The organism is Flavobacterium sp. AK-301 (genome assembly GCF_058310215.1).
In genome coordinates this window covers 346,029-403,699 of sequence record NZ_JBZEES010000001.1, presented here as the reverse complement: position 1 = coordinate 403,699, position 57,671 = coordinate 346,029, and the positions used below count along the sequence as shown (strand labels likewise).

The window sequence follows — 57,671 nt, the reverse complement described above, 5'->3', positions numbered from 1 at the left end:
ACATAGTTTTGTTTTTTAGTTTTAAAATAATGAAATAGTACTACTGTTAATCTGCTTCGAATTTACTGTATAATTTTTATTTAAGAAAACTTAAATTTTTAAAATGAGTTTCAAGTTTTTCAAGAATCAGTTCTAAAGGATATTCATCATAATATTTAAAAGTATTTTCTTTGATATATTTAGCGTCATATTGTTCGTATATCTCAGGTTTTAAGTCTTTTAGATGAATAGAGATATGCTCTTTTTCATTCTCAAATAATTGCCAGCTTTCTTTATCGATTGATGGGGAGAAAAGAGAAAAAGTAGGTATGTTGACCGCTTTTCCCATATTTATAGCACCACCCTCATTACCAATTACAATATCACAAAGTGAAAGCAACGCAATAAACGATCTTAATCCTTCTGCATATAGATCAAAATGAATATTTTTTTTAGACTTTTCTGAGCAGTAATTATATATTTCCAGAGCCTGTTCCTTTTGATTTGGGATATAATTAAAAAGTATAGAAGCGTTAGTTTTTGAAATCGTAAAATCAATAATTTCAGCCATTTTTTTTAATGGGTAGGTTTTATTTTTTTCACTTCCTAAAATATTAAACATTATTAAAAGCTGCTTACCTGGAATAATCTGATGATTATTTAGTAATTCTTTTGCTCCTCTGATTTCATCATTTGTCAGGTATATTTTAGGCTTTATCTCTGTTGCTTTTTCTTTAATTAATGGTTTTAGTAGTGATAGTCTGTTTTCTATTGCTAGACCGATATCAGATTTGATTCCTGTAACACGTTTTATATTATGATTATAAAAAATTTGGGAGTACCATTTATAATATGATATTTTATTTTTTGCTCCAGAAAAAAGAGTGATAAGATTGCTGTCCAGTTTGTTATATACATCAATAACAGTATCATATTTTTTATTTTTTATTTTGAGTAGAAATTTAAAGAATAAAGAATATGATTTTCTGATCTCATTAGGCAGAATAATGATATTATCAATATTAGGATTTTCTTTTAGAACATCTACACAATTTGGATAACACATGAAATCAATTATAGCATCAGGATAACTTTTTTTTAAGTTATCACATAATATAGTGCTTGTAAGCACATCTCCAATTCTCTTTTGTTGAATTACTACTATTTTCATTCTTTAAATTAAATAATTAAGAGTGCTAAAATACATAAGTTAATTTACCTGATTTCTGTATTTGTATGTATTTTTTTAGTTTAGTAAAGAAATAGGCGGGACTTATATACTACTATATTATATTTTTATTAGATAATATTGTTGCCAGGTCTGTTAAATAAGGTATATAAAAAAAACCTGTTCAATTTTTATAAAAATTGAACAGGTTTTTTTAGGTTTTTCATTAAACCGCTACATCATATTCTCTTAAAGCATTATTTAAAGATGTTTTCAGATCTGTTGATGCTTTACGTTTTCCTATAATCAGAGCACAAGGAACCTGATATTCACCAGCAGCAAATTTTTTGGTGTAGCTTCCCGGAATAACAACTGAACGAGCAGGAACAATACCTTTCATCTCTACAGGAGTGTCTCCGGTTACATCTATTATTTTTGTTGAAGCAGTTAGGCAGACGTTAGCACCTAATACCGCTTCTTTTTCAACTTTAACTCCTTCAACTACAATACAACGGGAACCGATGAAAGCTCCATCTTCAATAATAACAGGAGCAGCCTGTAAAGGTTCCAGTACGCCACCAATACCTACACCACCACTTAAATGTACGTTTTTACCTATTTGCGCACAACTTCCAACGGTAGCCCATGTATCCACCATAGTTCCTTCGTCTACATAAGCTCCTATGTTTACATAACTCGGCATTAAAATAACTCCGGATGAAATATAAGCACCATGTCTGGCAACAGCATTTGGTACAACGCGGATACCCTTTTCGGCATAATTTTTTTTCAAAGGAATCTTGTCGTGATATTCAAAAATTCCGGCTTCCAGAGTTTCCATTTTCTGAATAGGGAAATATAATACAACTGCTTTTTTGACCCATTCGTTTACTTGCCATCCGTCTTCTGTAGGTTCAGCTACACGAAGTTTTCCGGAGTCTAATAAATCAATTACAGTTCTGATTGCAGTTGTTGTTGTTTCTTCTGTCAGCAGAGCTCTGTTTTCCCATGCCTGTTCTATTGTTGTCTGTAAAGTCCTCATAAATATTATAATTTGACGCAAAGATAGAATCAATTTTTTAAAAAAGAAGATGTTGGTCGGATTCATAACATTTTAAGCGTTAATTTTGATAAAAAAAGAAAATGGCACGTATTCTGGCAATTGATTATGGGTTGAAGCGCACCGGTATTGCTGTAACAGATCCAATGCAAATTATAGGTTCGGGTTTAACAACTATTCCTTCGGAAACAGTAATAGACTTTCTGAGAGATTATTTTGTAAAGGAAAAAGTAGAAATGGTTTTGATCGGAGAACCAAAACAGATGAATAATGAACCCTCTGAAAGCACTCCGATAATAGAGGCTTTTGTTCTGAAATTTAAAAAGAATTTTCCAGATATGTCTCTGGAAAGAGTAGATGAGCGATTTACTTCAAAGATTGCATTTCAAACGATGATAGATAGTGGTTTAAAAAAGAAGAAACGTCAGGATAAAGCGCTTATTGATGAAATTAGTGCAACTATAATGTTACAGGGTTATCTATCCAGAAAATAATTAATACATACGTTTTTCTATTACTAAAAGAAAGAAATTAAGTTTTAATTACCATATAAATTCATCATAATTGCATTTTTTCAATTTACCTTTGTACTTTAAATTCTTAAGATAAGATGACTAATAATAATATAAAATCGGATCCAGATGTAATTTTGATTGGTGCTGGTATTATGAGCGCTACGCTTGGCTTATTTTTAAAAGAATTACAGCCGGGGATTAAGATAGAAATTTATGAAAGGCTGGATGCGGCAGCAACGGAGAGTTCTGACGCCTGGAATAATGCAGGTACAGGACATTCTGCCTTTTGTGAATTAAATTATACACCGGAACTTGAAGATGGTAGTATTGAGACTGTAAAAGCAGTCAAAATTGCAGAATCGTTTGAAGTAACAAAACAATTCTGGGCTTATCTGGTAAATAAAGGGGTGATAGAATCTCCTGAAGATTTTATAAGAAGTGTACCACACATGAGTTTTGTATGGGGAGAGGAAAATGTAAATTATCTTAGAAAAAGATATGATGCGCTACAAAAACACCCTCTTTTTAATGCTATGGAATATTCCGAAGACCACAAACAGCTGGAATCATGGATTCCTTTAGTAATGGAAGGAAGACAACCTGATGAAAAAGTTGCAGCAACTCATATGTCTTTAGGAACAGATGTGAATTTTGGTAAATTGACAAGAACAATATTTAATTATCTTCAAAAACAAGAAGGGGTTTCTCTTTATTTTAATGAAGAAGTTCGTAAGATTAAACGTAAAGACGGCAAAGATTCGTGGGGGCTTACTGTAAGAAATATTATTACAGAGGAAAAGAAAAAAATCAGTGCTAAATTTGTATTTATAGGAGCAGGAGGAGGGTCTCTTCCGTTACTTGAAAAATCTAATATTCCGGAAGGAAAAGGATTTGGAGGATTTCCGGTAAGTGGACAATGGCTGAAATGTGTTAATAAAGAAATTATTGAACATCATCATGCAAAAGTATACGGAAAAGCTGGTGTAGGTTCGCCACCAATGTCCGTACCACATTTGGATACCCGTATGATCAATGGAGAAAAAGCATTATTGTTTGGACCTTACGCCGGTTTCTCAACTAAGTTCCTTAAAAAAGGTTCTTATATGGATTTATTTTTATCTATAAAACTAAATAACCTTTATCCGATGTTAGTTGCCGGATTTCATAATATTCCATTGACAAAATATCTGGTGGATCAGGTAATGCAGTCACCGGAAGACAGATTAGGGTCACTTCGGGAATATTTTCCAAAGGCAGAAATGAAAGACTGGGAACTTGAAGTGGCAGGACAACGCGTTCAGGTAATTAAAAAAGATTCGGAAGTAGGTGGAGTATTGGAATTTGGAACTAAAGTTGTTAGTTCGGCTGATGGTTCGCTGGCAGCATTGTTGGGAGCTTCTCCGGGAGCATCAACAGCAGCTCCTATAATGCTTGATGTATTAAAAAGTTGTTTTAAAAATCAGATAGAATCTCCGGAATGGCAGAATAAATTAAAACAGATGATTCCTTCTTATGGTCAGCAACTGAATGAGAATGAAGCATTCTGTAATGAAATAAGAGAAATGACAAGTAGTACATTGAAGCTTACTTATAAGAAATAAAATTTGAAAATTAGGCGATTTGAAGATTTGAAAATAAACCTGCTTCTCAAGATCTCTGATCTTGAGAAAGCGTTTATCAGTCTCTGACTGACGATTTATTAGTCGGTCATGAGACTTTTGATCACACTCGCAAAGTCAGAGACTTTGCAGAGCAGAAACAGGTTGTTGAATTTTCAACAGCCTGTTTCTTTTTATAACCTGCTTCGCAAGATCTCTGATTTTGAGAACGTGTTTGTCAGTCTCCGACTGACGATTTATTAGTCGGTCATGAAACCTTTGATCACACCTGCAAAGTCTTGATTCTTTCTTCTTGATTCTTTTTCTTGGCTTAGGCTATTTACTTTCTTTAAGCTCTTTAGTAGCTTTAACAACGCTTTCGGATAAGTTGGTCAGCCAGATTAATTGCTCTATTACTAATTGAGATTCCTGGAGTTTTATATGTAATGCCTCTTCATCTGTTTTATAACTATCTTTTATTTCCTGTTCACGAATAGCTTTAAGTTCTGTAAAACGTAGATTCACGTCGTCTTGTTGTTTCGTGTCAATTGAAGAATTTGCCGAAACTTCGTCTTTTAATATGGCAATAGCATGATCTAAGTTTTTTATGATAGTATTTACAACTACATTAAAAGCTTCGGATGCTTTAGTTGTTTTATGAGATTGTATAAAAGTACCCAATGAAGCAGCAGAAGATAATAAGGTATGATTTAATACTACAAACTTATAAGCCTGAGGCATTTTTTTCTGTTTTGATTTTGGTTCTTGAAGCATACGCTGAAAAGAAGCCATTAAATTTCCGGTTTCAATAAAGGCATTTTTTCTACTTAGTTTATAAGGAGTGGTAACTTCTCCTTTATTATTGTAAAAAATAGAAATCTGTTGCAGGTAATTTCGGTTTGCCTCAATTGATTTTTCCATATACAGAGGAAGACTTAAAAATTCCCATGAAGGCCATAGTAGGTAATTCGCTAAAAAGGCTAAAACAGCACCTACAAGTGTATCCAGTATTCTATACTGTACAACATCCTGGATATTTGGTGTAAGAATACCATAAATGAAAATAACATAAATAGTGACAAAAGTAGCACTGATTTTATAGTTTTTCTGTGTAAAAGATAATCCTAAGAGCATTGAAATAATTATCATAACAGCAAGAGCAATGCTATTATGGACGAAAGAAATAACAGTAAAGGCAATTAATCCACCCAGAACTGTACCGATAGCTCTTTGTACAGAACGTTTTTTTGTCAGACCAAATCCGGGACGCATGATTACAACTATTGTTAACAGTATCCAGTATACATTTTGAAAAGGTAATAACTTGCCAATAAGAAAACCGATTAATATTGTAACAGTCAGACGTAAGGAATGTCTGAAAATAGTAGATGAAAAACTTAGGTTTTCAGTTAATGTGCTTAATGGATAATATAAAGGAGCAAGAAATTTCTCAAGATCTTTATCGTTTTTTCTGTATTCTTTTGTATTAATACTTTGTGAAAAAGCATGTTCAACTATTCTGATTTTTTCAATTTGTTTTTCAGCATAATTATGCATGTTTTTCAGAATTAGAAAACCTTCAGTTGCTTTTGGGAATCCAACATCCTCTTTATAGCTGTTAATTGCTTTTTTTAAGGATTCCAGATCTTTATACAGAAAATGTTTAGGAGTATATTTCGTTTTATTTTCTATTGTTTTCGAAAGATCTTTTAATGTTGCGGCTAAGTTATAGGCAAGATTTTGATAAGTGTTTAATACATGATGCTTATTAGCAAACTTTTCGTTTAGTTTAGCATGATCGAATGAAGTAGACAATGCCAGCTCCATAATATCTACCAAAGCAGAAAAAATGATAACCATTCTTCTGTTCTGATTTGAAGATCCGGGGTTATTAACACGATTTCTGAATAACATTTCCCGTAATTCTTCATGAATGGTATTTAACTCCACCTGAAGATGCAGTTGTTCTTCTGTTATTTTTGTTCTATCAGCATCAGGATGCCATAAATCACCTCGCAATTTTAAATATTTTGAAGTAAGTCTTATGCATTCGATGAGTTTTAACTGTGCATAGCGATACGGTCTAATATAATAAAAGATAAGGGATATTAAAAGATAAAATAGTCCTCCACAGATTAGTAATCCTGCATGGATTAAAAGTTCCATACCTGTATGTATTTTACTAAATATAATTGCTATAGATATCAAACCGGAAAAAGAAACCATCGTTGCACGCTGTCCATAGACAGATATCATAGAGAGAAAAAAGACAGTTATACTCAAAACAGGATAAAAGATCCATGGGTTAAAAGAAACAAGGCTGATAAGTACAGCGCTTCCTGAGGCAATTAAAATAGCAGCAAGCAGTCCTTTTATCTTATGAGACAGATTACTGGGGATATCGCTGGGATAGATCAGAATAACTCCTAAAGCAATAGTAAACCCCATACGAAATTCGTCCATATTGGAGAATATGATCACAGGTAATGCTGTTGCAATTGTAACTTTAAGAGCATTAGTGAATTCTGTAGTATCAGTAAAATTCCGGACTTTATTAACCATTAGAAGCTTATATTGTGCGCAAAGATAAGGATTGATAGATTATTTATCAGAAAATAAAATTTCATTTATATTAATTTTATGTAAAATTGAAGACAATATATTCTCTTTCTTGTTTTCGACAGAAATATAATTTTATTTTTTACTACTTTTGCAGTCTGATTTTTTAAGTTGTTTCAATTGAAATATCAGATTTTAAATTTAATATTAGAAATAATGATTTTACCAATTATAGGATATGGTGATCCGGTGTTAAGAAAGTTATGTGATGACATTGTTCCTGAGTACCCTAATTTAAAAGACCTTATTCAGAGTATGTATGATACAATGTATAATGCATATGGAGTTGGGTTGGCAGCCCCTCAGGTAGGTTTAGCGATCCGTTTGTTTACTATTGATACCTCTCCGTTTGCAGAAGACGAAACATTGTCAACAGAAGAACAGGAACAGTTAAAAGTATTTAAAAAAGCTTTTATTAATGCTAAAATAACAAAAGAAGAAGGAGAAGAGTGGGGGTTTAATGAAGGTTGTTTAAGTATTCCGGATGTTCGTGAGGATGTTTTCAGAAAAGAGAAAATTACAATTGAATATTTTGATGAAGATTTTAAAAAATATACAGAAGTGTATGATGGCTTAATAGCTCGTGTTATTCAGCATGAATATGATCATATTGAAGGAATTCTTTTTACAGATAAAATATCTACATTAAAAAGACGTTTAAATCAAAAAAAACTACAAAATATAATAGATGGTAAAGCCCATCCAGATTATAGAATGAAATTTTTTGCTAAAAAAGGCAGATAATTTTGTTTTTCAGTTGAAAGAATAGATATTTGTTATCTTTAAAAAAAATAGAAAATGAGTTTAGAAAAAATATTGGCCATTTCTGGTAAACCAGGTTTATATGCATTAAAAGTGCAAACACGTTCAGGTTTTGTAGCAGAGTCTTTAATTGATGGTAAAAAAGTGACAGTAGGTTTAAGAAGTAATGTAAGTTTATTATCAGAAATTTCGATTTATACTCATAGTGGTGAAAAAGTATTAGCTGATGTGATGCAGGCAATTGCAGTAAAAGAAAATAACGGACCTGCAATATCTCATAAAGAGGATAAGGCAAAATTAGAGTCTTATTTTAAAGAAATTTTACCGGATTATGATGAAGACAGAGTATATTCTTCAGATATCAAGAAAGTACTTAACTGGTATAATATGCTTCAGTCAAAAGGTTTAATTGTTGCAAAAGAAACTGTAAAACCTGTGAAAATAGAAACACCAAAAGTAGAGAAACCAAAAGCAGAAAAAGTCAAAGTGGAAAAGCCGAAAGCAGAGAAGGCTGAAAAAGCAGAAAAACCTGCAAAAGTGGTAAAGAAAAAGAAGACAGACGAATAGTATTTAATACTGGAAATAAGAAATCCTGCCTTTCAATATTCATTGAAAGGCAGGATTTCTTATTTTTACATAAATGATAAGAATATGAATAATAGAGAAGATCAATTAGAGGCTTTCGGCAGGTTACTTGACATTATGGATGATTTACGTGAAAAGTGTCCATGGGATAAGAAACAGACCTTACAAAGTTTACGACATTTAACGATTGAGGAGACTTATGAATTAGGAGACGCGATTTTAAATAATGATTTACAGGAGATAAAAAAAGAATTAGGAGATATTCTGCTTCACATTGTGTTTTATGCTAAGATAGGGAGTGAAACCAATGATTTTGATATTGGAGATGTAGCAAATGAAATTTGTGAAAAACTAATTTACCGCCATCCTCATATATATGGAGATGTTATAGTGGAGAATGAGGAACAGGTAAAACAAAATTGGGAAAAACTGAAATTAAAGGAAGGTAGGAACTCTGTTTTAGAAGGAGTTCCTAAAGGTTTACCGGCTTTGGTTAAAGCAAGTCGTATACAAGATAAAGTAAAAGGAGTAGGCTTTGATTGGGAGGAAAAAAAGCAGGTTTGGGATAAAGTTCAGGAAGAATTACAGGAATTACAGGAAGAAATACTAAAAGGTGATACGGATAAAATGGAAGCCGAATTTGGAGATGTTTTGTTCTCGATGATCAATTATGCCAGATTTTTAAATATAAATCCAGAGGATGCTTTAGAAAGAACTAACAAAAAATTTATTAAACGTTTTCAGTATTTAGAAGATAAAGCGGCTAAATTAGGAAAACCACTTGTGGATATGACTTTAAAAGAAATGGATGTTTTTTGGGAAGAAGCTAAGAAGTTGTAAGGGTATTTGGTTTTCAGTTGCCAGTATTCAGTTTCCCTTGCTGGTGGTGAGTATCTTGCTCGTGTTCTGGTTGTTGTGTCATTCTAAAATAAGTTTACACAAAACTGTAAACCTATTTCAGGACGAGATAAAATAGTGTATTATCAGAAAAGCATCACAATTGTGATGCTTTTCTGCTTTATAGAATTAAAGACTTCTAATTTGTTTTAGCTTTGCTTTCCACATTTCCAAATCTTCTTTATGTTTGTTTATACTTTTCTCTACTTCAAGAATAAATGGATTATTTTTTTTAGCACTGGTAATAAACTGAATGTTATTTTCTAACTGTAAAATCTCACTTTGTACTTCATCAATTTTTCTGATCAGAAATATTTTTTCATTTTCAAGTTTTCGAGTGTCATCCATTTCAACCAATTGATCCATTCTATTATTGAATTTAACCATTTCAGTATCTTTTTTACTTAAGCTTAATTTGTCAAATAAAGCATCAAGTATTTTATTGAATTTTCCTTCAATATGTCTTCTTGCAAAAGGAACTTTACCGAAGCTTTTCCATGTTTCAATATGAGCCTTGATAGCATCAAGATCTGTTTTATGGTCACCTGTCAATTCAAATTCTTTTAAAGTATCAATGTAGGCTTTCTTTTTATCAAAAGCTTCTATCTCTTCTTTATTTGCTTCATTTTTCTGAGTATGAAGTTTGTCGAAATAGTGGTTACAGGCTGTTTTGAATTCTTTCCAGATCTTATCAGAATATTTTCTCGGAACATGTCCTATTGCTTTCCATTCTTCCTGAATCTGTTTCATTACAGGCGTTGTAGTGGCAAAGTCTTCACTGTCTTGTAATGCTTTTGCTTTTTCAACCAAAGCTGTCTTTTTATTAAGATTTTCCTGTTGCTCTTTTTTAATATCCTTGTAGAAAGAATTTTTTAAAGAATTAAAATCTTTTACTGCTGTTTTAAATGCAGCCCATATATCTTCATTTATTTCTGCCGGAACTTTACCGGCATTAAAAAAAGCAGTTCTTAAAGTTTCGATCTTTTCAATCTGTTCTTGCCATAAAGCATGTGTATTTACTTTTTGAGTAGCCAGAACTTCAATTTGAGCGATAATCTCTTGTTTTTCCTTCAGATTTTCTACTTCAAGTTCTTTTTGTTTTTCAAAAAGAACTTCTCTTTTGTCATGTATTTGTTTTGTCAGATTACTGAACTTTTCCCAAATTTCATTTCTGTGTTCTTTTGCAACAGGTCCGATCTCTTCTTTCCAAATTTTATGTAAAACCTGTAGTTCTCTGAACGCTTTACTTATATCTTCTTCGCTTAAAAGTTCTTGAACACGGTCAATAATTTTATTTTTTAACTCTAAGTTATGTTTAAAATCCAGATCACGGGCTTCTCTGTCCAGATGTAAATAATCATAGAAATTTTCAACATGAAAATGGTAGTTATTCCAGACATGATTGTATTTGTCTCTTGGGATTGGTCCTGCATTTTTCCAACGATCTCTTAATTCATTAAATTGTTTAAGAGTATCTTTTATGTTTTCTTCAGGATTGATCAGACCTTTTAACTCTTCAATGATCGCTAATCTGTTTTCCAGATTATTTTTTAAGTTGGTCTGCAAATTTTTAAAGTGTACATTTTTTTTATCTCTGTAGTGATTATAGATGGTGTCAAATTTTGTTTTTACAGGCAAATGATATTCAAAGTCAGTAGAGTCTCCATCATTTTCATTTGTGTACTCTTCTTTTTTTTCTTCAATAAAATGATTATATTTTGAAGTAAATTCTTTTTTTATTTCTTCAATATGATCTTTAATAGACATGATTTTCTCATTACTAACTAATTTTTCAAGTTCAGTTGTAAGTTCATCCATACTCATTGTTTCATAATTGAGCATAGGTATATTATAACGATCTACTAGCGTTTCGTCCTCATCTTCTTCAGCGTTAGAATTTTCAATTGATTCAACTGCTTTCTGGTTTTCAACTTTCAGGTTGTCTTCTGTTTCGTACAATTGATCATTCTCTATTTCCTGTAGATTGTCATTTTTTTCGTCTAACATTTTTAAAATGTTTAAGGTTCATATTTCTCTTTATTTCCGAAAGGTAATAAAGGTGGAGCAAAATTCAAAGGAAAATAAATGAATAAATTCTTTTAAAAGAATTTTATTCATGAGAAATCAGCAATATTAAATGTAAATTTATTTATATTAGAATTTTTTATTCCAAATTTCCCATGATTTTTCAGCTTGAAAAGCAAGCATATCCATTCCGTTTTTAATAACCGCACCATTTCTTTTAGCTTGTGTCAGGAAAAGTGTTTCTTCAGGATTATAAATCAGATCATAAGCAATATGATCCGGAGTGAAATAATTATAAGGAATAGGAGGACATTCATTAAGATTAGGAGACGTTCCCAAAGGTGTTGTATTAATTATGATCTGATACTCATGAAATACATCCTGATTTATTTCAGTATAATTCAATTCATATTCTGATGGATTTCGGGAAACAAAATCATATTCTATTTTTAGTTTCTTAAGAGCATAAGCAATTGCTTTTGATGCCCCTCCGGTACCGAGGATAAGTGCCTTTTTATGATGTTTTTTTAATAATGGTTTTAATGATTTCTTGAAGCCATAAAAATCACTGTTATATCCGATTAGTTTTCCTTTTTTTGATATTCTGATCGTGTTTACAGCACCTATTCTTTTTGCATTTTTTGATAGTTTGTCTAAATAAGGTATAATTGCTTCTTTATATGGGATAGTAACATTAAGTCCTTTCAATTCAGGGTTTTCTTCAAGAATGTTTGGGAAAGAATCAATCATGGGAATATCAAAATTATAATAAAAATGATTTTCCAGTTTTTTGTTTTCAAATTTTTCTGTGAAATATTTCTTTGAAAAAGAGTATCCTATATTTCTGCCAACTAAGCCAAATTCTTTTTTTATTTTTTGTTTATCTTTCATAATAGGTAGATAATTTTATTTTATACTTTAAAGAATAAACCGAATAATTCAATTTTAGTGATTAGATATAAAAAATGCAACTAAGCCCCTATAGGGATTAGTTGCAAATTAGCAATTATTTTAGAATCGTTTGATAAAAAATCGTTAAGATTTTTTATGTTTCTTTATGTAATCCTGAACAATTTTTTTAGTCCATATAGCAGGAAACAAATCTTTCAGAATAAGATAGTTTTTAAAATCTATTCTTAATCCGTTATTTAAATGAAATTCCCCACCTGTATCGTTGTTCAGCATGAAATTTAATCCGGCTAATCGATATTCAAGTTCATAATTATCAGGGAATTTTTCGCTTGCTAGTAACAAGGTCTGAATAGCAGCATCAAACTCACCTAAGAACTGTAATGTACTTACCCATGACAACCATGTATCTAACTGATAATCTCCGTATTCTACAGCTTTTCTGTATCCCAGTTCAGCTTCTTCAAAGAGATGTATAGCCTGATTGATAGTTGCATATCGTCTCCAGTATAATTTATTTTCATTATCAATACTTAAAGCTTTGTTTACGAAATAAAGTGCTTTCTGGAAGTTTTTCTGACGAATATAAAAATCAGTTATGGCTATCCAGGCTTTATCAAGTAAAGGATCTTCATGTACTGTTTTATTAAAATATTTTAATGCCAGAGTTTTTTTACCTAATTTCTCATAACATTTACCGATACGTAATAAAGCAAAAGAAGTTGGGTCATCTAATTTGGTTGTTACATTATAACTTTCTATTGCTTCTTCATATCGTTTCAGTTTTTCAAGTGATTTTGCTTTTTCAAGAAAGGCACCAATGAAATGTTCATCAATTAATGTGGCAAATTCGAAGGCCTTTAATGCATTAGAATAGTCTTTTAAAGTATAATATTGTCTTCCTATCTGGTGCCATGCTACTTCACTGTAAGGATTGTTATCAATGAAGTTGTTTAAAAAGTCTATAGCTTCCTGATTTTGATCTAAAAAATCAAAACAATAAACGACATTATATAATGCAGAATAATCATCTGTGTCTTCTTCTAGGCATAGGATAAAGTTTTCTTTTGCTAATTCTAATTTATCCAGAAAAAGGTATTCCATACCAATCAGAGAATAAACATCAGCGTAGTCATCAGTATAGTTTAAAGCAATTTTCAGTAATTCAACAGCTTTTTCATGATTATCTTTTTTAGAGTAGATATTTGCTTTTTGGATATAAATTTCTTCATTTGTAGGCTCGATAGCATACAATTCATTCAACATTTTCTCAGCAATTTCAAGTTTGTCTTCATACACAAGCATCTCAATCTGAACTAACTTCAAACCTGTCGATTTAGGGTGTTGTTCAAGTGCTAACTTTAGTGCTTTTTTCGCCAAATTATTTTTTCCAATATCCAAATAATGAAGAATTATATTTTCAAATTCTTCAGAATCAAAGAATAGAACCTTGTTTGTTTTTAACATAGATTCAAATCTTGATAAGGATAAATTATAATCTTCTTCTTCTTGGCTCAAATTCATACTCGGTGTTTTTAATTATCCTTTAATAAAGTTAGGAAACGTTGCTTGTAATGGCGGTGTTATATTTTAATTGTTGTGAACAATTTAATTAACAATTTTTGATTAAACCAAGGTTCTTCTTCTGAATAAAAAATCTTTTTATATTAAGACATTTCATCTAAAACTTCATCCATAACATTTAATAATATGGTACAGCCTTCTCTGATTTCCTGTTCAGAAATAGTCAGTGGGGGCGTTATTCTGATTGCACAGCCTTCAAAGAGTAACCAAAACAGGATTAATCCTCTGTCATGGCATTTCAGGATAATTTTAGTCGTGATCTCAGCACTTTCTGTCATTGGTGCAATCATTAGCCCTTCCCCTCTTATTTCTTTAATCAAAGGATGTACCAAAAGGGATCTGAATAGTTTTTCTTTTTCATGAACCTGTTCCATAAGTTCTGTTTCGGTAATTTCCTGTAAAGTAGCTAAGCAAGCTGCAGCAATGACAGGATGTCCGCCAAAAGTGGTAACATGACCCAATTTTGGATTATCGCTTAATAAATCCATATGTGCTGTAGATGCTGTAAAAGCCCCTACAGGCATTCCTCCACCCATTCCTTTTCCCATAACAATAATATCAGGTACAATATCATAATTCTGAAATCCGAATAACTTACCTAAACGACCAAATCCCGGTTGTATTTCGTCTAATATCATCATGGCGCCAACTTCATCACAACGTTGTCTTACTTTTTTAAGGTAATTATCGTGTGGTTGAATAAAACCGGCACCTCCTTGAATGGTTTCTAAAATAACACCTGCTGTTTTTGTTGTTATTTTTTGTAGATCAGCTTCATTATTGAAAGTAATAAATCTTACATCGGGGATTAGGGGTCTGAAAATTTGTTTTCGTTCTTCAAATCCCATTACACTCATGGAACCCATTGTGTTTCCGTGATAGGCATTATTGCATGAGATTAGTTCACTTCTTCCTGTGATACGTTTTGCTAATTTAAGAGCGCCTTCTGTAGCTTCAGTTCCTGAGTTTGTCAGATAGGTTTTATCCAGAGGTTCGGGTAAATGTGAAGCTAGTAATTTACATAGATGTACGGAGGGATCTTGTGAATATTCTCCATAAACCATTACATGTAAATATTTATCCAGTTGATCTTTTACAGCTTTTACGACTCTTGGATGTCTGTGTCCGAGACTACAGGCTGAAACACCAGCGACAAAATCCAGATATTTTTTATTATTTGTATCATAAATATAACTTCCTTCTGCATGTGAAACATCCATTCCGAGTGGGTGAGGAGATGTTTGTGCCTGGTATTTGTAAAAATCGGATGTATTGTTCATTCTTTTATTCTTTTATAAAACAATGCTTGTAAATTATTGTTTTATTATATTTTTTCTAGTTTTGCAATCTAAAATCTTTATTTTGTTTTAGATTTTTCTTTTTCTTTAGAGGTTAGATTTTCCTTATCATAATTTAAAGTTTCTTCACGAATTTCCATAGGAGTATTGATCTCTTCTGATTTTCTTTTACTTTCTTTTACTATTTGTTCATGAAGAAGGTTTTCTTCTTCACTGAATATGTCTTCTTTTGTTCGTATTCTTTCGTCACCTCTCCAAATAAACCCTCTTAATTTTCGGGCATTTTCAGGGAGATCTTTTTCAGGGTAGATTTCTCCTTCCGGTAAATCATAGAAAGTAGTGGATTCTATATAATTGTTATTTATTGTAAGGTTAATCCTGCTACAAACACTTTTGTTTATTCCGAAAAGTTCATGATTTTCTGTATAGGAGTAATAAATTACTTCTGTGTTTTTTATAATATCCACTTCATGAAGTTTATTCTCTTCGAATTTTCCGTAAAGATTAACCCCTTTTACCTGATTGTAGCCTTTGCCAATTGTATCTTTTTCGACCAGAAAAGCATTGTTCAGGACTTTAAGAGAATCTAATTTTTCAGTAACATTGTTTGAGATTAAATGCATAACATCACCTGTCATCTGACTTTCTCCATTCCATAATACCGGGTTTTTGATTAGTTGTGTAAGTCCCGTTCTCTGATTAGAGTGTAATGAATCACATTTACCACTCATATCGGTTTTATAGAATTTCACATCATTAAAAGCACGGATTACTCTGTTATCCGGTTTTCCTGTAACCATTAGTATTTTACCATGTATATAAATGGAATCATTATCTACCAGATTAATGGCAACTGCTCTTTTAGTAATATACAGGGAATCCTGATTTCTGTAGACCTCACCATAATGACCTTTTACAATTCCTTTATTTATAGAATCTGTTATTTTGACATTATTAGTTGCAGAGGCGAATTCACGATTTCTGTCATAATAAAGACTATCACCTTCAATTAACCGATTTTGATATTTTATATACGACTTTTTTACTAAATGAGCTAAGTTCTTTTTAGTGTCATAAAATCCTTTTTCCGTGTAGATAAAATTATCTTTTCCTGTAATCGTTGATGGTCCAAAAAGATAAGCATGACCTGAATTGGTAAAATAGTCTAAATGATTGGTCTGAATTACATAACTCGGATTGGTTACTGTTACCGCGGTCAGGAATTGAAACTTTTTCTGAGCGACATAATAACGACCTGCTTTACTGGTTAATATATTTTCTTTATCTTTTATAGTTCCGTAAGAATTATAAAAAGCTTGTTGAATGTTCCTGTCAAGATGGATAGTATCTGTTGTTAGTGTCATTTGAGGGTCTCTCATGACAACACTTCCTGCGGCTACTGCCAGTTTAGTATCTCCATTGTATTCTGCATATTTACTGTTCATGTATAAAGTATCTCCCTGTACCATTTGTACATTTCCGAAAGCTTTGATTACATTCTGAGTTTTGAAGTAGTACGCTTTATTACAGGTTAAAATGATGCCGTCATGGGAAACTTTTACATTTCCGGATAGGATAGAGGCTCCTGGTATTTCACTTTCATTAGAATCGGCAAAATCGGAATGTTCAATCACAATTGTCTTTTTTTCCTGAGCAAAGACTGTAAAGGAGCTAAAAAACACCAAAAAGGTAACGATAAAAATATATATTTTATTCAAGGTAAAGCTAATTTCTGCCAAATTTAGGTAAAATCTTAAAATGATATTTTTTATTAAGGTTTATTTATAAATCAATCTGGCTTTTAAACGAAAAATAGCGCTCTGAAAAAATTCAAAGCGCTATAAAAATTTTATAAAACAGACTATTTATGAATAGTTTGTTTCCTGTCCGGACCTACAGATATTACTGTAATCGGTATTTCAAGTTCTTTTTCAATAAACTGAATATATTCTTTTAATTCTGTTGGTAACTCATCATATGTTGTCATTTCTGTCAGGTCTGCTTTCCATCCCTTTTTCTCAGTATAGACAGGAGTAACGTTTTCAGGTTCAATATTGTATGGTAAATGAGTTATTTTTTCTCCTTTATACAAATATTCAGTACATACTTTAAGTGTTTCAAACCCAGATAAAACATCCCCTTTCATCATCATCAGCTGTGTAACACCATTAACCTGAACAGCATATTTTAAAGCGACTAAATCTAGCCAGCCACATCTTCTGGGTCTTCCTGTTACAGCACCAAACTCATTTCCGATCTTAGCCATTGCCTGACCTGTTTCATCAAATAATTCAGTAGGGAAGGGACCACTTCCTACTCTTGTAGTATAAGCTTTAAAAATACCATAAACTTTACCTATTTTATTAGGAGCAATTCCCAGACCGGTACATGCACCGGCAGCAGTGGTGTTTGAAGAAGTTACGAAAGGATATGTTCCAAAATCAATATCCAGAAGTGATCCTTGTGCGCCTTCTGCTAAAATAGATTTTCCTGCTTTTTGAGCCTGATAAATATATTCTTCACTATCAATAAAGGTTAGCTTTTTTAGTTCGTCAATAGCTTCAAAGAATTCTTTTTCTAATTCAGCTAAATTATATTGGATAGCAACATTATAGAAACTGATTAAAGCTTCGTGTTTATCAGCTAGAGCCCTGTAACGTTCTTTAAAATCTTCTAATTCTATATCACCGACTCTAAGTCCGTTTCTGCCTGTTTTATCCATGTAGGTAGGACCGATACCTTTTAGAGTAGAACCTATTTTTGCTTTCCCTTTTGATGTTTCTGAGGCAGCGTCAAGTAAGCGATGTGTTGGTAAAATAAGGTGTGCCTTTCTTGAAATAATTAATTTTGATTTTATATCAAGATTAAATTTAGAAAGTCCTTCTATTTCTTTTTGAAAAACTACCGGATCAATTACGACTCCATTTCCGATAATATTTATTGATTTATCATGGAAAATTCCAGAAGGGATTGTTCTTAATACATGTTTGATTCCATCAAACTCTAATGTGTGTCCTGCATTAGGTCCACCTTGAAAACGAGCAATAATATCGTATTTTGAAGTAAGAACGTCAACAATTTTTCCTTTGCCTTCGTCACCCCACTGCAATCCTAGTAGTAAATCTACGGTCATTATATTTATTATTTGTTGGTTGTTTTTTTGTTGCCGTAAAGATATAAAGAATGGTTGTGAATTTCAATATCAAAAATATCTTCAATTGTTTTTTTAATACTTTGAATACGCGGGTCACAAAATTCTATGACTTCTCCTGTGTCTGTCATAATTATGTGATCATGTTGTTTATCAAAATAGGATTTCTCGTAGTGAGACTGATTTTGGCCAAACTGGTGTTTTCTCACTAAAGCACATTCTAATAATAATTCAATAGTATTATATAATGTTGCTCTGCTCACACGATAATTTTTATTCTTCATTTTGATATAAAGAGATTCAATGTCAAAATGTTCTTCACTGTCATAAATCTCTTGTAGAATAGCAAAACGTTCAGGAGTTTTTCTATGTCCTTTGTTTTCAAGATATTTTGTAAAAACATTTTTTACAATTTCCTGATTCTTAGTATTGTCTGTCGTTATCTGTGTCATAATTATTGCAAAGATAAAGCTAATTTTTATAAACTCGTGTTACTTTGTCAATTCCGTCAATTTTTTTAATATTTTCAATTAGTCTTTTTAATATGGTGTTATTCTGTACAATAACAACAACTTGACCATTAAAAACACCGGCATCTCCACTTAGAGATATGCTTTGAATATTTACATGCATATTGTTTGAAATGACTTTTGTTAATTCGCTGGTTAATCCTAAAGTATCCATTCCCATGATTTTCAAAATAGCTTTAAAATCCTGTTGAGAAGAATCAATCCATTTTGCCGAAATAATTCGGTAAGCATAATTAGACTGTAAGCTGATGGCATTTGGGCAGTCTTTTTTATGTACTTTAATTCCTTCATTGATGGTTACAAATCCAAATACATCATCACCAGGGATCGGATTACAGCAACTGGATAGTTTATAATCAAGTTTGTCCTGTTCTTTTCCAAAGACCAGCATGTCATAATTTTTACTGACTTCTTCTTTCTGGATTTGTTCCGGTTGCGTGCTAGGGGTGCGTTTTATTTTATTTTTGAAAAAGTTAATGAACGAATTGCTTTTTTGGGCTGCAAAATCTTTTAACTGCTGGTTATCTATTGTACCAATACCAATGCGATAGAAGAGGTCTAAACTGGTTTTTAATTTAAAGAAATTAACAAGTTCATTAACAGATTTTTCGTTTAGAACGATTTTCAGATGTTTCAGCTTTCTGGTTAAAAGTTCTTTACCGTCTTCCGCTATTTTTTTTGTATCTTCATTCAGAACGTTTCTGATCTTGTTTTTGGCACGTGAAGTAGTAACATAATCAAACCAGTTGGCAGAAGGTTTCTGATTAGGGGAGGTTATGATTTCTATCTGATCCCCACTTTTCAGTTCATAGTTTAAAGGTACAAGTTTTCCATTGACACGGGTACCTCGTGTATGAATTCCGACTTCAGAGTGTATACTGAAAGCAAAGTCCAGTGAAGTGGCTCCTTTAGGCAAAGATTTGATTTCACCTTTAGGCGTGAAAACATAAATTTCTTTGGAATACAAGTTTAGTTTGAAATCTTCTACAAAATCTACAGCATCACTTTCGGAATTTTCAAGAGCTTCTTTAAGTAGATTCAGCCAGGCTTCCATTCCATTTTCTTCTGTGCCTCCATTTTTATATTTATAATGTGCTGCGTATCCTTTCTCTGCAACTTCATCCATGCGTTCACTTCGTACTTGAACTTCGACCCATCTTCCTTTAGGTCCCATTACAGTAATATGCAAAGCTTCATATCCTGTAGATTTAGGTGAAGAAATCCAGTCTCTTAAACGATTAGGGTTAGGTCTGAAATGATCTGTTACAATGGAATATATTTTCCAGGCAATGAATTTTTCTTCATTCAGAGGTGCTTTATAAATAATTCGAAGAGCGAATTTATCATATACTTCATCAAAACTTACATTTTGAGCCTGCATTTTTCGGCGAATGGAATAAATAGATTTAGGACGTCCTTTTATGGTGTAATCAATATGTTCTTTATCCAGAGATTCTATCAGTATGTCAGAGATATTCTTGATATAAGCATCTTGTTCCTCTTTAGTCTCTTTCATTTTACTTACAATATCATTGAATACTTCAGGTTCAGTATATTTTAAACCTAAATCTTCTAATTGTGTTTTAATATTGAAAAGACCTAAACGGTGTGCAAGAGGAGCATAGATATATAATGTTTCGGAAGCGATCTTAGCCTGTTTATAATCGACCATTGATTCCATGGTCTGCATATTATGAAGTCTGTCAGCAATTTTAATTAGAATCACACGAACATCATCATTTAGGGTCAACAGCATTTTACGGAAATTTTCCGCTTGCATTGAAATATTCTGATCTGTTTTTACCTGTGCTATTTTCGTTAATCCATCAACGATTTGTGCAATCTTTGGATTAAACATTTTTTCAATATCCTGTACCGTGATCGGAGTATCTTCTACTACATCATGCATAAGAGCGGCGGCAATAGAAGTCGCTCCCAAACCTATTTGTGAGGCTACAATTTTAGCTACAGCAATAGGGTGGAAGATATAGGCCTCTCCGGATTTACGTCGTTGATCTTTATGAGCTTCAACTGCTACATCAAAAGCTTTTCGGATGAGTTTTTTATCATCATCTGTTAAAGTCTGATAACTAATACGTAATAATTCTTTGTATTCCCGGGCAATAGCCTTGTTTTCTTGTTCTATATCGATCTCTGTCATACGTAATTCTAACTTTGTATGAAAGTTAGAATAAAGAATTGAATTCTGCAAGCACATTTTTGGTTTGTTATGCTGCTTTATTCTTTAAATTAGTTTAGTATTGAAAAAGCAGAAGTTTAATTCAAGACCAGAAAGTGTAATGTGTCTCTTTTTAAACCATATTAAATTTAAAATTTATAAAAAAAAACCTTCAAAAAAATTGAAGGTTTAAAAACAGTATTTTTAAAAATTACATTCTGTTAGAAGATCCGATCATTCGATTGAATTGCTCTAATATTTTAACAGGTGTTCCGTCAGGTACTATCATACCTCGATGAAATTCATGTGTATGAATTACTTTTTTAAGTTCTTTCGGGTCATTAAGAATCTGCTGAAGAGTTCTACACTGTGATACATAACTTTGTGCATCATTCTTAAAAGAAGATAATAAAGAGATTCTTCCAAATTCTTTTTTTAGTTGTTCTTCATTTTCTGCCTTTTCTGTAAAAGCTAAAAAGTCAGAGCTTACTTTACTTGCCAGAGTTTTTACTTTTTCTTTATCCAGTTCTGATATAGTGTAAATATCTTTTGTAGTAGTATATTCTAAGAATTCTCTGGAAGAATCTATAAACATAGCTTTAGCATATGATATTTCGTATCCGTTCTTTTTAAAGTTTTCTAATTCATTTTCTCTTACTTTTTTCTGATAAATAGCAATTCCTTCTTCTATTAAAAGGTCTAAAGCATCAAAATTTTTATAATCTTCAAGAATTAGAGGATACAGCTCTTTTGCTTTAGCATAATCATCAGACAAATATTCTTTGATCGAATTATATTCATATAGTTTATTAACATTTTTTTCTAAGGACTTATAAACTTTAATCTGTTCTTTCATGTCTTTATCCAGTTTACCAAAGTCGGGAGACAGGCTTACTTTTTCTTCCAGTTTTTTCATTGGATAAAGAGACAAAGAGCTAATTGAAATTCCGTGTTTATCGGTAGGGACACCTGTTTTATCTACGCTTTCAAAGTAATAGTTCATTGATTTGTAGAGATTGTTTTTCTGATTTAAATAATCAATGTAAGCATTGAATTTATCAATTCCTTCTTTGCTCATCAGATCATTTTCTGAAGTTGCAATTTTAGCATCTTTAGTTTGTGTATCAGATGATCCGTTTTCATTTTTAGGTTTACAGGAAAAAAGAAGTAAACTTGTTATAAAAAAGAGTAGTGTTTTCTTCATGATATAATGTATTAAAATTTCCACAAAGTTAATTTAATAAGATAGGATATCTATGTAGTGAAAAAGTATTTCTAATTTCTCTGTTTTTATCTAAAAAAGGAACTAGAAATATGTTTTTTAAGTATCGTTAAAGAATATACAGAATAAAATTACTTAATTTTTTTAGTGATAAAAATTGTGTTTTTAGATATATTTCAATGAAAAACAGCTGGATTTATTTAATAAATAGTTTTTATGAAGATAATTGATAAATTAAGTAATGTTTTTTAGTCTATTTTATTCGGTTGAAATCTAGATCCTGAAAATCATAGCTAAAATCAGTTAATGGTGATATTGGTTTCATTTTTATGTTATGAGCCTGTCCTTTTTCATTAAAAGAGAAAATTACATAAGCGTCTGCATTAAAGCTACGATTGGTCCATTTAACAATGAAGGTATTGTCTTTATAAAAAAATAGTTCTCCTGATAGTCTCGGTGAACGTTTGGACTCGAACCATAATTTTCTTTTATTCTGACTAATGATTATTTCACCCAGCCAGTTATCTTTATAGTAACCTGTAATTCTATTAGGGTTTATTTTCTGAGTATTTATTTTCTGTTGTTTTGCAATTTTGTCCCAGACTTCTTTTGTGATTAGGTCTGCTTCTATTTCATCTTTTTGAACCCTTTCTTTATATTGTTCCATATAGTCGATCGGTTCAATTCCTAAATAACTGTCTTTTATAGTGTTTGTAATAACTGTAAAAGCAGCTCCGGATTGTTGGTTTGTAAATATAGCAATTCCAAGTTTTAATTTCGGTAAAATAGTAATCTGTGTCGTCATTCCATCAAGACCTCCTGTGTGCATTGCCTGTTTATATCCTTTTACATCGCTTAGATTCCAGCCCAGTCCATAAGCACTGAAAAGAGTATTGTAGGGGTGAGTAGTAACGGAGGGTATAATGGTTTGCGGAGTCCACATTTCTTTATGTTCTTTCTGACTGAATATTCTTTCTTCCGGATTTTCTCCATATTTTCCTTCATTGATCTGTGTGATAATCCATTTGCTGATATCGGTAACATTTGCATAAATTCCGGCAGCAGCATTGAAAGGGGTATTTCTGTAACGATCTATAACCCGAATTTTTCCATCAATAGGAGCATGGGGTGCAATTACATTTGAAGTATCTTTTAATCGGGTCCATGATGCAGCACTGTTTTTCATTTGTAAAGGCTGCATAATACGTTCTTCAACAAACTCTTCCCAGCTTTTACCGCTTACTCTGTATACTACCTCTCCAGCTACAACATATAACAGATTATCATAATCGTATTTTGTACGAAAATTGGAAACGGGTTTTAAATAGCGTAAATTATGTATAATGTCAGCTGTTGTAAAATTACTTTTATCAGGCCATAACATTAGGTCTCCGGCTCCTAGTCCCAGTCCGCTGCGATGTGTCAACAGATCCCGAATGGTGAATTCCTGTGTTACATAATCATTATACATCCTGAATTCAGGAATATATTGAATTACTTTATCATCCCAGTTTAGTTTTTTTTCATCTACCAGAATAGCTAATGCTGCGGAAGTAAAGGCTTTACTGATAGAGGCTATTCCAAAAAGAGTGTTTTCATCTACTTTTTCATTTGTAAGAAGAGATTTTATACCATATCCTTTAGCATGGATTATTTCTCCATCTTTTATAACAGCGATGGCAATTCCGGGAACATTAAATGTAGAAAGAGTTTTTTCTGCTAAAGTATCGATCTGTTGTGAAGTGATTTGTGCTTTTAATGTATTAAAAGAGATACTGAAAAACAGAAAGAACAGAGTTGATAATAATATATTTTGTTTTTTCATAGTGGTTTGGCTTTAGAATCCTCTTTGTCTTTTTGCTTCAAAAATTAATATGGCTGCTGCAACAGAAACATTCATAGAATCGATTTCACCCTGCATCGGAATAATGATATTCTGTGTTGCTTCATTTCTCCATTCTTCCGTTAATCCTGTTGCTTCTGTACCTACAACAATAGCAGTAGGGAGGGTGTAATCTTGTGTGTGATAAGAAGTTGAGTTTTGTAGTGTTGCACAAAAAAAACGAATATTGTTCGTTTTTAAGAAAGTAATGATTTCTTTTGTTGTTCCGGTAGCAATCTGATTGGTAAATAGACACCCCACACTTGAACGGACAATATTCGGGTTATACAGATCTCCTTTTGGGTTTGCGATAATAACAGCATTTAAATTAGCCGCATCTGCAGTACGTAATAAGGCACCAATGTTTCCCGGTTTTTCCGGTGCTTCTGCAATCAGAATTAAAGGGTTTTTACCTAATTTTAAATTCTCCAGAGATAAGTTTTTTATTTTAGCAACAGCTATTACACCTTCAGTAGTATCACGATAAGCGAGTTTTTGAAAAACACCCTGACTTATTTCAATCAGTTCAGCACTTTTCGATAATTTTTCAGCTTCGGCTTTGTTACAGATCTCATTATAAAATAAAATAGTTTCAATAGAATACCCTCCTTTAACTGCCAGTGAAATTTCTCTTTGTCCTTCTATTAAAAAAGTGCCTGATTGTTTTCTAGCTTTTGCCTTTTCCTGTAGTTGCAGTAATGATTTTATAAAAGGATTCTGTATGCTTAATATTTGTTTCACTGTTTAATACTTAAAGGTTAAATAATATTGTCTTTTATTTTTTAAGAAAGAAAAAATAATACTGTATTTTTAGAGTATTCCCCGGGCTTTAATTTCTAAATACGTATTGATAGTATCTAATGTCAGATTTTCAGGTTGTGTTAATACTGAATAGATGCCATACTTTTTTAATTCATTTACGATAAGACGTTTTTCAAATATAAATTTTTCTGCAATTACTTTATCGTATATTTCCTGAATATTTTCAGCTTTTTTTGATATGATGCTGTTTAGTTCCGTGTTTTGAAAAAATACAACCACCAGTAAATGACTTTTAGCAATAGCTTTTAGATACGGTAATTGTCTGTGAAGTCCATCAAGAGTTTCAAAATTGGTATATACTATAAGTAAACTCCTTTGTGTAATATTCTTTTTTATATCAACATATAAACGACTGAAATCGCTTTCAAAAAAATCACTTTTAATATTATAAAGAGTTTCCAGAACTTTTTGCATTTGTGAAGAACGTCTTTCTGCTATTACACGATTTTCAACTTTTTTAGAAAAAGAGAATATACCTGCTTTATCTTGTTTTTTCAAAATGACATTAGATAATACTAAAGTAGCATTTATGGCATAATCAAGCAGACTTAAACCGTTAAAAGGCATTTTCATCATCCTTCCTTTATCAATTATCATATATACAGATTGTGATTTCTCATCCTGAAATTGATTAACCATTAAAGAATTTGTCTTAGCGGTTGCTTTCCAGTTTAAAGTTCGTATATCATCTCCTTGAACATATTCTTTGATTTGTTCGAATTCCATTGTGTGTCCGATACGGCGTATTTTTTTTAGACCATATTGGAATAAGTGATTTGAAAAAGCAATAAGATCATATTTCCTTAACTGAATATAAGAAGGGTAAGTAGGTACCATCTGATCTTTACTGAAAGAGAATCTTCTGGAGATAAGTAGTAAAGGAGAGGACACATAGATATTCAGGTTTCCGAAAAAATATTCACCTCTTTCCGTTGGTCTTAGTAAATAATTAATCTCGTCCTGTGAAGAACCTTTTATTTTTCTCTTTATTTCAAAATTCCGTATTTGGAATTGAAAAGGAATTTCATCTATTATTTTGGCACTGATCTGAAAAGTGTAATAGTTTTTTAAACTTATAGTAATAGGATTTTCATCACCATTAGACAACTTTTCCGGTGTGATTCTGGTTGCTTCGATTCCTGTTTTTGAAGTGAAAAGAATAATAATATCCAGTGAAAGAAACACCAACAGGATAAATAACAGATACCATGCTGCATTATAAAGTTCAGGAAACATAAAGGAACAGACAAATACAGCTATTACACCTAAAAGCGTATAGAAAAATAAATTATTGATATAAATTTCCGTTATTCTTTTCATTATCTAGGTATTTCTACCGTTTCAAGAATTTGTTTAATAATTTCTGTACTTGTAATACCTTCCATTTCACGTTCCGGTGTTATGATTACACGGTGTTGTAAAACAGGAATTGCAACTTCCTTAATATCTTCAGGGGTTACAAAATCACGACCTTGGATGGCAGCATATCCTTTAGCGGCATTCAGTATAGCAATAGAAGCTCTTGGAGAGGCTCCTAAATATAAAAATGCATTTTCGCGGGTATTAATCACGACCTTGGCAATATATTCTAATAGTTGAGGTTCTACTATGATTTGTTTTACTAAATGTTGGTATTGTTTAATATCAGATGCAGAAAGAACTTTTTTAATATTATCCAGTTTTCCATGATTCTGAAGAAGATGTTCCCGCTGAATAATGATTATTTCTTCATTCAGTTTAGGATAATCAATGTTTATTTTGAATAGGAAACGATCCAGCTGAGCTTCGGGCAGGCGATAGGTTCCTTCCTGTTCAATTGGGTTTTGTGTTGCTAAAACCAGAAAAGGGGTATCTAAAATATAAGTAAGCCCGTCAATTGTTATCTGACGTTCTTCCATAACTTCAAATAAAGCAGCTTGGGTTTTTGCCGGAGCACGATTAATTTCATCGATCAGTATCAGATTAGAAAAAATAGGTCCTTTTTTAAATTCAAATTCTGATTTTTTCAGATCAAATACAGAAGTTCCTAATATATCAGAAGGCATCAGATCAGGAGTAAACTGGATTCTACTGAAATCGATAGCCAGTGTTTTTGCCAGTAGTTTTGCGGTTATTGTTTTTGCCACACCCGGAACACCTTCCAGAAGAACGTGACCATTTGCCAGAATAGCAACCAGAAGCTGATCGATCATTTTTTGCTGACCGACAATTACGGTACTTAATTCATCTTTTATAGCTGTAATACTTTCCTGAAGAGGTTTTAAATCTAATCGGGATTGAAAATTTACATTTTCTTCCTGAGTAAGATCAGTACTATTGTTTTCAGTATGTTGTTCCATTAATTAAATATTTTTTCAATTGCGTTGTTAATTTCTATAAGATCATCTTCAATACTGCCGTATGTACTTTGTCGGTGTCTGTTAATCAAAAATACAGCTCTTTCTATTAATTTAATATCTTTACTTGTTTTCTGATGTAGCTTTTTAATGAACTGATCGTCTAAAACGGTTGTATCCAGTAAATAATCCTGTCTTATCTTTTCAAGAAAAAAGATAATCTTTTTATCAATAATAGTATCGTGATCTCCTTCTTGAAGATAGAGGTTTCCAATCGTTTTGGTAAAGTCTACAGTCGTGTTTTCCAGTGGTTTTAGTATAGGAACAATACGTTGTTTTCTTTTAGCATTGAATAGTATAAAAACAAACATCCCTATTAAAAAAAGATACCAGCTCCATTTGAGGCTCGGATGACTCAGAATATAACGCATCGGGGAGGAGGATTCTATATTTCCATCTTGATATTTCAGAGACCAGAATACATCTTCATCTTTAATATAGGATACTATTTTTTCAGCATATTCATAATGGTTGTCTTTTAACAAGTGAAAATTAGAAAAAGCAGCAGGTTCTGTATGCAGATAAAAATTTCCGTTGCCATAAGGAACTTTAATGAAGTTGATTCTCTTTTCTTTACTAATAGTCTGATAACCAAGAACGACAGTGTTTAGAGTGTCTATTTTAGAAAAATAGTTATTTCCTATTCCTTCCGTCATTTTGTATCCGTTAGTTCCGAGATCAGGATTAGCCAATGAGTTAAAAATACTATCTGAAATCTGAAAACGGGAATCATAATCAAATTTTAAAGATTCCATTAGCTTTGGTGAAAAGGTTTTCATACTCAGAAAAGCATTATTTCCGTTTTCAACAAAATAGAGGAGTTCCTCTGTAGACTGATCATCAATAGAATAGTTTTCGGAAATAGCGGTAAAAGTTCCATTTATGGTGTAACCGTCATCATAATCATAAGAATTATTAAAGAATTCATATGGAGTAGTATAGAAACGGGTTACCGTATTGTTTTTAAATAAATAATCTATTTCTTTGTCAAGTACATAAAGACCCAGTGGAATTTTATCTTTAATAGAATAGGTAGGATTCCAGTCAATCGGTTTTTGTTTATTCATATCAATATAAACAATACTGATGAAAATGAAAACCAGAAATACGATATATATTTTTAGTGATCTGTTCATTATTGCATTGTTTTTATTGCTTTTTCAAAAGTGTTTTTTGCTTTTATAAAAGCAGTATCATTCAGATCAAATTCACCATACCAGATGTAATTATACAGATACGATAAATAGGCAAAATCTTTTTTGAAATCATTATCCCGTATTTCATATAAATAATCAGAATTGGTTTTTTCAGGGTCCCATTCTATTATTTGGTTTTCAGACATTTTTTTTAGTAACCATAAATAATAATAACGAATACTTAATCGTTTTTCTCCAGATTTTAAAGTCTTTTCAATCAGTTTTTCAAAATCTATCAGATGTAAGTTTTTTTCGATCTCATCATAACGAATAATTTTTTTATCGGAAGATCGCCCAAAGATCCACTGTCCTTCTTTATTCATTATTAGCTTTACAATAAGATAGATCACGAATAGAACTACTATCGTAACCAGGACTTTAAGGATGAGATTGAGTACCTTAAATGAAGAATTAGCATTACTGAAAGAGAAAATTCTGGAAAATTGATCTGATAACCAGGATTTAAATCGGTCCCAGACGTTTTTCTCTTTTTCTTTTATTTCATATTCAAAATTCTTATCAGTGTATTTCTTTTTGTAATTTTCAGAGAAATATCTTGATTCTATTTCACTATTGTCGATAACAATATCTTTTTCTGTAAAATGAGCTTTGTTTTTGGATGTCGGAGCCAACGAATCCTGTCCTGATACGGAAGTACAGGAGAAGATCAAAAACAGGTATATAATTATTTTATTCACTACGGGTTTTTCGATAAACAATAAAGGGATAAATTAAAAAATAAAAGGATATTAGTGATAAGGTTGACAAGATAATAAATATACTCAGCCAATGTGGCATATCAATAGAATATCGTGTAATGAAACCTTCCAGAAAACCGGCTGCTATTGTAAAAGGGATTGTACTCAGGAATATTTTCAAACCATCTTTAAAGCCTATTTTGAAAGAGTTTTTTCTGGAATATGTTTTAGGAAAAAGAATACTGGCTCCCAGAATAAAACCTGCTGCTGATTCAATTACAATAGCGAAGATCTCCATTGCTCCGTGTATCCAGATTCCGCGGACACTTTCCCAGAATACATTTTCCTGATAAAAAAAATACTGAAATGATCCTAGCATAATGCCATTTTGGATCATAACCCAGAATGTTCCAATTCCCCCAAAAACACCATAAATAAAACATCGGGCACCTACATAGAGGTTATTGATTGTAATACCAATAAAACTTCCCCAGTTGCTTCCGCTTTTATAGATCGCTACCGGATTTCCATCTTTGATATTCTCTAAAGTTGTATTCACATAGTTATCACCTAAAATAAGTCTGACAAAACCATCATCGTATCTTGCGGAGATCACTCCGAATCCTATTGTAACAAAAAATAAAATAAAGGCATAGATCAGATAACGTTTATATTCATAGACTATAAGGGGTACTTCGGTCTTAAAAAAGTAGATTATTCGATTTTTTCCCTCCCTTTTTGTCTTATAAATCCTTTGATATATTTGGGAAGCAAGGTGATTTAAGTAAACAACAGTCTTGCTTTTAGGGTAATAAGTTTGTGCGTAAGATAAATCATTTATTAAATGTATGTACAGGCTGGCTAATTCATCGGGATTTTTTTTAGCTTTGCCTGAAATTGCCTGCTCAAAATCGAGCCATTTTTCTTTGTTTTGTTTTATGAATGCAACCTCTCTCATGGGAGCTAAAGTATGAAATATGTCAGAATTATCTATAAATACAACACAAAATGTTAATATTAATTTTGTTGCTGCAACAATCGGTGATAGGATACTGGCTTATTTGTTAGATATGCTTGTTAAGATCACTTATGCTATTTTTATTTATTATGTGTTCTTTTATCTTTTGGGGATCAATAAAGTAATGGATAAGGCAGACAATTGGTCACAAATGGCAATAGTGATACTCTTTTATTTCCCCGTTATGTTCTATTCCCTTGCGTTTGAAAGCATGCTAGAGGGACAGACACCGGGAAAAAGAGTGGTAAAAATAAAAGTAGTAAAGATTGAAGGCTATCAGGCTGCCTTTGGAGATTACCTGATGCGATGGTTGTTCAGAATAATCGATATTAGTACCAATAGTGGTATTATAGGGTTATTTGCAATGATATTCAGTAATAAAACACAACGTTTAGGAGATATGGTGGCAGGAACCGCGGTGATTTCACTGAAAAATAATATAACCATTAATCATACCATTTTAGAAGAAATAGGCAATGAGTATGTTCCCACATATCCTTTAGTTATCAGATTGAGTGATAATGATGCCCGTATTATAAAAGAAACATTCCATTCAGCAAGAACTAGTAAAGATTATTCCATTATGCGTAAACTACGTGTTAAAATTGAGGAAGTGACCGATATTAAGAATCAGTCGGGAAATGATGAGGATTTTATTAAAACCGTTTTAAAGGATTATAATTTTTATACCCAAAATATGTAATGTTTTATATTTTAGAAATTTTAGGAACCATAGCTTTTGCTGTTTCAGGAGTTTTAGCAGCTATGGAGAAAAAGATGGACCCTTTCGGTGTCTTTATTATTGCATTTGTAACAGCACTTGGAGGAGGTACCTTAAGAGATACGATGATAGGTCGTACTCCTGTTGTATGGATGAATGATCCAAGCTATGTATTTTGGGTTGTTTTCAGTGTATTTGTCGGAGTATTTCTCAGAAAAGAAATGTATAAATTCAGAAGGTCATTACTGTTTTTTGATACAATTGGATTAGGTATTTTTACCATAATTGGTATTGAAAAAGGGATAGGAATAGGTCTTCATCCTATGATATGTACCGCATTAGGAGCAATGACGGCTTGTTTTGGAGGTGTTGTCAGAGATATTCTGTGTAATGAGATTCCGGTAATTTTTCACAAAGAAATATATGCAACGATTTGTATTGTAGGAGGTCTGATCTTTTTTGGGTTGCTGGAACTGGATGTTCCGCGTGATTTGATCTATCTGATTACTTCTCTTATTATCATTGCAATCCGATTAACAGCTGTGAAGTTAAAGTGGTCTCTCCCAAGTTTGTATGATAAGGAAGACTAATCAGTTGATAGTTTTTAGTTGATAATTGATAGTTTTTGATATAGATAAAATAAATAAGTTTATTGTTGATAATGTATAATTAATAGTTAAAGGAAGTTTCAATATCAGGAGTGTGGAATTAAATTACAGTTAATGGATTTATCCTGTAAGGTTTTTTTCGATCTTATAGGTGTAATTAAGATACGATTTACAATTTACAATATTGGATATACGATATTTTTATATACTGATACTCTAACATAACCTGTTAGGTATAATTTAAAAGATATAGGATTTATTCTGTGAGCTCTGTTTCAATAAGTAAAGTATACAAAAGTTGAGAGATCTTTGACTACGACTACAAAAAGTCACAGAATCTTTGCGCAGAACAGACATTTTACTTCTTACAGATAACATTTCACAACACTATCAATTATCAACTAAAAACTATCAACTAAATCTACATGGTTCTTTGTACTACTTCAAATATAGCTTGCTCATCACATTTAAGTGTTTTTGAAGGAAACTTCATTAATAGAGCATAATCATGAGTAGCCATAATAATGGTCTTTCCGTTCTGATTAATCTCTTTTAATAATTGCATTACTTCCACACTTGTCTGAGGATCCAGATTCCCTGTAGGCTCATCTGCCAGAATAAGTTCAGGATCATTAAGTAAAGCCCTTGCAATAGCGACTCTCTGTTGTTCTCCACCAGAAATCTGATGTGGCATTTTTGATGCTTTTGATCTCATGCCCACTTTATCCAGAACTTCATTAATTTTAAGTTGTATTTCCGATTTGTCAGTCCATCCGGTAGCCTGTAGTACAAATTCAAGGTTACTATTAACCGTTCTGTCCGGTAACAGTTTGAAATCCTGAAATACAATTCCGATTTTTCTTCTCAGATAAGGAATGTTCTTTTCTTTTAAAGCAACCAGATCGAATTCCACAATACTTCCCTGACCTTCCGTTAAAGGTAAATCAGCGTAAAGCGTTTTCATGAAACTACTTTTTCCAGAGCCTGTTTTTCCAATAAGATAAATAAACTCACCTTTATCTACTTCAATATTAATATTAGATAAAACCAGATTACGATCCTGGTAAATATTTGCATTTCTTAAAAAAACCAAAGGTTGTGACATAGAGGACAATTATTTATTCTGTAAAAGTAAGAAGTTAACAGACTTAATCAAAATTTATATCAGACTAAATGCAGTATTTATTATACTGAAAATAGTAAAAAAGAGCTTTTTAAAGAAGTAAAGTGTTTCTCTGTTTTTGTTTATAAAGAAAAAGTATTTCGTTGATAAAATGTATATTTAAAAATTAAAATCGTAATCGAGAATGTTTTTGGTGTTTTTTAGTGCTATTTTTCATTTTTTTGATACTATTAACAATAAAATATCCGTTATAAACCCTAAGAATTTGATATATTTGATTTTTTAAAACTTTAAAAAATGATGCACAAATTTTCCTGGTTCACTATTCTGTTTGTTATTATCGGAATTAAAACGGTTTTTGCTCAGCAATCAGCTGTTTATACATACGATCTGATAGATTATAATAAGGCTGTTCTGCTTTATGATGAAAAACAATATCAATCCGCTCAAATTATTTTTAATAAGATCAAAGATAAAAATCTGGCTCAGGAAGTTCAGTCAGATTGTGCTTATTATATTGCTAATTGTGCGATTCGTTTAAACCAGATGAATGCAGAAGAACTGATGGAGAAATTTGTAGAGGAGTATCCTACAAGTGCAAAACAAAATCAGGCATTCCTTGAAGTTGCAAATTATTATTTTGAGCAGGGAAAATATCCTTTTGCTTTAAAATGGTTTGATAAAGTGAATGAGAATTCTATTTCCGATTCAGATAAGGATCGGTATAATTTCCAGATAGGATACAGTTATTTTACTGCCAATCAAGCAAGAGAAGCACAAAACTATTTTAATAAAGTGGTGAATTCGACTGAATATGGCGCTCAGGCAAAATATTATTTAGGCTTTATGGCCTATGAAGAAGACGATTATAAAGAAGCTAATGAATATTTTGATCAGGTATCCGGCGAAGAAAAGTATAAAGAGAAGATGTCCTACTTTCAGGCAGATATGAATTTCAAGTTAGGAAACTTTCAGAAAGCCATTGATTTGGGGTTGAGTCAAATGGATAAATCAGATGCCAATGAAAAATCAGAATTGTCAAAGATCATAGGAGAAAGTTATTTTAATTTAAAACAGTATGATAAGGCAATACCTTATTTAGCAAACTATAAAGGGAAAAAAGGTAAATGGAGTAATACAGATTTTTATTTACTAGGATATGCTTATTACAAACAGAATGATTTTGATAATGCTATTGCTCAGTTCAATAAGATTATTGACGGAAAAGATTTTGTAGCACAAAATGCTTATTATCATTTAGGCGAAAGCTATTTAAAGACCGATAAAAAACAACAGGCTTTAAACGCATTTAAAAATGCTTCCGAAATGGAATTTGATTCAAAAATTCAAGAAGACGCTTATTTAAATTATGCTAAACTGAGTTATGAGATAGGAAATTCATACCAAAGTGTACCACAAGTTCTAACCTCTTATTTGTCAAAATATCCTAATTCCGCTTCAAAACAAGAAGTAGAAACATTACTGATCAATTCCTATATTACTTCAAAAAACTATAAAGAAGCTTTAGTTTTATTAGAAAGAAACAAAAGCTTTGAAAATAAGCAAGCTTATCAAAAAGTAACTTTTTATCGTGGACTGGAACTATATACAGATGGTAATTATCAAGATGCACTGGATATGTTCAAAAAATCTATTGCAGAACCAAGAGATGTAAAATTCACCGCTCGTGCAACATTCTGGAAAGGAGAAACAGAATATGTTTTAAGTAATTTCAAAGAAGCTTTAATTAGTTTCAAACAGTTTATAGGTTTCTCTGAAGCAGTTAACACACCGGAAAATAAGAATATCAATTATAATCTGGCATACGCTTATTTTAAATTAAAAGAATACGATCAGTCTGCAACTTACTTTCAGGCTTATGTTAATCAGTCAAAAGAAGATAAAGAGCGTTTGAATGATGCTTATCTACGATTAGGAGATAGTCAGTTTGTAATGACAAAATACTGGCCGGCAATGGAAGCCTATAATAAAGCCATTGAAATGAAAGGGGTAGATGCTGATTACGCCTTTTTCCAGAAAGCGGTTAGTTATGGGTTTGTAGAGAGAAACGAAAGAAAGATTGAAGAACTGAATAAGTTCATTCAGAATTATCCAAAATCACAATTGCGTGATGATGCTCTTTTCGAATTAGGAAATACGTATGTAACAGAAAAGAAAACAGATAGCGCCCTTAAAATCTATGATAAATTAATTGCGGAATATAAAGGAAGTTCTTATGAATCTAAAGCGATCTTAAGACAGGGATTACTATATTATAATTCCGAAAATGATCAGCAGGCACTTACAAAATTCAGAAAAGTAGCAGCAGATTATCCGGGTACACCGGAAGCACTGGAAGCTGTCTCCATTGGAAGACTAATCTATATGGATCAGGGAAAAGTAGATGAGTATGCAAAATGGGTCAGAACCTTAGATTTTGTTGAGGTAACAGATACAGATCTTGATAATACTACTTTTGAATCTGCTGAAAAACAATATTTACAAAATAATACGAAACAGGCTATAGCCGGATTTACAGGTTATTTGTCTAAATTCCCTAACGGAATTAGTGCTTTAAAAGCAAATTTCTATTTAGCACAGTCTTATTTTGCAGATGGTCTGGAAAATAATGCCATTCCGAATTATGAGTTTGTAATTGCTAAGCCAAGAAATGAGTTTACAGAGCAGGCATTAGCCAGATTAGCACAAATCCATTTAAAGAAAAACGATTATTCAAAAGCAGTTCCGGTATTAAAACGATTAGAGGCAGAAGCCGATTATCCACAGAATATTACCTTTTCTCAATCCAACCTGATGAGAGCTTATTACGATCAGGAAGACTATGCTAATGCCGTAGTTTACGCTGATAAAGTATTGAATAATGCTAAGACAGATGATAAAGTAAAAAGTGATGCACAGATTATTGTTGCCAGGTCAGCAATGAAAACCGGAGACGAAACAAAAGCAAAAACAGCTTATGCTAAATTACAGACTATAGCAAAAGGAGAGTTGGCAGCAGAAGCCTTATATTATAATGCCTATTTTAAAAATAAAGAAGGGAAATTTGAGGCTTCCAATACTGTTGTTCAGAAACTAGCGAAAGATTATTCAGGATATAAATATTTTGGAGCAAAAGGACTGGTTCTTATGGCGAAGAATTTCTATGAATTAAAAGATGCTTTTCAGGCGAATTATATTTTAGAAAACGTGATTACTAATTTCGAAGAATATCCTGATGTAACCGAAGAAGCAAAAAAAGAACTTGCTGTAATTAAAACAGAAGAAGCAAAAAGCAATTCATCCATTAGAAAATAATATAGTTTTAATCTTAACCCAAAAGACTTAAATACTTAATAAAGATATGACAGTTCAATCTCAATATAAGATCACAATTTTCTTTTTACTTGCCAGCTTACAAATTACATGGGCGCAAAAAAAAGACAGTACCATCGGAACCGAAGTAGTAAATGTAGTTAAACCGTATACTCCTACTGTTTCCGATGCATTCAAAATAAAAGAGAGCCCTTCAATGAATGATGATGAAAATACTAAAAAAGAAAATATTAAGTACAATATTTTTTCTTTTCCAGTAGCATCAACTTTCACACCCGCAAAAGGAAAGGCAGCAGGAGTTGATAAAGCGAAAAAAGAAGTTTTATATAATAATTTTGCAACTCTCGGTATAGGAAATTACGGAAACTTAAATGCAGAATTATATGTAACAGAAAAACTGAGTTCCAATGATTATGTCGGAGGGATGTTTCGTCATCAGTCCTCCCAGGGAGGAATAAAAGGACTCGATTTAGACGATAAGTTTTATAACACACGTTTAGACCTGACATATGGTAGCCAGCAAAGAGACCTGTCCTGGAATGTAGATTTTGGATATCAGAATCAGATCTATAACTGGTATGGTTTACCCGAAGATTTTGTAAAGTTTGATCCTGAAACCATTAGAGGAATCGATCCGAAACATACCTTTAATACACTATATGTAGGAGGTAAAATAGGAATGGAAGATAGTTTCTTTAACGAAGCAAGTATATTATATAAAAGGTTCTGGGACGGAGATAAATCAGCTGAAAACAGATTTGTAATCAAACCGTCTTTAGAATTTGATGTTTTAGGCGAAAAGATCAAAACAGATTTTATTGTAGACTATGTAGGAGGCGAATTTGATAGAGATTTTTATACCGGATTAACACCGATAAAATATGGTTTTACCAATTTAGGGATTCAGCCAAGTTTCGTTATTAATAGAGACGATCTAGCTGTTAATTTAGGAGTTGGACTTTTTTACAGCATGGATAATGAAAATAGTGAGAATGAATTTTATGTATATCCACAAGTAACCGCTTCCTTTAATGTGGTCAACGATCTGATGATTGCTTATGCAGGAGCAGAAGGAACGCTAAAACAGAACTCCTACAGTGATTTTGTAGACGAAAACCCTTTTGTCTCACCTACCTTAGGAATTGCTCCAACCAATCAGCAATATGATTTATATATCGGTTTAAAAGGAAAATTAGCAACTAATGTGAGCTACAATATTAAAGGTTCCTATCTGAATGAAAAAAACAAAGCATTATTTAAAAGCAACGGATATTATGAAACGGCATTGAACAGAGAAGAATATACCTATGGAAATTCACTGGGAGTAGTATATGACGATATTAAAACAGTAAGCTTTTTTGGAGAACTGAAATTAGAAATGAACAAAGCCGTTACATTTGGTGTTAACGGAACTTTCAATAGTTTCAGTACAGGAAATCAGGATGAGGCATGGAATTTACCTGAGCTGAAAGTAGGAGCAGATGTAGATTTTAAAATTACTGAAAAATGGTTTGCAGGAGCAAATGTATTTTTTGTTGGAGAAAGAAAAGATCAGTTTGCTTTTCAGGATGCCTTGATGACAGAAGCACAATTCAATACTGTTACTCTGAAAAGTTATTTTGACGCCAATGCACATCTGAGTTATAAATATAATGACAGACTAACCGCTTTTCTGAAAGCGAATAATATAGGAAATCAAGGCTATCAGAAATGGCTGAATTATCCTGTACAGCAATTCCAGATCGTAGTAGGAGCATCCTATAAATTTGATTTTTAATAATGACGCTGAAAGAAAAAGTATACTTCCATTATAAAGAACTATTAAATGATAAGATAGAAACTTTAAAACGGATGATTGCCGATCTTAGTGAAGATGCAAAAAATGATGCCAAAGGTTCTGCCGGTGATAAACATGAAACAGCATTATCCATGATGCATATTGAACAGGAGAAGTTAAATAAAAAGCTAAAAGAAGCAATAGATCAGAAAATGCTGTTTGACAGGATAGATCCCACCGTTATTACACAAAAAATTGTAATGGGAAGTTTAGTAAAAACCAATACATGTTATTTTTTTATAAGTACCGCTTTGCCTAAAATTATTGTTGAAGGAGCAGAAGTAATTGCTGTTTCTATTCAGTCTCCTTTGGGAAATAAACTTTTAAATTTAAAAGACGATAAAGAAATTCTGATCAGTAATGTTCAGTATCGGATAGAAAGTATTGAATAAGGTTTATTTGTATTTCTAAATAAGTCTAAATTAATATTTTCACATAAAGTAATAATTTAATATTTAATTAAATTATTACTTTTTTATTTTTACTATTTTGTTTTAAATTAACCAGTTAAAAATTCACCTAAGATTGTATCAACACCATAACAATATGGTGATGGTGGAGTGTTAAATCTTGAAGATTAATGTTTTGGTAATCAGGAGATAGATCCAAATAATGCTTGTGGTTTTCAAGAAACCTTTAATATGGTTAAGAATTAATATTGTTAGAGATGGTGCTTATAATGATAATGCGTTACCTTCCATAGATTTTCTGATTTACTGTTTCTTACTTAGAAGACGGAGTAGAGAAAGTATCCAAAGCTTATTTTTTATTAAATAATATAATAATAACACTTAAATTTATTTTTTTAAGTTAATTTAAGTTAATTTAAGTTAATTTAGTATTTTTGTTAAAAAAACATATGTTGAGTTTAGATAAATCTGTCGAAAAATTTACACTATTTAAGGAGAATATTTTAAAATATAAACACGAAGATATTAATGAGTCTGATACAAGATCTAAATTAATAGATAGTTTATTTATTGATGTACTAGGTTGGTCAGAAGAGGATATTAAAAGAGAAGGAAAAGTTGATTCAGGTTATTATGACTATAGAATTTCAATACCTGGTTTTCGGTTTATAATTGAAGCGAAAAGACAATTTAAAGATTTTACTCTTCCTTTGAAGCATAGGGAGTCAAAAATTAAAAATTTATTAATTCAAAATGAAGAATTAGTTAATCAAATTAAAAAGTATGCAGATGATACAGGTGTTCCTTATGGTGTGATTACAAATGGACATCAGTATATTCTTTTAAGGTTAATAAATACAAATGGTACTTCTTGGAAAGATAATAGATGTTTGATTTTTAATGGTATTGAGGAAATAGATTCTATGTTTATTGATTTTTATAATAATTTTTCAAAATTATCAATTGTAAATAATGGAGGATTTCTTTATGATTTACCATCAAATCAGATAGAAAGTTATACTGTGATATCTAAGTTAATTGATAGAGACAAGGAGCTTGTGAGGAATCCGTTAAGTTCGAAAATATCACCGTTAATTGATAAAGTTTTTGGAGAGATGTTTTCTAATGATGAAGATAATATAGAATTTATTCAGAAGTGTTTTGTTGAGAATAAAGAGATAAAAAAAACAGAACAGAAATAGAAAGGTTATTTGCAGATGTAGCTCCTAATTTAGAATATGTTATTCCAGCAATTAATACTGAAAATATTCAAAATCAAATTAGTAATGAGTTGAAGGATGATAATATTATTAATTCTAAAAGTTTATCGACTCCTAAACCTATAATTATTATTGGCTCTAAAGGAGCAGGGAAATCCACTTTTATAAATCACTTATTTAAGTATAAATTGAAGGATAAAGGACTAGAGAATCATTTAGTTACTTATTTGGATTTTAGGAAGTTTTTTGATGAGAAGCAATCATTTGAATCAGGTAAAATATGTAATTCAATCCTTGAAAATATTTATGATAAATATGATAATTTTGATTTACATTCTTTAAAAACATTAAAAAATATTTATAAAAAAGAAATAAAAAGGAATGATGTTGGAGTTTGGTTGTTTGATAAGGAAAATAATTTAGATAAATATAATTCGAAAGTTTCGGATTATTTAGAAGAAAAAAAGAAGAATTCGGTTGAGCATTTAGAAGCTGTTAGTAAATATTTTGTAAATGTTAGGAGGAAAAGATTAATTGTAATAATTGACAATGCGGATCAGTTTAAGGATGAAATACAAGAGAAGGTTTTTTTATTTGCACATTCTTTAACAAAGAAATATTTATGTGGTTCAGTAATTTCATTGAGAGAGGGATATTTTTATAAATGGAGATTTTCACCACCTTTTGATGCGTATGAAAGTAATGTTTATCACATAACCGCTCCAAAATATTCCGAAATACTTCAAAAAAGAATAGACTATGCTCTTGGAAATGTTTCTTTAGAAGAAGAAAATATTGAAGCAGAGAATGAAAAAGGATATAAAATAGAGATGAACGGTTTGTCAATAATTCAATTTCTGCAAAGTCTTCAGTTTTCTGTTTTTTCTGATAAAAATACAAATATAATTGATTTTTTAAATTCTACTACTTATCCAAATATTCGAGAAGGATTGAGGGTTTTTAAGTTGTTTTTGACTTCAGGGCATACAAAGGTTACGGAATATATTTTAAGAGAAAGGTATCGTACTGAACAAGATAAAAAACAAACTATTCCAATACATGAGTTTATAAAATCAATAGGATTAATAAATAAACATTACTATAATTCTGAAATAAGTGTTGTTCATAATTTGTTTATTCCGTCGATTGAATCAACAGATCATTTTTTAAAATATTATATATTAAAAGAGGTTTCCAAAAATTATGAGAAAGATGGGGTTATGAATAAGTATCGTTCAAGTATAGATATATTTGATTTTTTTATATCATTAGAATATAGAGCTAATACTATTCAGGATGCTTTAATTAATTTGATCAATTTGTCATTGATAGATACAGATCAGCAAATTACGGATATAGAAAGGAAAGATGTGCCTGATGATTGTAATTTAACTATTACTTTAAAAGGTTATTATTATTATAAAGAATTGATGACAAGATTTTATTATTTGGATTTAGTTGTTCAGGATACTCCAATAGTTGATAAAGAAGTTTTTGAAACTATATTCTCAAAATTTCCAAAATCAAATGATGAAGGAATCAGGAATTTAAGGGAAAGAGTTGTAGTTGTTCAAGATTTTGTTATGTATTTGGAAAGAGAAGAGAAAAAACAATCACAAAAAATAATAACATATTTTGGTCGTTTGATTGATCATATTTCACCTAATCTGCAAATGGATATAAATAGAATTGACAGAGTTGAAAATAAAGTGAGTTTTCAGAATTAGGTTGTGGTTTATTATTGATTCGGAAATAATAAAATTTTACAATCCGTAATTAAATCTGTTTAAATTTTAGAAGTGTGCTTTATTTTTTATTGTAATTTTACAATAATAGTTTAAATATGTAACTAATAATGTTATTTGTGTTTTATAATTACAACTAATACCGCAATTTTGCCCTATCAATAACAATTAAAAGATTGCATTATGTGTGGGATATTAGCCATTATAGGAAAAGGAAAAGACGAAGCTTTAGTAAAAGAGTTATCAAAACGTATGTCACACAGAGGTCCCGATGAGAGCGATTTGCTTAGTACAGATCAGGGGCACTTTCTAAGTCATGAACGTTTATCCATTGTTGATTTACATACCGGAAAACAGCCTATTCAGGGTTCAGGCACTGCCTATATGGTTCATAATGGCGAAATATATAACCACCAGAAATTACGCGATACCATTTTAAAAGACCATGTTTTCAGAACCACATCCGATTCAGAAGTAATAGTTCATTTATATGAAAAATACGGATATGATTTTTGCGATAAATTAGATGGAATATTTGCCTTTGTAGTAATCGATGGAGACGATTTTATAGCAGGACGTGATCCTTTAGGGGTAAAACCATTATATTATGGAATTGACGCAAGAGGAGCCATGTATTTTGCCTCAGAGATGAAAGCAATCGCAGATCAGTGTACCACATTTGCCGCTTTTCCTCCCGGACATTATTATACCGCAAAAACAGGTTTTATCCAATATTATAAACCCGAATGGACGGACGAAAGAAAAGCAGTTGAAGAACTGGATCTGGAGAAATTAAGAGAAGCTTTGACAGAAGCAACAAGAAAAAGACTGATGAGTGATGTTCCCGTTGGAGTTTTACTGTCAGGAGGTCTCGATTCCTCTTTAACATCTTCCATTGCTTCAAGGCTGTTAAAAGAAAAAGGAAAAACATTACATTCCTTCTCCATAGGACTGGATGAAGAAGCACCGGATGCAATAGCAGCCAGAAAAGTAGCCGATTTTTTAGGAACAGAACATCATGAAATTCATTTTTCAGTAGAACAGGGAATTGAAATCATAGAACAACTGATATGGCATTTAGAAACCTATGATGTAACCTCTGTCAGAGCCAGTACACCAATGTATTTTTTGTCAAAAGCAATTACAGATTTGGGAATAAAAGTAGTTCTGTCAGGAGAAGGAGCAGACGAAATCTTTGGAGGGTATCTGTATTTCAGAAATGCACCTTCCGTAGAAGAGTTTCAGAAAGAGACCATAGAAAGAGTTCAGAAGTTATATACAGCTGATTTACTTCGTGCAGATAAGTCGACAATGGCTCATGGATTAGAAGCAAGGGTTCCTTTTCTGGATAAAGCCTTTTTAGAACTGGCGATTAAAATAAAACCCGAAGAAAAACAGCCTAAAACCTATGACGGAATTGAGAAATACATTCTCAGAAAAGCATTTGATACACCCGAACAACCTTATTTGCCAGATGAAGTATTGTGGAGACAAAAAGAACAGTTTTCAGACGGAGTAGGGTATAGCTGGATCGACACGCTGATCGAATATTGTACAGATCAGGTAACAGACAAACAGCTGGCAGGAGCAGAAGAAGAGTTTCCTTATAACACTCCTGTAACAAAAGAGGCTTATTTCTACAGAATGTTATTTCATAAACATTTCCCACAGGTAAGCGCTGCGCAGACCGTAAGAAAATGGATTCCGAAATGGCAGGAAAATACAGATCCAAGTGGAAGAGCCAATGCTGCCCATGTGAATGCAGATATAAAGATTGCCGTATAGGTCTGATTGTTCGATTATTGGATGGATGGATTATTCGAAAGTAACGAAATTCAACAGTATAAGAAGTAAATTAATTTTGATAGTTAGACTATTAGAAAATACCCCTGTTCAAAAAATCCGGCAATCGAATAATCCGGGAAACCGAAATATTTGATTAATTTCTCCTGTGAGGTCTTTTTTGACCTCACAGGTATTTTAAGTAAACAATTTTAGCGTTAGATTATTTTGCTTTTTTACTTTCCGGTAATCTAATTATCGAACTATCCAAAAATCAAATAATCTGAAAATTACCTCTTTTAACCATTTATGAATAGATAATGTTGATAACTTGATATCTAAAAACATCATCCATACCAGATTATCCCTCTATTTTCTGTATATTTGTTCGTCAAACAAAAATTCCATTTAGGATAAAATTTATATGAGCGAAGAAGTCAATAAAAGTAATTATTCGGCAGATAGTATTCAGGCCTTAGAAGGAATGGAGCACGTTAGAATGCGTCCTTCTATGTATATTGGAGATGTAGGGGTCAGAGGGCTTCATCACTTAGTTTATGAGGTGGTAGATAACTCTATTGATGAGGCAATGGCAGGTCATTGTGATACGATCAAAGTTATAATTAATGAAAACAATTCCGTTTCAGTAGAAGATAATGGGCGTGGTATCCCGGTCGATATTCATAAGAAAGAAGGCGTTTCAGCATTAGAGGTTGTAATGACCAAGATTGGTGCCGGAGGTAAATTCGATAAAGATTCTTATAAAGTTTCCGGAGGATTACACGGAGTTGGGGTTTCTGTTGTTAATGCTCTTTCAGATCATTTAAGAGCAACCGTTCATAAAGAAGGAAAGATTTATGAGCAGGAATATGAAAAAGGAAAAGCTCTTTACCCTGTTAAGCCAATAGGTGAAACAGATAAAAAAGGGACTGTTGTTACTTTTCACCCGGATGCTACTGTTTTTACGCAGACTATTGAGTTCTCTTATGAGACCCTTGCAGGACGTATGCGTGAACTGTCTTTCCTGAATAAAGGTCTTACAATTGTATTAACAGACAAAAGAGAGACGGACAAAGAAGGTAATTTTATTTCAGAAACTTTTTATAGTGAAGAAGGATTAAAAGAATATATTCGATTCCTGGACGGTAATCGTGAGCCTATTATTTCTCACGTTATCAGTATGGAGAGCGAAAAAGGAGAAGTTCCTGTAGAAGTAGCCCTGATCTATAATACAAGTTATACCGAAAATATATTTTCTTATGTGAATAATATTAATACACATGAGGGAGGAACGCATCTGTCAGGTTTCAGAAGAGGTCTTACCAATACGCTAAAAAAATATGCTGATGCATCAGGTTTATTAGATAAACTGAAATTTGAAATTGCAGGAGATGATTTCCGTGAAGGTTTAACCGCTATTATTTCTGTAAAAGTTCAGGAGCCCCAGTTCGAAGGACAGACCAAAACAAAATTAGGAAATCGTGAAGTTGTAGCTCCCGTGAGTCAAGCGGTTTCTGAGATGTTAGAGAACTATCTTGAAGAAAATCCTAATGATGCAAAAGTAATTGTTCAGAAAGTAATTCTTGCTGCTCAGGCACGTCATGCTGCTAAAAAGGCACGTGAAATGGTACAGAGAAAAACTGTTATGGGCGGTGGCGGATTACCAGGGAAACTATCAGACTGTTCAGAACAGGATCCGGAAAAATGTGAGATCTTTCTTGTCGAGGGAGATTCTGCGGGTGGAACTGCAAAACAAGGACGTGACAGAAATTTTCAGGCTATTTTACCATTAAGAGGTAAGATTCTGAATGTAGAAAAAGCAATGCATCATAAAGTTTTTGAAAACGAAGAGATCAAAAATATATTTACAGCTTTAGGAGTTACCATTGGTACCGCCGAAGACAGTAAAGCGCTGAATTTAGAGAAATTGCGTTACCATAAGGTAGTAATTATGTGTGATGCCGATGTTGATGGTAGTCATATCTCTACTTTAATTCTGACGTTCTTCTTTAGGTTTATGAAAGAATTAATTGAAAACGGACACGTATATATTGCTGCACCACCTTTATATTTAGTTAAGAAAGGTACCAGAAAAGAATATGCATGGACAGATGAAGAGCGCGATACAGCTATAGATAAAATGGGTGGTGGAGCAGGAATTCAGCGTTATAAAGGTTTAGGAGAGATGAATGCAGAACAGTTATGGGACACTACCATGGATCCTAAGTTCAGAACCTTACGACGCATAGATATTGACAGTTTAGTAGAGGCAGACAGAGTATTCTCCATGTTAATGGGAGACGAAGTACCACCACGTAGAGAATTTATAGAGAAAAATGCAGTATATGCAAAAATAGACGCATAATCTAAATAAATACTAAAAACCAAATGAGAGAATATGAATTCTTTCCTTTGGTTTTTTCTTTTTATATGAATTAAGTTCAACCAAAAAACACAATAAAAAATGAAAGTAACCATTGTAGGCGCTGGAAACGTAGGCGCAACTTGCGCAGACGCTATAGCGTTTAGAAGAATTGCAAGTGAAATAGTTTTAATTGATATTAAAGAAAATTTTGCAGAAGGTAAAGCTCTGGATATTTCCCAGACAGCAACCACTTTAGGTTTTAATACAAAAGTAACAGGAAGTACCAGCGATTATACTAAAACAGCAAACAGTGATGTAGTAGTAATTACTTCAGGTATTCCCAGAAAACCGGGAATGACACGTGAAGAACTGATAGGTATCAATGCAGGAATTGTAAAAACAGTTGCAGAAAATATATTAGCACATTCACCAAAGGCTATTATTGTAGTAGTTTCTAATCCAATGGACACTATGGCTTATTTAGTTTTAAAAGCTACAGGATTGCCTAAAAACAGAGTGATCGGCATGGGTGGTATTCTGGATAGTTCAAGATTTAGATACTATTTAGCTACCGCTTTAGGAAAACCGGCTAACGATGTTCACGGAATGGTAATCGGAGGTCATGGAGATACTACAATGATCCCTCTGACAAGATTAGCTACTTATAATGGTATTCCTGTTTCAGAATTTCTTTCAAAAGAAGAATTAGAAAAAGTAGCAGAAGATACTATGGTTGGTGGTAAAACATTAACAGGGATGTTAGGTACTTCAGCATGGTACGCACCGGGAGCTTCTGTAGCGTATTTAGTAGACAGTATACTACATGACCAGAAAAAGATAATTCCATGTTCAACCCTGTTAGAAGGAGAATACGGACAAGAAGATATCTTTGTCGGAGTACCATGTATTATAGGTAAAAACGGAATAGAAGAAATTGTAAAAATCGATTTGAATGCAGCAGAAAAAGATTTATTTGTAAAAAGTGCAGATGCTGTACGCAATATGAATCAGGATTTAAAATCAGTTTTAGCATAAATAAAGATAAAAACTAAAAAAAAGACTGCATAAGAGCAGTCTTTTTTTTATAATAATCGAAAAATAAATTGGTTAATCTTATCGTAAATTATATATTTGCTCGTTTTAAAAATAGCAAAGCTTATGCTTTGTAGCTTAGAATTAGAATTTTAAATTGCAAATCGTAAATTTTGTTTCATTTTTAAAGGATAGTATACAAACAAAAATTAATTAACTTTAGTAATAATGCAGAATAAAGGACTCGTTAAATTTTTTGCAATTATATTTGCATTGGTAAGTATTTACCAGCTTTCATTCACATTTGTCACTCATAGAGTAGAAAAAAATGCTAAAGCATTTGCTGCAGGTGATGAACATAAAGAATTAGCTTATCTTGATTCTATTGGGAAAGAAACCGTTTATAATTTAGGCTTTACAAAATTCACTTTTGATGAAGTAAGAGATAAACAAATCAATAAAGGTCTTGACTTAGAAGGAGGTATAAACGTTATACTTCAGGTTTCAGTAAAAGACGTTTTAAAAGGTTTGTCAAATCATTCTAAAAATCCGGTTTTCAACAAAGCGTTAGATGAGGCGAGTAAAAACAGACAGGGAAATCAAAGTTATTTAGATGCTTTTTTCATTGCATTTGATAAAGAATCAAATGGAGCTGTAAAATTAGCTTCTCCGGAAATTTTTGCGAACAGAAATCTTAGTGATGAGATCAATTTTCAGATGTCAGACAAACAAGTTCAGACTGTTCTTAAAAGAAAAGTAGAAGAATCTACTGCAAGTGCTTTTGAAATCGTAAGAAAACGTATTGATAAATTTGGAGTAACCCAACCTAATATTCAGGCTTTAGGAGAAGCAGGAAGAATTCTGGTTGAATTACCGGGTGCAAAAGATGTAGATCGTATTAAGAAATTATTACAAAGTACAGCACAATTAGAATTTTGGGAAGTATATTCAGGTGAAGAAATAGGTCAGTTTTTAGTAGCGGCAAATGAGCAGCTTAAAAAGACAGAAAAAGCACCAATTGAGATCAAAGAAACAAAAACGTCAGATATTGATTCATTATTAACAGATGTATCAAAAGATTCAACTTCTGTTGAAAAAGGGAATAACCCTTTATTCGATAAAATTATCGCTGGCGGCGGTGGACCGATCATTGCTTTCTTTTCTCCAAAAGATACAGCAGTTATCAATGATTACTTAAAAAGAGATGATATTAAAAAACTGCTTCCGATTGATCAACGTTATGTAAAATTCGCATGGGGAAAATCAACTACTATTCAGGATGCTCAATCAAAAAGTATTGATGCAGTTGAATTATATGCTTTAAAAGGGAACAGAGACAATCAGGCTCCAATGAGCGGAGGTTTGGTAACCGAAGCAAAAGCTGATTTTGACCAATTTGGTAAGCCTTCTGTATCCATGAGAATGAGTCCGACAGGAGCTAAAAAATGGGAAGAGTTAACTACAAATGTAGCAGCCAAAAAAGGAGCTATTGCAATTGTTTTAGATAATATTGTATATTCTGCACCAAACGTTAATGAACCGATCTCAGGAGGAAGCTCCGTGATTACAGGTAAATTTACACTTACAGAAACAAAAGATTTAGAAAATATATTAAGAGCCGGTAAATTACCAGCTACCGTAGATATCGTACAGTCAGAAGTAGTAGGTCCCTCATTAGGACAAGAAGCCATTGATAACGGTATCACATCTGCTCTTATAGGATTAGTTATGGTATCTTTATGGATGGTACTTTACTATGGTAAAGCAGGTTGGTTTGCAAATATTGCATTAGCAATTAACTTACTTTTCCTTTTTGGTATTTTAGCAAGTTTAGGAGCCGTATTAACATTACCCGGTATTGCAGGTATCGTATTAACAATGGGTACCGCTGTCGATGCCAATATTATTATTTATGAAAGGGCAAAAGAAGAATTACGACTGGGTAAATCTTTAAAAGAAGCAATACAATTCTCTTTCAGCTGGAGAGGAGCAATGTCTTCTATTACTGATGCTAACGTAACACATATTTTAACCGGTTTAGTTTTATTGATATTCGGTACAGGTCCGATCAAAGGATTCGCTACAACATTATTAATAGGTATTGCTACCTCTTTGTTTACTTCAATCTTTATTACAAGAATGTTGTTAGACTGGAGTGCAAATAAAAATACTGTATTATCATTTGTTACCGGATTCTCTAAAAACTTATTTAACAACTTTAATTTTGATTTCTTAGGTAAAAAGAAATTAGCTTATATTTTCTCAGGAGTTGTTATTGTGATAAGTTGTATTTCTTTATACGTTAACGGATTAGATCAAGGAGTAGATTTCGTTGGAGGGAGAACTTTCCAAGTGAAATTTGAAAAATCGGTATCTGCAACAGAAGTTTCAGAACTTTTGTCAGACCCTAAAATATTTGGTAGTGCAGAAGCGAAAGTATTCGGAAATGACACTCAGTTAAAAATTACAACGAAATACAAAGTTGAAGAACACGGAATAGAAGCTGATAAAGAAGTGAATGAATTATTGTATCAGGCTTTGAAAAAGTACTATACAGGAGATTTGAGTTATGATAAATTTATCAATACTTTCGACGGTAAAAAAGTTGGAGTATTGCAGGCTTCTAAAATCGGACCTTCAGTTGCAGATGATATTAAAACCAATTCATACTGGGCAGTATTAGGTTCTTTAGGAATTGTATTTATCTATCTGATGATCAGTTTCAGAAAATGGCAGTACAGTTTAGGAGCAGTTGCTGCTACCGCACATGATGTTATTTTCGTATTAGGTATCTATTCTTTATTACATAAATATATGCCGTTTAACATGGAAGTAGATCAGCACTTTATTGCGGCTATTCTAACCGTTATCGGTTATTCTATGAATGATACCGTAATTGTGTTTGACAGAGTTAGAGAGTATCTTTCCGGTAAAACAAAAGGTACTTTTGAAGATATAGTAAACCGTTCTATTAATACTACGATTTCAAGAACAATAAATACTTCATTGACACTTTTACTTGTATTGGTAATTATGTTCATCTTTGGTGGAGAATCAATCAGAGGATTCATCTTTGCAATGTTAGTAGGTATTATAGTAGGAACTTATTCTTCACTATTTGTTGCAACTCCTATTCTTGTGGATACCATCCCGGATTCAGAACACAAACGAATTGAAGATATGCACAATAAAGGATAATAATAATTAAGTCAGTTATATATTAATAAAAAAGGGGTGTCTAATTTTAGACACCCCTTTTTTACCAAATAACAAAACTCATGTCAATTTCGATTTAGTCTATACGAGTTCAAAAGGAATGCTGGATAGTTCACGGTATAAATGTTGTCACTTTCTAAAGTTAGTGCGTGATTTAATAACTATTAGGTATTTCGTTACTATATTTCATTTCTTTAAACCAAAAAAACAATAATTTATAACTGATAATTATTTAAAGAAAATGTATTTTTTAAGCATACTTGTTTGCTTTAAGGTGTGTTTTAGTATAATATTCTTGTGTAATCTGCTTTTTTTATAGAAAAATGTTTATAACACTATAGGAGTTTGCTTCAAAAGGCTTAAGTTTGTTTTTTTAAGAAAATTTTTACTTAAAGTCGATTACCGTATGAAAAGAATACTACTATTGGTTAGCTGTTTTTTATTTTCAGCCTTGAGTTTTGCTCAAAAGAAATTGTCATTCAATTATGATGCTGCCGGAAACCAGATCCAACGAGAGCTGATTTGTATTAATTGTAGAATGCTATCCGATTTTGAAGAATTAGAAGAAATCGAAGATCCAGTTGCAGGTGCAGATGCGCTTCCTGATTTCACAGAAAAAGAATCCGCTGTAGTTACCTATTATCCCAATCCCACTAGAGAAGAACTCCATATGAACTGGGAGAATACCCCCGATGCCGTTATCCATACTATAGACGTATTTACCACAAGAGGGCAGATCATCCGTTCCTTTACCAATCTGTCTAAGAAAACAACACTCACTATCCCATTTAACACCGTACCCATAGGTACCTATCACGTACAATTACACTATCAAGATGGCAAAAAGAAAGTAATTCATATTATTAAGAAGTAACCTGGTTTTCAGTATTCAGTTCACAGTATTCAGTTCACAGTCTCAGTTTTCAGTTCACAGTTCACAGTATACAGTTCACAGTCTCAGTGCTCACTAACAACCAGCAACCAACAACCAACAACCAACAACCAGCAACCAGCAACCAGCAACCAACAACCAACCGCACATGCAACAACATTACTATCTATTTCTTTTTCTAATTTCGTTTATAAGTCAGGCACAGGATATTAATATAGGAGGAATTCCTGTAGAAGGAGTCACCCCAATTTCGCGAACCGATTTCGTTCAGCATACTTCAGATACAGTTCCACAACAAGAAGCAATTCCACAAGAAGCAGTAAAAAGGAGCGATTCCGGTTATCCCGGCGGTTCCTCCGAATTTGGCGTAACCGAAGGGCAGTTATCCGTATCCCTAACCGGAGCAGCCGTTTATGATATTCCCATTGCCGTTGCTCCCGGAATCAATGGCGTAGCACCGTCCGTCAGTTTATCCTATAGTAGTCAAGGAGGAAACGGACTGGCAGGTTATGGTTGGAATATAAGCGGAGTATCCGTTATTACCCGAATTTCCCCTACCACTTTTCATGATAACACAATAGCCCCCGTAAACTATTCCCCATCCGATCGTTTTGCCTTTGACGGACAGCGCTTACTTTTAAAAAGCGGTGTTTACGGTCAGGACGGAGCCGAATATCAGACCGAGAATTTCTCCAATATAAAAATCACGTCCCATGGTGTTTCCCCTTTCGGAGCCAATTATGGTCCCGCTTACTTTACCGTATACTATCCCGACGGTTCCTTCGCTCAGTATGGAAACACCACTTATTCCTATACCCCCACAGACTACGCGATCAGTTTCTGGCAGAATCCACAAGGCGTCCGAATCGATTATACCTATGTTTATACCGATAATGTAATCAGTATTTCCAGTATTCAATACGGAGGTACAGATACAAGCAAGCCCATTAATGAAATTCGGTTTATTTATAAACCCAGAACCAATACCCAGCATGCCTACGTAGGCGGAGTTCCGTATTTCAGAAATACCATTTTAAGCGAGATCAAAGTAATAGGCGATGGTATCGGTTATAGAAATTATAGTCTCACCCATAATACTACCTCAGTAGGATACGAAAGGCTGATTCGTTTTCTGGAAAGTAGCGGTAACGGTAGTGAACGTTATAGCCCCCTTACTTTTGAATATGACGATACTTCCACCTCCGATTTTATAAATGATACCACTTCCACTATAGATCTTACCAATACCAATTCTTTGAATTCAGCAATGATCTCCGGAGATTTTGCAGGCAAAGGAAAAATGGATTTTATACTCTATCCTACTACAGGAGATGCCGCTAAAACCAAATACTGGCTGTATACCGATATTCAGAATGGAAGTTCCAATATTGGCTGGACCCATAATATAGGGGAATTTAAAGAAATCTTTCCCGTTTCCTGGCTGAATCACGCTGCCAAATTAATGCCCTATCAAGGTTGGACCGTAGTGAAAGAGACTGGTAATACAGCAGATTTTAGTACCTATTGCACAGGAACCGTCAACCCCATTTATTTTCAGGATAAAAAAGAATACACCTTTATCAATGAAAATGGTCTAGAGCGAAGATATATCAGTGGTGACTTTAATGGAGACGGGCTTACCGATATAATAGCCATTACCAATAAAGGAGGTTCCGGAGTATGTTATTTCGTTAATCTGGACCGACGTTTAACCACCAATTATGTAAGCTATATTGGCAATATTGCCGTTTCAAAAGACAGTAAGATTATGGTTGCCGATGTTAATGGTGACGGGAAATCCGATTTTTTAGTATTTGAAAAAGGAAGAGTAGATGTATTTACTTTAAATAGCGGGAACTCTTTAGAATATATATGTTATATCGTTGATCCCGCAATTACTCTGGACAAACCCATTTTATTAGGCGATTTTAATGGAGACGGAAAAACAGACTTTGTTGTACCACAACAAGCAGGTCAGGACAGCTGGAATTTTTATTTTTCAGCAGGAACCTCATTCGTTAAAAAGAATGGAACAATAGGAGTTCGTTATGATGCGAGTATTTCAGGATATTATGCCGTAAAAAAACCAGATGGTTCCGTTTATTACCCCTATTGTTTAAAAGAAGCCTCTTATATTCCCGGAGATTTTAACGGAGACGGTACAACAGACATTTTATTTCAGCAAGTACTTACCATCAAAGGGCAGAGAAATAACATGCACGAAGATGGAAACCCGGTGTTTACAGCAATGCGATTATTTGAAAATAAAACAGCAAATCCCAATACCATTTCTTTTTTCGAAAAAGCAACAAAAACCCCTTTACAAGTTGCTAATATTCGCAAACATCCCATTCCCGTATTTATAACCAATGATAAGATCAATCATAATTTAGAATATGCATTAGTTAGTAAAGACCGTATTTTACATTTTAAAAATGAAAAAGATACCCGAGAAGATGTTTTACTTCGAAAAGTCGTCAATAATGGCAATCAGGTAACCCAAAGCATTACCTATCATCCGTTGGTAAATGATCCCTATGAACCCTATTATGTGCCTTCCACCTATACAGAAAGCTATCCTAATATAGATATCGAAATGGCACCCGGTTTAAAAGTGGTACTACAACTGAAACAAAAGAGTGGTTTATTGACCCAACAGCAAGATTTTAACTATTACGGAGCCGTTTCCAATGTTCAGGGACTGGGTTTTTTAGGATTTCGAGCTTTACAGAGAACCAACCGGTATGATCCGTCCGGTGGTTCAAAAATATATACGGTCAGTAAACAAAATCCCGCTTTAAGAGGTGCCGTTACAGAGAATTTTACAACAACAGAAAAAAACTGGTCTTTTTGGAACACCCCTGCTTCCTTTATCTCAAAATCCATATTGAGTTATCAGGCAGAATTACTTCCTAATAAGGTATATAAAATAAAAAATACTGTTGCAGAACAGTGGGACGGGATCAATAACACCCGTTCCCTGACCACCACAGAATACGACATTTACAACCATCCCGTTAAAGCCACCATCGTAGTAAAACAAGGCACTGCCGTACAGCAAACCGCCGTAACCGAAATCACCTATAGCAATCAGCCTGCAGGTACTTCCTATAGTATCGGCAGACCCATAACCAAGAAACAAAGCGTTACCGCCTATGGAGATACCCGAACCGGAGAAGAACAGTATAGTTATACCGCTTCCGGCTTAGTAACCCAGATCAAAAAGAAAGGGCATCAAACCGATTTTATTACCGAGAACAATGAATTTGATGTTTTTGGGAATATTACCAAAAAAACGATTAGTGCCACCGGTATAACCCCAAGAATTAGTCAGTATCAATACGATTTGAGCGGACGTTTTTTAGTAAAGAGTAAAGATATCGAAGGACTCGAAACCCAATTCGAATATCAGCCCGCTACCGGTCTGTTGACCAAAGAAACCAATCCCTATGGACTGACCACACAGTATTTCTATGATAGTTGGGGCAAAATGGTTCGCCGTACCGATTATTTAGGAAAAAGCGCTTATACAACTTATACTAAAACCAACGGACAGTTTACCATTACCGAAAAAGCAGATGACGGAAGCGAAAGCACTACCGTTTCCGACGCATTAGGAAGAACGATTCAGACCGGTGTAAAAAATGCAGAAGGTAAATGGGCCTATAAAAGTTACCAATATAATATTGACGACAAAGTCATTAAAGAAAGCGAACCCTATTTTGGCTCCGCCGGTTCTCTCTGGACTACAACCCAATATGATATTTACGGTAGACCAACAGAATCCGTTGCCGCCACAGGAAGAGTGACTAAAATAACCTATGCCCCGTTACAAGTAACCGTTGATGATGGTGTAAAAACCAACACCACCGTAAAAGACGCCATAGGCAATATTGTTTCCGTTACCGATCCCGGAGGAACCATCGATTATACCTATTATGCCAATGGAACAGCCCGAACCACCACATACGATCAGACCGTTATCACACAAGAACAAGACGGCTGGGGCAGAAAGACCAAGCTAACCGATCCTTCCGCAGGTACCTATACCTATCAGTATAATGCACTCGGTGAAATGCTAAAAGAAACCACCCCAAAAGGCACCACCTCTTTTATACTCGATGCAACAGGCAAAGTAACGAGCAAAACCATAAAAGAAGATTATATGGTGATGACCTATACCTATGATCCTACTACTAAATTGCTAACGAAATTACATTTTGTAGGTAGCGGAGAAACGTCTACCTATACCTATAGTTATGATGCATATCAGCGTTTAGTTCAAACCATAGAACAAACCCCTTTTGCCCGTTTCCAGAAAAACAATACCTACGATGCCTTTGGCAGAGTAGAAAAAGAATACAGCGGCGCCACCAATTTAAGAAATGCCAAAACCGTTTCAAAATGGGTTAAAAACACCTATAAAAATGGTTACCACTGGCAGATACTCGATAATGATACCAATCAGGTGCTTTGGCAAACCGATATGACCAATGCCCGGGGACAACTCGAAAAAGCTACCTTAGGCAATGGCGTTGCGATCACCAATACCTATGATGCCTATGGTTTTGTAACCAGAATGCAACACGACCGAACCGGAGCAACACCGGGAACTGTTATGCAGTTGACCAACTCGTTTAATCCGTTAAAAGGAACCCTGAACAGTAGAACCAACAGTTTATTCAATAAAAAAGAAACCTTTCAGTACGATCATCTGAATCGCTTAACCCATTTTACCAATGCACAAGGCATTCAGGAACAACAAACCTACGACCAAAAAGGAAGAATAACTGAAAATAGTATCGGAACCTATGAATATGCCAATACCGCAAAAGCCTATCAGAATACCGGAGTCAACCTTACCCCCGAAGCATTAGCCTATTATGCGAATAGAGAAGGGATTTATAACGATAGTATGGAGGAGCGAATCGACTGGATGGGACCGGCTATTGACGCAAAAAATATAGTCTATGATACTACAAGAGCCCATACCGGAAAATATGCTTTAAAACTGACTACTACACCCGCTTCAGTGATACAGGTTAATTATGTACTTTCAGATAAGCTAACCGCAATTGATAATTCTGTAGCCACCCAATATACGTTTTCCGGCTGGGTGTATAGTGACAGTCCTACCGCTCAGCTTACGTTATTTATGTATAAAGAAGGAGAAACCGGTTATTTCACCCAGGTTTCATCCGTTAATACAACAGTAAAAAATCAATGGGTCTATCTGACCCAGACCATTAGTATACCCGCTTCTATCAAAAAGATCCGACTTCGCCCCGACCTTATAGGAACCGGCAATGTCTGGTTTGATGATTTACAAATCCGAAAAACAGCCAACTCCCAAACCGATTTAAGACAGCTGAATATTACCTATAATACCTTTAAAAGTCCCGTACATATCGAAGAAACCGGAGTCGATAAGATCAGTTTTAAACACAATGCTTTCGGACAGCGCAGTAGTAGTTTCTACGGCGGACTCGAAGCCGATCCCGGACACCGAAGTCAGCGCAAACATTATTCCTATGACGGCAGTGTAGAAATAAAAGAAAATATCGTTACCGGAAATACAGAAATTGTTATCTTTATAGGTGGAGACGGGTATAGTGCCCCCGTTATTTTAAAAAGTGACGGAGCTAAGAGTGATTATTACTATCTGCATCGGGATGTTCAGGGCAGTATTCTGGCAATTACCGATCAGGTAGGAGCAGTTGTAGAGAAGCGTCATTTTGATGCCTGGGGAGTCGTAACAAAAGTACAGGATGGAGCCGGCAGAACATTAGCCGGATTCAGTATACTGGATCGAGGGTATACCGGACACGAACATTTGCAAAGTGTAGGACTGATACATATGAACGGTCGTTTATACGATCCTAAAGTACATCGTTTCCTGCAACCCGATAATTTTATACAGGATCCTTCCGATACGCAGAATTTTAATCGGTATTCTTATGTATTGAATAATCCGCTGATGTATATTGATCCAAGCGGGGAAAGTTGGTGGAAAAATAACTGGAAAACGGTAGTTACCATTACAGCGGTTGTTGTAACCGGAGTTGTAATTGCAGCTTCGTTGGGTACCGCTACTCCATTTGTTGCTGCGGCATGGGTAGGAGCCGGAGGAGGATTTGTAGGAGGAGCATTAGGTACGGCACTCAATGGAGGTAGTTTAGGAGAGTCCTTAGTATCAGGACTTACCGGAGCAGTTACGGGAGCTGTTTTTGGAGTAGCCGGAGCTTATGCCAGTGCGGCTGTAGGAGCAGTAGGCATTATTCCGGGGATGTTGTCCGGAAGTACTATTAATGCTACTTTAGGAGGGTTTTCGAATATAATTTCTGGTAGAGATTGGAATGAAGGTTTAGGTTTAAATATAGCCCTTGGAGGTATAGGAGGAGGGATTTCGGGTTTGGCAGCAGCTAAAGCCAGTGGTTCGGGTCTTTGGTTTGGTACGCCTAATAAGCCTACTGTTTCAGTTGTTGCAGGAAATGTTAATGGAGCTATTGAAAAAGGTAAATTAGAGTATCAAAAAGCTACAACAAGCCAGGCTGAATCTACGGGTATGGCGAGTACAGCAACTAGTGATTTATCACCTACACAGTATATAACAAAATCTAAAACACAAATGACAAATTTAGTTAATGATATTAAAACAAATGGTATTCTAGAACCTATTTCAATTGTCAAAGAAAATGGACTAAATAATATTGTTGATGGACATCATCGATATTTTGCGGCTAAAGCTTTAAATATTAAAAGTGTCCCTACAATTGAAGTTAAGCTTCCTTTTAGAGGATATCAGAATAATTATAATCTAATTTTAGAAGGTAAACAACCTGGTTGGTGGAAATATTACAAACCTAATAACTAATTTACTATGTCATTAAATCAAATAGGGTTTTTCGTGTTGCCGAAAGATTATTTAGGTAAATTAACAAAAAATAATAGTTTTGAATTAGATGAGGATGGTTATTTTAATGATGAATTGATTTGGAGTAAATATAAGATACACTATTCTATGTTTAATCTAATAAATGAAATACTACCCTTAAGTATCTCATGGTCAAAAAACATTATATTGTTTGGAGAGGAGAATTCTAATCGATTAGAGGTGTTGTTTGATAAAAATGAAGTCATATTATCGGTTAGTTTTAGGATTGATTTTACATCTAATTATGAAATTATTTTAATAAAGCTTTTAGATTTTTTTAAGTCAAATGATTTAATAGTTATTGATGAAAAATTAAATTTAGTAGAGTTGAAATATAAGTTGTTTGAAGAGATTATCATA

The 57,671-nt window shown here is 33.1% G+C and carries 40 protein-coding genes (2 of these 40 cut by a window edge); 19 read left to right on the top strand and 21 right to left on the bottom strand.

The window, feature by feature from the left end; all coding sequences use genetic code 11:
* From AC4FQX_RS01820 to AC4FQX_RS01810, 3 genes are all read right to left on the bottom strand, one after another.
* A protein-coding gene (locus AC4FQX_RS01820) for a glycosyltransferase family 2 protein (protein ID WP_491165955.1) crosses the window boundary here: on the bottom strand, positions 1–4 show its start. Its footprint begins 764 nt before the window's first position; 4 of the gene's 768 nt are visible here — the first part of the coding sequence; its start codon is at positions 2–4; the stop codon falls past the left edge of the window.
* 72 nt (positions 5–76) lie between these two features.
* Complete coding sequence (locus AC4FQX_RS01815) at positions 77–1,150, bottom strand: glycosyltransferase family 9 protein (RefSeq protein ID WP_491165954.1); 1,074 nt, start codon at positions 1,148–1,150, stop codon at positions 77–79.
* Between the two features lie 223 nt (positions 1,151–1,373).
* Positions 1,374–2,189, bottom strand: a complete 816-nt coding sequence (locus tag AC4FQX_RS01810; RefSeq protein WP_491165953.1) for a 2,3,4,5-tetrahydropyridine-2,6-dicarboxylate N-succinyltransferase — start codon at positions 2,187–2,189, stop codon at positions 1,374–1,376.
* A gap of 101 nt (positions 2,190–2,290) precedes the next feature.
* On the opposite strand from AC4FQX_RS01810, the gene ruvX reads away from it, so the two are divergent.
* Complete coding sequence (ruvX, locus tag AC4FQX_RS01805) at positions 2,291–2,701, top strand: Holliday junction resolvase RuvX (RefSeq protein WP_491165952.1); 411 nt, start codon at positions 2,291–2,293, stop codon at positions 2,699–2,701.
* Between the two features lie 116 nt (positions 2,702–2,817).
* Entirely contained in the window at positions 2,818–4,323 is a 1,506-nt protein-coding gene (locus AC4FQX_RS01800) for a malate:quinone oxidoreductase (protein WP_491165951.1), read from the top strand.
* Positions 4,324–4,656: 333 nt separating this feature from the next.
* Here the strand turns inward: AC4FQX_RS01800 and AC4FQX_RS01795 are convergent, their stop codons facing one another.
* The gene (locus AC4FQX_RS01795) at positions 4,657–6,882 is read right to left on the bottom strand and encodes an FUSC family protein (RefSeq protein ID WP_491165950.1); all 2,226 of its coding nucleotides are present in this window, start codon (positions 6,880–6,882) and stop codon (positions 4,657–4,659) included.
* A gap of 213 nt (positions 6,883–7,095) precedes the next feature.
* On the opposite strand from AC4FQX_RS01795, the gene def reads away from it, so the two are divergent.
* The 3 genes from def (at position 7,096) to mazG (ending at position 9,126) form a co-directional block, all read left to right on the top strand.
* Positions 7,096–7,683 (top strand): peptide deformylase, encoded by a 588-nt coding sequence (gene def, locus AC4FQX_RS01790; protein WP_491165949.1) that lies wholly within the window; start codon positions 7,096–7,098, stop codon positions 7,681–7,683.
* Between the two features lie 54 nt (positions 7,684–7,737).
* Positions 7,738–8,268: a DUF5606 family protein gene (locus AC4FQX_RS01785; RefSeq protein WP_491165948.1), complete on the top strand. Its 531-nt coding sequence runs from the start codon at positions 7,738–7,740 to the stop codon at positions 8,266–8,268.
* Positions 8,269–8,352: 84 nt separating this feature from the next.
* Positions 8,353–9,126: a nucleoside triphosphate pyrophosphohydrolase gene (gene mazG / locus AC4FQX_RS01780; protein WP_491165947.1), complete on the top strand. Its 774-nt coding sequence runs from the start codon at positions 8,353–8,355 to the stop codon at positions 9,124–9,126.
* A 186-nt stretch (positions 9,127–9,312) separates the two neighbouring features.
* Here the strand turns inward: mazG and AC4FQX_RS01775 are convergent, their stop codons facing one another.
* The 16 genes from AC4FQX_RS01775 to AC4FQX_RS01700 all read right to left on the bottom strand — a co-directional run bounded on the left by AC4FQX_RS01775 (position 9,313) and on the right by AC4FQX_RS01700 (position 30,033).
* Positions 9,313–11,190, bottom strand: a complete 1,878-nt coding sequence (locus AC4FQX_RS01775) for a DUF349 domain-containing protein (protein WP_491165946.1) — start codon at positions 11,188–11,190, stop codon at positions 9,313–9,315.
* Between the two features lie 147 nt (positions 11,191–11,337).
* The gene (locus tag AC4FQX_RS01770; RefSeq protein ID WP_491165945.1) at positions 11,338–12,099 is read right to left on the bottom strand and encodes a shikimate dehydrogenase family protein; all 762 of its coding nucleotides are present in this window, start codon (positions 12,097–12,099) and stop codon (positions 11,338–11,340) included.
* Between the two features lie 144 nt (positions 12,100–12,243).
* Positions 12,244–13,641 carry a tetratricopeptide repeat protein gene (locus AC4FQX_RS01765; RefSeq protein ID WP_491165944.1) on the bottom strand — a complete coding sequence of 466 codons (1,398 nt, stop codon included), beginning with the start codon at positions 13,639–13,641 and terminating at the stop codon, positions 12,244–12,246.
* Between the two features lie 143 nt (positions 13,642–13,784).
* The gene (locus tag AC4FQX_RS01760) at positions 13,785–14,981 is read right to left on the bottom strand and encodes an aspartate aminotransferase family protein (RefSeq protein WP_491165943.1); all 1,197 of its coding nucleotides are present in this window, start codon (positions 14,979–14,981) and stop codon (positions 13,785–13,787) included.
* A gap of 77 nt (positions 14,982–15,058) precedes the next feature.
* Entirely contained in the window at positions 15,059–16,717 is a 1,659-nt protein-coding gene (locus tag AC4FQX_RS01755) for an OstA-like protein (RefSeq protein ID WP_491165942.1), read from the bottom strand.
* A 143-nt stretch (positions 16,718–16,860) separates the two neighbouring features.
* Positions 16,861–18,132 (bottom strand): adenylosuccinate synthase, encoded by a 1,272-nt coding sequence (locus AC4FQX_RS01750; RefSeq protein ID WP_491165941.1) that lies wholly within the window; start codon positions 18,130–18,132, stop codon positions 16,861–16,863.
* An 8-nt stretch (positions 18,133–18,140) separates the two neighbouring features.
* Positions 18,141–18,602 (bottom strand): Fur family transcriptional regulator, encoded by a 462-nt coding sequence (locus AC4FQX_RS01745; protein ID WP_491165940.1) that lies wholly within the window; start codon positions 18,600–18,602, stop codon positions 18,141–18,143.
* A gap of 19 nt (positions 18,603–18,621) precedes the next feature.
* Complete coding sequence (locus AC4FQX_RS01740; protein ID WP_491165939.1) at positions 18,622–20,841, bottom strand: RelA/SpoT family protein; 2,220 nt, start codon at positions 20,839–20,841, stop codon at positions 18,622–18,624.
* Positions 20,842–21,070: 229 nt separating this feature from the next.
* On the bottom strand, positions 21,071–22,063 hold the full coding sequence (locus tag AC4FQX_RS01735) for a DUF3829 domain-containing protein (RefSeq protein WP_491165938.1): 993 nt from the start codon (positions 22,061–22,063) through the stop codon (positions 21,071–21,073).
* Between the two features lie 271 nt (positions 22,064–22,334).
* Positions 22,335–23,906: a serine hydrolase gene (locus AC4FQX_RS01730; RefSeq protein WP_491165937.1), complete on the bottom strand. Its 1,572-nt coding sequence runs from the start codon at positions 23,904–23,906 to the stop codon at positions 22,335–22,337.
* Between the two features lie 12 nt (positions 23,907–23,918).
* Positions 23,919–24,704 carry a TrmH family RNA methyltransferase gene (locus AC4FQX_RS01725; RefSeq protein ID WP_491165936.1) on the bottom strand — a complete coding sequence of 262 codons (786 nt, stop codon included), beginning with the start codon at positions 24,702–24,704 and terminating at the stop codon, positions 23,919–23,921.
* Between the two features lie 69 nt (positions 24,705–24,773).
* Positions 24,774–26,105, bottom strand: a complete 1,332-nt coding sequence (locus AC4FQX_RS01720) for a DUF58 domain-containing protein (RefSeq protein WP_491165935.1) — start codon at positions 26,103–26,105, stop codon at positions 24,774–24,776.
* Positions 26,105–27,124: an AAA family ATPase gene (locus AC4FQX_RS01715; protein WP_491165934.1), complete on the bottom strand. Its 1,020-nt coding sequence runs from the start codon at positions 27,122–27,124 to the stop codon at positions 26,105–26,107. Before AC4FQX_RS01715 ends, AC4FQX_RS01720 begins: the two co-directional genes overlap by 1 nt.
* Positions 27,124–28,317: a DUF4350 domain-containing protein gene (locus AC4FQX_RS01710; RefSeq protein ID WP_491165933.1), complete on the bottom strand. Its 1,194-nt coding sequence runs from the start codon at positions 28,315–28,317 to the stop codon at positions 27,124–27,126. The genes AC4FQX_RS01715 and AC4FQX_RS01710 overlap by 1 nt, the downstream gene beginning before the upstream one ends.
* A complete protein-coding gene (locus tag AC4FQX_RS01705) occupies positions 28,317–29,075 on the bottom strand; it encodes a DUF4129 domain-containing protein (RefSeq protein WP_491165932.1) in 759 nt (252 codons plus the stop codon). Before AC4FQX_RS01705 ends, AC4FQX_RS01710 begins: the two co-directional genes overlap by 1 nt.
* On the bottom strand, positions 29,068–30,033 hold the full coding sequence (locus AC4FQX_RS01700; protein ID WP_491165931.1) for a stage II sporulation protein M: 966 nt from the start codon (positions 30,031–30,033) through the stop codon (positions 29,068–29,070). Before AC4FQX_RS01700 ends, AC4FQX_RS01705 begins: the two co-directional genes overlap by 8 nt.
* A gap of 19 nt (positions 30,034–30,052) precedes the next feature.
* Between AC4FQX_RS01700 and AC4FQX_RS01695 the strand changes: the two genes are divergently transcribed.
* Positions 30,053–30,796, top strand: a complete 744-nt coding sequence (locus tag AC4FQX_RS01695) for an RDD family protein (RefSeq protein ID WP_491165930.1) — start codon at positions 30,053–30,055, stop codon at positions 30,794–30,796.
* A complete protein-coding gene (locus AC4FQX_RS01690; RefSeq protein ID WP_491165929.1) occupies positions 30,796–31,404 on the top strand; it encodes a trimeric intracellular cation channel family protein in 609 nt (202 codons plus the stop codon). The genes AC4FQX_RS01695 and AC4FQX_RS01690 overlap by 1 nt, the downstream gene beginning before the upstream one ends.
* Before the next feature lie 439 nt (positions 31,405–31,843).
* On the opposite strand, the gene AC4FQX_RS01685 is transcribed toward AC4FQX_RS01690, so the two are convergent.
* Positions 31,844–32,527, bottom strand: a complete 684-nt coding sequence (locus AC4FQX_RS01685; protein WP_491165928.1) for a cell division ATP-binding protein FtsE — start codon at positions 32,525–32,527, stop codon at positions 31,844–31,846.
* A 318-nt stretch (positions 32,528–32,845) separates the two neighbouring features.
* On the opposite strand from AC4FQX_RS01685, the gene AC4FQX_RS01680 reads away from it, so the two are divergent.
* The 12 genes from AC4FQX_RS01680 to AC4FQX_RS01625 all read left to right on the top strand — a co-directional run.
* The gene (locus AC4FQX_RS01680; RefSeq protein ID WP_491166304.1) at positions 32,846–35,860 is read left to right on the top strand and encodes a tetratricopeptide repeat protein; all 3,015 of its coding nucleotides are present in this window, start codon (positions 32,846–32,848) and stop codon (positions 35,858–35,860) included.
* Positions 35,861–35,906: 46 nt separating this feature from the next.
* Positions 35,907–37,655 carry a porin family protein gene (locus AC4FQX_RS01675; RefSeq protein ID WP_491165927.1) on the top strand — a complete coding sequence of 583 codons (1,749 nt, stop codon included), beginning with the start codon at positions 35,907–35,909 and terminating at the stop codon, positions 37,653–37,655.
* A 2-nt stretch (positions 37,656–37,657) separates the two neighbouring features.
* Positions 37,658–38,107, top strand: coding sequence for a hypothetical protein (locus AC4FQX_RS01670; protein ID WP_491165926.1), 450 nt, complete (start codon positions 37,658–37,660; stop codon positions 38,105–38,107).
* Between the two features lie 470 nt (positions 38,108–38,577).
* Positions 38,578–39,327: a hypothetical protein gene (locus AC4FQX_RS01665; protein WP_491165925.1), complete on the top strand. Its 750-nt coding sequence runs from the start codon at positions 38,578–38,580 to the stop codon at positions 39,325–39,327.
* 89 nt (positions 39,328–39,416) lie between these two features.
* On the top strand, positions 39,417–41,072 hold the full coding sequence (locus AC4FQX_RS01660) for a P-loop NTPase fold protein (RefSeq protein WP_491165924.1): 1,656 nt from the start codon (positions 39,417–39,419) through the stop codon (positions 41,070–41,072).
* A 201-nt stretch (positions 41,073–41,273) separates the two neighbouring features.
* Positions 41,274–42,875 (top strand): asparagine synthase B, encoded by a 1,602-nt coding sequence (asnB, locus tag AC4FQX_RS01655; protein ID WP_491165923.1) that lies wholly within the window; start codon positions 41,274–41,276, stop codon positions 42,873–42,875.
* A gap of 421 nt (positions 42,876–43,296) precedes the next feature.
* The gene (gyrB, locus tag AC4FQX_RS01650; RefSeq protein ID WP_491165922.1) at positions 43,297–45,237 is read left to right on the top strand and encodes a DNA topoisomerase (ATP-hydrolyzing) subunit B; all 1,941 of its coding nucleotides are present in this window, start codon (positions 43,297–43,299) and stop codon (positions 45,235–45,237) included.
* Positions 45,238–45,336: 99 nt separating this feature from the next.
* Positions 45,337–46,272 carry a malate dehydrogenase gene (gene mdh / locus AC4FQX_RS01645; RefSeq protein WP_491165921.1) on the top strand — a complete coding sequence of 312 codons (936 nt, stop codon included), beginning with the start codon at positions 45,337–45,339 and terminating at the stop codon, positions 46,270–46,272.
* A gap of 225 nt (positions 46,273–46,497) precedes the next feature.
* Positions 46,498–49,467 carry a protein translocase subunit SecDF gene (gene secDF / locus AC4FQX_RS01640; RefSeq protein ID WP_491165920.1) on the top strand — a complete coding sequence of 990 codons (2,970 nt, stop codon included), beginning with the start codon at positions 46,498–46,500 and terminating at the stop codon, positions 49,465–49,467.
* Positions 49,468–49,891: 424 nt separating this feature from the next.
* Positions 49,892–50,359 carry a T9SS type A sorting domain-containing protein gene (locus AC4FQX_RS01635; protein WP_491165919.1) on the top strand — a complete coding sequence of 156 codons (468 nt, stop codon included), beginning with the start codon at positions 49,892–49,894 and terminating at the stop codon, positions 50,357–50,359.
* 166 nt (positions 50,360–50,525) lie between these two features.
* Positions 50,526–57,251: an RHS repeat-associated core domain-containing protein gene (locus tag AC4FQX_RS01630; protein ID WP_491165918.1), complete on the top strand. Its 6,726-nt coding sequence runs from the start codon at positions 50,526–50,528 to the stop codon at positions 57,249–57,251.
* Positions 57,252–57,257: 6 nt separating this feature from the next.
* Positions 57,258–57,671: the 5' portion of a hypothetical protein gene (locus tag AC4FQX_RS01625; RefSeq protein ID WP_491165917.1), read on the top strand. 18 nt of this gene lie beyond the right edge of the window; 414 of the gene's 432 nt are visible here — the first part of the coding sequence; it begins with the start codon at positions 57,258–57,260; its stop codon lies off the right edge, out of view.

Excerpts from the sequence above, each read along its gene's own strand:
- AC4FQX_RS01785 (WP_491165948.1), top strand. The coding sequence starts at position 7,738 with ATGAGTTTAGAAAAAATATTGGCCATTTCTGGTAAACCAGGTTTATAT.
- AC4FQX_RS01720 (WP_491165935.1), bottom strand. The coding sequence starts at position 26,105 with ATGAAAAGAATAACGGAAATTTATATCAATAATTTATTTTTCTATACG.
- AC4FQX_RS01710 (WP_491165933.1), bottom strand. The coding sequence starts at position 28,317 with ATGAACAGATCACTAAAAATATATATCGTATTTCTGGTTTTCATTTTC.
- AC4FQX_RS01675 (WP_491165927.1), top strand. The coding sequence starts at position 35,907 with ATGACAGTTCAATCTCAATATAAGATCACAATTTTCTTTTTACTTGCC.
- AC4FQX_RS01775 (WP_491165946.1), bottom strand. The coding sequence starts at position 11,190 with ATGTTAGACGAAAAAAATGACAATCTACAGGAAATAGAGAATGATCAA.
- AC4FQX_RS01670 (WP_491165926.1), top strand. The coding sequence starts at position 37,658 with ATGACGCTGAAAGAAAAAGTATACTTCCATTATAAAGAACTATTAAAT.
- AC4FQX_RS01800 (WP_491165951.1), top strand. The coding sequence starts at position 2,818 with ATGACTAATAATAATATAAAATCGGATCCAGATGTAATTTTGATTGGT.
- AC4FQX_RS01635 (WP_491165919.1), top strand. The coding sequence starts at position 49,892 with ATGAAAAGAATACTACTATTGGTTAGCTGTTTTTTATTTTCAGCCTTG.
- AC4FQX_RS01760 (WP_491165943.1), bottom strand. The coding sequence starts at position 14,981 with ATGAACAATACATCCGATTTTTACAAATACCAGGCACAAACATCTCCT.
- mazG (WP_491165947.1), top strand. The coding sequence starts at position 8,353 with ATGAATAATAGAGAAGATCAATTAGAGGCTTTCGGCAGGTTACTTGAC.
- AC4FQX_RS01700 (WP_491165931.1), bottom strand. The coding sequence starts at position 30,033 with ATGAGAGAGGTTGCATTCATAAAACAAAACAAAGAAAAATGGCTCGAT.
- gyrB (WP_491165922.1), top strand. The coding sequence starts at position 43,297 with ATGAGCGAAGAAGTCAATAAAAGTAATTATTCGGCAGATAGTATTCAG.
- secDF (WP_491165920.1), top strand. The coding sequence starts at position 46,498 with ATGCAGAATAAAGGACTCGTTAAATTTTTTGCAATTATATTTGCATTG.
- AC4FQX_RS01795 (WP_491165950.1), bottom strand. The coding sequence starts at position 6,882 with ATGGTTAATAAAGTCCGGAATTTTACTGATACTACAGAATTCACTAAT.
- AC4FQX_RS01765 (WP_491165944.1), bottom strand. The coding sequence starts at position 13,641 with ATGAATTTGAGCCAAGAAGAAGAAGATTATAATTTATCCTTATCAAGA.
- AC4FQX_RS01770 (WP_491165945.1), bottom strand. The coding sequence starts at position 12,099 with ATGAAAGATAAACAAAAAATAAAAAAAGAATTTGGCTTAGTTGGCAGA.
- AC4FQX_RS01690 (WP_491165929.1), top strand. The coding sequence starts at position 30,796 with ATGTTTTATATTTTAGAAATTTTAGGAACCATAGCTTTTGCTGTTTCA.
- AC4FQX_RS01695 (WP_491165930.1), top strand. The coding sequence starts at position 30,053 with ATGTCAGAATTATCTATAAATACAACACAAAATGTTAATATTAATTTT.
- AC4FQX_RS01730 (WP_491165937.1), bottom strand. The coding sequence starts at position 23,906 with ATGAAAAAACAAAATATATTATTATCAACTCTGTTCTTTCTGTTTTTC.
- AC4FQX_RS01685 (WP_491165928.1), bottom strand. The coding sequence starts at position 32,527 with ATGTCACAACCTTTGGTTTTTTTAAGAAATGCAAATATTTACCAGGAT.
- def (WP_491165949.1), top strand. The coding sequence starts at position 7,096 with ATGATTTTACCAATTATAGGATATGGTGATCCGGTGTTAAGAAAGTTA.
- AC4FQX_RS01680 (WP_491166304.1), top strand. The coding sequence starts at position 32,846 with ATGCACAAATTTTCCTGGTTCACTATTCTGTTTGTTATTATCGGAATT.
- AC4FQX_RS01715 (WP_491165934.1), bottom strand. The coding sequence starts at position 27,124 with ATGGAACAACATACTGAAAACAATAGTACTGATCTTACTCAGGAAGAA.
- AC4FQX_RS01735 (WP_491165938.1), bottom strand. The coding sequence starts at position 22,063 with ATGAAGAAAACACTACTCTTTTTTATAACAAGTTTACTTCTTTTTTCC.
- asnB (WP_491165923.1), top strand. The coding sequence starts at position 41,274 with ATGTGTGGGATATTAGCCATTATAGGAAAAGGAAAAGACGAAGCTTTA.
- AC4FQX_RS01630 (WP_491165918.1), top strand. The coding sequence starts at position 50,526 with ATGCAACAACATTACTATCTATTTCTTTTTCTAATTTCGTTTATAAGT.
- AC4FQX_RS01810 (WP_491165953.1), bottom strand. The coding sequence starts at position 2,189 with ATGAGGACTTTACAGACAACAATAGAACAGGCATGGGAAAACAGAGCT.
- AC4FQX_RS01815 (WP_491165954.1), bottom strand. The coding sequence starts at position 1,150 with ATGAAAATAGTAGTAATTCAACAAAAGAGAATTGGAGATGTGCTTACA.
- AC4FQX_RS01740 (WP_491165939.1), bottom strand. The coding sequence starts at position 20,841 with ATGACAGAGATCGATATAGAACAAGAAAACAAGGCTATTGCCCGGGAA.
- mdh (WP_491165921.1), top strand. The coding sequence starts at position 45,337 with ATGAAAGTAACCATTGTAGGCGCTGGAAACGTAGGCGCAACTTGCGCA.
- AC4FQX_RS01750 (WP_491165941.1), bottom strand. The coding sequence starts at position 18,132 with ATGACCGTAGATTTACTACTAGGATTGCAGTGGGGTGACGAAGGCAAA.
- AC4FQX_RS01745 (WP_491165940.1), bottom strand. The coding sequence starts at position 18,602 with ATGACACAGATAACGACAGACAATACTAAGAATCAGGAAATTGTAAAA.
- ruvX (WP_491165952.1), top strand. The coding sequence starts at position 2,291 with ATGGCACGTATTCTGGCAATTGATTATGGGTTGAAGCGCACCGGTATT.